This window comes from Aquibacillus saliphilus (assembly GCF_020404745.1).
In the GTDB taxonomy this organism is placed as follows: Bacteria; Bacillota; Bacilli; order Bacillales; family Amphibacillaceae; genus Aquibacillus; species Aquibacillus saliphilus.
Window position 1 is genome coordinate 1 of the sequence record NZ_JAIZAP010000015.1, and the last position, 57,671, is coordinate 57,671.

The 57,671-nt window shown below is 36.0% G+C and carries 42 protein-coding genes, 1 pseudogene and 1 riboswitch (1 of these 44 running past the window's edge); of the genes and pseudogenes, 5 read left to right on the plus strand and 38 right to left on the minus strand.

What is annotated here, in order from left to right:
• Positions 1-334: 334 nt before the first annotated feature.
• On the minus strand, positions 335-2,470 hold the full coding sequence (locus LD272_RS21660; protein ID WP_226037395.1) for an EAL domain-containing protein: 2,136 nt from the start codon (positions 2,468-2,470) through the stop codon (positions 335-337).
• Between the two features lie 237 nt (positions 2,471-2,707).
• A riboswitch (cyclic di-GMP riboswitch) is annotated at positions 2,708-2,795 on the minus strand.
• A gap of 257 nt (positions 2,796-3,052) precedes the next feature.
• Between LD272_RS21660 and pfkA the strand changes: the two genes are divergently transcribed.
• Positions 3,053-4,009, plus strand: coding sequence for a 6-phosphofructokinase (gene pfkA, locus LD272_RS14795; protein ID WP_226037396.1), 957 nt, complete (start codon positions 3,053-3,055; stop codon positions 4,007-4,009).
• 16 nt (positions 4,010-4,025) lie between these two features.
• Here the strand turns inward: pfkA and LD272_RS14800 are convergent, their stop codons facing one another.
• The 19 genes from LD272_RS14800 to LD272_RS14890 all read right to left on the minus strand — a co-directional run bounded on the left by LD272_RS14800 (position 4,026) and on the right by LD272_RS14890 (position 27,164).
• Positions 4,026-4,340: an L-rhamnose mutarotase gene (locus tag LD272_RS14800; RefSeq protein WP_226037397.1), complete on the minus strand. Its 315-nt coding sequence runs from the start codon at positions 4,338-4,340 to the stop codon at positions 4,026-4,028.
• A gap of 138 nt (positions 4,341-4,478) precedes the next feature.
• Positions 4,479-5,201 carry a LutC/YkgG family protein gene (locus LD272_RS14805; RefSeq protein ID WP_226037398.1) on the minus strand — a complete coding sequence of 241 codons (723 nt, stop codon included), beginning with the start codon at positions 5,199-5,201 and terminating at the stop codon, positions 4,479-4,481.
• Positions 5,188-6,627, minus strand: a complete 1,440-nt coding sequence (locus LD272_RS14810) for a LutB/LldF family L-lactate oxidation iron-sulfur protein (protein WP_226037399.1) — start codon at positions 6,625-6,627, stop codon at positions 5,188-5,190. Before LD272_RS14810 ends, LD272_RS14805 begins: the two co-directional genes overlap by 14 nt.
• On the minus strand, positions 6,627-7,352 hold the full coding sequence (locus tag LD272_RS14815; protein ID WP_226037400.1) for a (Fe-S)-binding protein: 726 nt from the start codon (positions 7,350-7,352) through the stop codon (positions 6,627-6,629). Before LD272_RS14815 ends, LD272_RS14810 begins: the two co-directional genes overlap by 1 nt.
• A 120-nt stretch (positions 7,353-7,472) precedes the next feature.
• Entirely contained in the window at positions 7,473-8,237 is a 765-nt protein-coding gene (locus tag LD272_RS14820; RefSeq protein WP_226037401.1) for a DeoR/GlpR family DNA-binding transcription regulator, read from the minus strand.
• A 110-nt stretch (positions 8,238-8,347) separates the two neighbouring features.
• Positions 8,348-10,417, minus strand: coding sequence for a bifunctional aldolase/short-chain dehydrogenase (locus LD272_RS14825; protein WP_226037402.1), 2,070 nt, complete (start codon positions 10,415-10,417; stop codon positions 8,348-8,350).
• A 287-nt stretch (positions 10,418-10,704) separates the two neighbouring features.
• The gene (gene rhaD, locus LD272_RS14830) at positions 10,705-11,547 is read right to left on the minus strand and encodes a rhamnulose-1-phosphate aldolase (protein WP_226037403.1); all 843 of its coding nucleotides are present in this window, start codon (positions 11,545-11,547) and stop codon (positions 10,705-10,707) included.
• A 243-nt stretch (positions 11,548-11,790) separates the two neighbouring features.
• Positions 11,791-13,044 (minus strand): L-rhamnose isomerase, encoded by a 1,254-nt coding sequence (rhaA, locus tag LD272_RS14835; RefSeq protein ID WP_226037404.1) that lies wholly within the window; start codon positions 13,042-13,044, stop codon positions 11,791-11,793.
• Between the two features lie 17 nt (positions 13,045-13,061).
• Complete coding sequence (gene rhaB / locus LD272_RS14840) at positions 13,062-14,465, minus strand: rhamnulokinase (protein ID WP_226037405.1); 1,404 nt, start codon at positions 14,463-14,465, stop codon at positions 13,062-13,064.
• A gap of 163 nt (positions 14,466-14,628) precedes the next feature.
• Positions 14,629-15,606: an AraC family transcriptional regulator gene (locus tag LD272_RS14845; protein WP_226037406.1), complete on the minus strand. Its 978-nt coding sequence runs from the start codon at positions 15,604-15,606 to the stop codon at positions 14,629-14,631.
• Positions 15,607-15,750: 144 nt separating this feature from the next.
• A complete protein-coding gene (gene uxaC / locus LD272_RS14850) occupies positions 15,751-17,154 on the minus strand; it encodes a glucuronate isomerase (protein WP_226037407.1) in 1,404 nt (467 codons plus the stop codon).
• Between the two features lie 23 nt (positions 17,155-17,177).
• Positions 17,178-18,671: a tagaturonate epimerase family protein gene (locus tag LD272_RS14855; RefSeq protein WP_226037408.1), complete on the minus strand. Its 1,494-nt coding sequence runs from the start codon at positions 18,669-18,671 to the stop codon at positions 17,178-17,180.
• A 70-nt stretch (positions 18,672-18,741) separates the two neighbouring features.
• The gene (locus LD272_RS14860) at positions 18,742-19,626 is read right to left on the minus strand and encodes a glycoside hydrolase family 43 protein (RefSeq protein ID WP_226037409.1); all 885 of its coding nucleotides are present in this window, start codon (positions 19,624-19,626) and stop codon (positions 18,742-18,744) included.
• A gap of 31 nt (positions 19,627-19,657) precedes the next feature.
• A complete protein-coding gene (locus tag LD272_RS14865) occupies positions 19,658-21,712 on the minus strand; it encodes a glycoside hydrolase family 65 protein (RefSeq protein ID WP_226037410.1) in 2,055 nt (684 codons plus the stop codon).
• A gap of 117 nt (positions 21,713-21,829) precedes the next feature.
• The gene (locus tag LD272_RS14870; RefSeq protein WP_226037411.1) at positions 21,830-23,113 is read right to left on the minus strand and encodes a Gfo/Idh/MocA family protein; all 1,284 of its coding nucleotides are present in this window, start codon (positions 23,111-23,113) and stop codon (positions 21,830-21,832) included.
• A gap of 36 nt (positions 23,114-23,149) precedes the next feature.
• Complete coding sequence (locus tag LD272_RS14875; protein WP_226037412.1) at positions 23,150-23,794, minus strand: YesL family protein; 645 nt, start codon at positions 23,792-23,794, stop codon at positions 23,150-23,152.
• A 173-nt stretch (positions 23,795-23,967) separates the two neighbouring features.
• A complete protein-coding gene (locus tag LD272_RS14880; RefSeq protein WP_226037413.1) occupies positions 23,968-24,810 on the minus strand; it encodes a carbohydrate ABC transporter permease in 843 nt (280 codons plus the stop codon).
• Between the two features lie 16 nt (positions 24,811-24,826).
• Positions 24,827-25,708 carry a carbohydrate ABC transporter permease gene (locus LD272_RS14885; protein WP_226037414.1) on the minus strand — a complete coding sequence of 294 codons (882 nt, stop codon included), beginning with the start codon at positions 25,706-25,708 and terminating at the stop codon, positions 24,827-24,829.
• A 112-nt stretch (positions 25,709-25,820) separates the two neighbouring features.
• Complete coding sequence (locus LD272_RS14890) at positions 25,821-27,164, minus strand: ABC transporter substrate-binding protein (protein ID WP_226037415.1); 1,344 nt, start codon at positions 27,162-27,164, stop codon at positions 25,821-25,823.
• A 765-nt stretch (positions 27,165-27,929) separates the two neighbouring features.
• Between LD272_RS14890 and LD272_RS14895 the strand changes: the two genes are divergently transcribed.
• The gene (locus tag LD272_RS14895; protein WP_226037416.1) at positions 27,930-28,919 is read left to right on the plus strand and encodes a LacI family DNA-binding transcriptional regulator; all 990 of its coding nucleotides are present in this window, start codon (positions 27,930-27,932) and stop codon (positions 28,917-28,919) included.
• A 1,381-nt stretch (positions 28,920-30,300) separates the two neighbouring features.
• Here the strand turns inward: LD272_RS14895 and LD272_RS14900 are convergent.
• From LD272_RS14900 to LD272_RS14910, 3 genes are all read right to left on the minus strand, one after another.
• Positions 30,301-30,996 (minus strand): OmpA family protein, encoded by a 696-nt coding sequence (locus tag LD272_RS14900; protein ID WP_226037417.1) that lies wholly within the window; start codon positions 30,994-30,996, stop codon positions 30,301-30,303.
• Positions 30,989-32,815, minus strand: a complete 1,827-nt coding sequence (locus tag LD272_RS14905) for a MotA/TolQ/ExbB proton channel family protein (protein ID WP_226037418.1) — start codon at positions 32,813-32,815, stop codon at positions 30,989-30,991. The genes LD272_RS14900 and LD272_RS14905 overlap by 8 nt, the downstream gene beginning before the upstream one ends.
• A gap of 900 nt (positions 32,816-33,715) precedes the next feature.
• A complete protein-coding gene (locus LD272_RS14910; RefSeq protein ID WP_226037419.1) occupies positions 33,716-33,910 on the minus strand; it encodes a hypothetical protein in 195 nt (64 codons plus the stop codon).
• A 674-nt stretch (positions 33,911-34,584) separates the two neighbouring features.
• On the opposite strand from LD272_RS14910, the gene LD272_RS14915 reads away from it, so the two are divergent.
• Positions 34,585-34,722: a hypothetical protein gene (locus LD272_RS14915; protein WP_226037420.1), complete on the plus strand. Its 138-nt coding sequence runs from the start codon at positions 34,585-34,587 to the stop codon at positions 34,720-34,722.
• Between the two features lie 198 nt (positions 34,723-34,920).
• Here the strand turns inward: LD272_RS14915 and pyc are convergent, their stop codons facing one another.
• The 12 genes and pseudogenes from pyc to mmgD form a co-directional block, all read right to left on the minus strand.
• Positions 34,921-38,352 carry a pyruvate carboxylase gene (gene pyc, locus LD272_RS14920; RefSeq protein WP_226037421.1) on the minus strand — a complete coding sequence of 1,144 codons (3,432 nt, stop codon included), beginning with the start codon at positions 38,350-38,352 and terminating at the stop codon, positions 34,921-34,923.
• Between the two features lie 328 nt (positions 38,353-38,680).
• Positions 38,681-39,199, minus strand: coding sequence for a spermidine/spermine N(1)-acetyltransferase (gene paiA / locus LD272_RS14925; protein WP_226037422.1), 519 nt, complete (start codon positions 39,197-39,199; stop codon positions 38,681-38,683).
• 24 nt (positions 39,200-39,223) lie between these two features.
• Positions 39,224-39,349 (minus strand): annotated as a pseudogene (locus LD272_RS14930) (MarR family transcriptional regulator); the annotation flags it as partial.
• A 608-nt stretch (positions 39,350-39,957) separates the two neighbouring features.
• Positions 39,958-40,053: a putative holin-like toxin gene (locus LD272_RS14935; protein ID WP_226037423.1), complete on the minus strand. Its 96-nt coding sequence runs from the start codon at positions 40,051-40,053 to the stop codon at positions 39,958-39,960.
• 465 nt (positions 40,054-40,518) lie between these two features.
• Positions 40,519-40,989 (minus strand): ribonuclease E activity regulator RraA, encoded by a 471-nt coding sequence (rraA, locus tag LD272_RS14940; RefSeq protein WP_226037424.1) that lies wholly within the window; start codon positions 40,987-40,989, stop codon positions 40,519-40,521.
• Between the two features lie 68 nt (positions 40,990-41,057).
• Complete coding sequence (gene yhfH / locus LD272_RS14945) at positions 41,058-41,186, minus strand: protein YhfH (RefSeq protein WP_226037425.1); 129 nt, start codon at positions 41,184-41,186, stop codon at positions 41,058-41,060.
• 71 nt (positions 41,187-41,257) lie between these two features.
• Positions 41,258-42,538, minus strand: coding sequence for an isocitrate lyase (gene aceA / locus LD272_RS14950; protein ID WP_226037426.1), 1,281 nt, complete (start codon positions 42,536-42,538; stop codon positions 41,258-41,260).
• Between the two features lie 397 nt (positions 42,539-42,935).
• Entirely contained in the window at positions 42,936-45,104 is a 2,169-nt protein-coding gene (locus LD272_RS14955; protein WP_226037427.1) for a malate synthase G, read from the minus strand.
• Between the two features lie 1,261 nt (positions 45,105-46,365).
• A complete protein-coding gene (locus LD272_RS14960) occupies positions 46,366-46,824 on the minus strand; it encodes a respiratory nitrate reductase subunit gamma (protein ID WP_226037428.1) in 459 nt (152 codons plus the stop codon).
• 315 nt (positions 46,825-47,139) lie between these two features.
• Positions 47,140-48,060, minus strand: coding sequence for a methylisocitrate lyase (gene prpB / locus LD272_RS14965; RefSeq protein WP_226037429.1), 921 nt, complete (start codon positions 48,058-48,060; stop codon positions 47,140-47,142).
• A gap of 28 nt (positions 48,061-48,088) precedes the next feature.
• Positions 48,089-49,549: a bifunctional 2-methylcitrate dehydratase/aconitate hydratase gene (locus tag LD272_RS14970; protein ID WP_304511985.1), complete on the minus strand. Its 1,461-nt coding sequence runs from the start codon at positions 49,547-49,549 to the stop codon at positions 48,089-48,091.
• 51 nt (positions 49,550-49,600) lie between these two features.
• A complete protein-coding gene (gene mmgD / locus LD272_RS14975) occupies positions 49,601-50,716 on the minus strand; it encodes a citrate synthase (RefSeq protein ID WP_226037430.1) in 1,116 nt (371 codons plus the stop codon).
• A gap of 575 nt (positions 50,717-51,291) precedes the next feature.
• On the opposite strand from mmgD, the gene LD272_RS14980 reads away from it, so the two are divergent.
• Positions 51,292-52,473: a DUF4317 domain-containing protein gene (locus LD272_RS14980; RefSeq protein WP_226037431.1), complete on the plus strand. Its 1,182-nt coding sequence runs from the start codon at positions 51,292-51,294 to the stop codon at positions 52,471-52,473.
• 38 nt (positions 52,474-52,511) lie between these two features.
• On the opposite strand, the gene LD272_RS14985 is transcribed toward LD272_RS14980, so the two are convergent.
• The 3 genes from LD272_RS14985 to LD272_RS14995 form a co-directional block, all read right to left on the minus strand.
• Positions 52,512-54,443, minus strand: coding sequence for a fructose-1,6-bisphosphatase (locus LD272_RS14985; protein ID WP_226037432.1), 1,932 nt, complete (start codon positions 54,441-54,443; stop codon positions 52,512-52,514).
• Between the two features lie 313 nt (positions 54,444-54,756).
• Positions 54,757-54,936: a hypothetical protein gene (locus LD272_RS14990; protein WP_226037433.1), complete on the minus strand. Its 180-nt coding sequence runs from the start codon at positions 54,934-54,936 to the stop codon at positions 54,757-54,759.
• Positions 54,937-55,134: 198 nt separating this feature from the next.
• Positions 55,135-56,781 (minus strand): ABC1 kinase family protein, encoded by a 1,647-nt coding sequence (locus tag LD272_RS14995; RefSeq protein ID WP_226037434.1) that lies wholly within the window; start codon positions 56,779-56,781, stop codon positions 55,135-55,137.
• Between the two features lie 294 nt (positions 56,782-57,075).
• Here LD272_RS14995 and LD272_RS15000 point away from each other — a divergent pair, with 294 nt between their 5' ends.
• Positions 57,076-57,671, plus strand: the 5' portion of a protein-coding gene (locus LD272_RS15000) for a phosphatase PAP2 family protein (RefSeq protein WP_226037435.1). It continues 130 nt past the right edge of the window; only the first 596 of its 726 coding nucleotides appear in the window; its start codon is at positions 57,076-57,078; the stop codon falls past the right edge of the window.

The following is a 57,671-nucleotide window of genomic DNA, read 5'->3' on the forward strand; positions in this document are numbered from 1 at the left end:
CAATTGGATGAAGGTATTCTTTAAAAACAGATTTTGTGTTATTATTGTCCATGTGAACTCCTTATAATTAGGATTTGGACAGGACTTAGTACCTTCTGCCACTAATTATAAGGGTTTTTTTTGATTTAATGAATACTATAATCTCCCATAATTTCCATTTAATTGAATTAAATGAACACTTGACATTGTCGTTATCTTTTAATGCAACACTAGTGATAATTTCCTAAATAAGAACAAAAGCGGTTGAACTTAACTTAAGTTCAGCCGCTTCATTATTTTCTTCACAAGAACCTTCCCCTGGATGATTTGTGCTTTATAAAAGATATCAACCGAATTAATTTATATATCTTTGTTCTTCCCTTTTACTTTCGGCAGCATTCTTAAGATATATTTCAAATTGCTCAGAATTAATTGGTTTTGAATACAGGTAGCCTTGACCAAAATCACATTGATATTCTTCTAGGATTCGTGCTTGGTATTCTTCTTCAATCCCTTCTGCAACAACATTAAGCTTTAAATTTTTGCCCATTTCAATAATCGTTTTTATCATTGAAAGGCTGGTTGGACCCCCAATATCATCAACAAATGATTTATCAATTTTTATCGTATCAATCGGTAACTCTTTTAAAATGTGCAAGGATGAATATCCGGTACCAAAGTCATCAATGGAAGTACTGACCCCCATCGCTCGCAGCTTATACAATGTATCAGTTATTTCCACTATATTTTTCATAATGCTTTCTGTTATTTCAAGTTCTAAATATTCTGGATCAAGACCAGTGTCTTCTAAGGCCTCTTTGACCATCGTTATAAAATCAGAATGTTCCAATTGGCGCACAGATACGTTTACAGACACAATCAAATATCGAAATCCTTTGTCATGCCACTCTTTCGTTTGTTCACACGCAGTTCTGATTGCCCATTCTCCGAGCTCTAAAATCTGACCAGTTTCTTCAGCTATAGGTATGAATTCAACCGGTGCAATCGAACCAAGCGTTGGATGATTCCATCGCATTAATGCTTCCATGCCAATAATCTTCTTTGTATGTAGTTCCAATTTGGATTGATAAAAAAGGGATATTTCGTTCTGTTTTAAACCCTTTCTTAACTCATTTTCCAATTCCACTTTTCTTGTCATTAATTGATTTAACTCTGTATTGAAGAAATGAAATTTATTCTTACCATCCGCTTTTGCATAATACATAGCGGCGTCTGCACTTCTAAGTAATAAATCCCCCGTATCACCATGAGATGGATACATACTAATACCAATACTAGGAGTGACAACAATTTCATGATGTTTCACGACAAATGGCTTATCAAAGGATGCAAGGATTTTTTGCGATATTTGGATACAAGTTTGTTCAGATACATTTTCGACAAGAATGACGAACTCATCCCCACCAATTCGGTAAATCAGATGAGAGCCTAACGAACACTTCAATCGTTTCGCAGTTTCCTCCAAGATACAATCACCAATAACATGGCCTAGTGTGTCATTTACATTTTTAAAACGGTCTAAATCCATCAAAAACATCGCCATTGATTGCCCTTCATCGTTGGTAGCATCCATCATTTTCTCAAGATTTTTTTTGAAGCTAGTCCGATTACCTAATCCTGTCAATGGATCATGATAAGCTAAAAATTGATATTCTTTAATTAGTTCCCGGTTTCTTTTCAAGACTAATACTTGCCGTCCCATAATCAGCAAAAAAGTAACAGTAAGGCCACTGCTCAGAGCATTAAGTGCCCAATTATAACTATTCATTACAAAAAGAATCAGCAAAAACACAATGAAATAAGGGAAAACAATTTTTATATTTTTAAAGTTACCACTCTCTTTCGTTTTAAATTGCTCTGTAGTCTCTTGTGAATTTCTACCTGCTAGAGCAATTAACAATAAACCAACTGTATAATGAAGGTTAATAATGTATCCTGGTTGCAAAATCCCAATAGATAGTTGAGCGCCCATGTAAAAATCAGCAACTACCATAATCCCAAACCCAGAAATGACCAATAACAAATTCCATTTTTCTTTACTGTACTGTGAAAGGTAAAAAAGCGAAATAATTAAAAACAGTATACTCCAGCTAATTATTGGATACATCACAATTGATATAGCTATTAAGAATGAAACATCGGATACACCCATAACAGGCGCAATTAAAAACTGAACACTTATCGAAGTAGCAAATGTTATAAAAACAAATAGATTAAAAAGGTTTGATTTATTTGTCAGCCGAAGACTAATCGATTTTGTTTTCTGAATTAAAGCAATTAGGAAAAAGAAGTAAGCTGCTATACGTAGAAAATAAGGTATGTTCGGAAATTTGATAACTGTCTCAGTCGATTGAAGATAAAACATTATTAAAACAGATCCAAGATAAAAAATTGTTCCAATCGATAACAATAACCAAAAATATCTTTGACTATTAACAGAAATCCTTCGAAAAGCCGCAAATAACCACACAAACGCGATTACCCCAACAATTACTTGGATAATATAAGCAGATGAAATTCTATATAACTCATCATTATAAAAGACTAAACTACCTGAATAAAATAGAATACAAATCCCAATAATAGAAAGGCTTGCTGAACTTCTAGTTAAAAAAATAAAATCGCCTCCAATGTTATTTAAGGTTCAAATTTCAAGGCGCAAAAAGGTTATTTCCGTAGGGAAATAACCTAAAATTACAGTTATTCCTTTGGTAGCTCAGCCACCTTAGGATCCTCTATCCCGTAGGTCTGTAGCTTTGCGTACTCATCTTTCAATGAGTTTGCCTTTTCAGTGAAATTAATATAGTTATTTAATACTATTAAATAGTTAACTCTATAATTAGATTTTACTATAGTTAGTAGGCAGTTTAATACAGTTATCTCAAATAGATGTCGTTTTTTTACAGAAAATACATTTTTTCGACATTACTTTATAAATGATGGACTTGTGATTGATTTTAAAAGAGTATAGTTTTATCTAGAAATAAAGTACTAAAGCACGTTTGAGTATCCAAATAAAATTGATTAGTAAAGAGAAGGGATTGTTTATACCTTGAAAAAAGTCGCCGTCCTTACCTCTGGTGGGGATTCACAGGGAATGAATAGCGCTGTCCGCTCTATTGTTAAAACTGGACTTCAAAATGGGTTTGAAATGATTGGGGTTAAAAGTGGTTATAAAGGCTTAATGAAAAAGGACTTTTTTAAATTGGAATTAGAGGATGTTGGCGATATCCTCTATCGAGGCGGAACTTTTCTACAATCTGCACGATCAGAGGCATTTAAAACAAAAGAAGGACAACTAAAAGCGATCAGTAATTTAAACGCAGCAGCTATAGAATATTTGGTCGTTATCGGTGGTGATGGTAGTTACCGAGGTGCAGCTGAATTGAAACAACGCGGAATTAAAACATACGGACTTCCTGGAACCATTGATAATGACATCCCTTTAACAGATTACACAATTGGATTTGATACAACCTTAAATGTAGTGACAGATGCAATAGGAAATCTTAGAGATACCATGAGTAGTCACGAACGAGTTAGTGTCATTGAAGTAATGGGAAGAAATTGCGGTGATATTGCTCTACAAGCTGGGATATCTAGTGGTGTTGATGCGATTTTAATTCCTGAATTTAAGTCGGACATGAAACAGATTTATAAAAAGTTAATGGATGGTTTTGAACAAGGGAAAACACATAGTATTGTTATGGTTGCTGAAGGTGCAGGAAGTGCCGAAGCTATCGCTGAACTGATTAAAGAACATACAGATTTAGATACTCGGGCTACTGTGTTAGGACATATCCAAAGAGGTGGTACACCCTCAGCCTTTGATCGTATTTTCACGAGCAGGATGGGACACAAAGTGATTGACTTAATAAACCAAGACCTAACAGGTGTCGCTTTAGGTATGGAAAATAACGAAATCACCTACCATACATTTGAAGAGATTTTTAGTGCTAAAAAGGTTGTTGATAAAAAGTTATATAAGATATTTGAGGATCTTGTCTAGCTGCCCAATCTGAATATTAATCTAAATAAAATACCTCTTGATCAATAAGATGCATTTTGGGATTATTTCCTCTATCCATTGCCAAAATATCACTCATATACTTTTGCCACGTGATATTGGCAGGGTTATTTTCTAATTTTGCCATCGCTTCTTCAAAATTTGCTACCTCCATGTAGGCATATAACTGATTTCCATTCATAAAAATGCTGTAATTACTTATTCCAACCTCTTTAAGAGCTTCTAATAACTCTGGATGCACTTCCTTGTGTCTTTTTATATATTCTTGTTCTGATCCCTTTTTACATTCCATCAAAAAAATGTATCGAGCCATAATGTTCCACCTCATTAATTAAAATTTTTTATACACTTATTCATCCTAAGCTAACACTTTACAAAAACCATGGGAGAAAATACAAGCGCCAAAATTATGGACTTATTTCCTCCCTGAATTTAGCAAGATTCCATTATTCTATCTATCCTCGACGACAATATAAGTTGCTTTTATCGGTCCATGCACACCTACCACAAGATTCATTTCAATATCCGCACTATTACTTGGACCAGTAATGAAATTAACACAGGAAGATATTCGTTCTCCACTTTCGACCCGTTGATGAATTTCCCTAGTTGCTTGTGACATTCTAGGAACTAGGGTGCTTTTTGGAACAATCGCAATGTAAGTAGCAGGAAGCAAACTAACTGATCGACCCTTTCCTTGATCACTGAAAAGAACTACAGTGCCCGATTCTGCCAAAGTGATATCACTAAAAGTAATGCCTACGTCCGCTTTTTCTGCTAGTCGGATACTTTCTTCGCCACTTGAGGCATCCCACTGATTAACAGTAATTCCATCCTCTTCGTTCCAAGACTTAAATTGATTGGTAAGTCCAAACGTAGTAAAACGAGGGTCATCCCATGTTACAACGTTTTTCCCATTCCAGCCTTTTATGACGTCACGTATTGCTTGATTCAAATTACTTTGGTTTGTTCGAACGAGGTCTGTATGAATAAAATCGCATTGTTTCTCTAACACATCGACTAATTGATCTTCAGTGTGGTCTTTTAGTACACTCCATTGTACCTGGTTACTCCATCTAGGTCGCTCAACGCCAGAAGTTTTTCTTGCCCGACCTAGATTATCAGCAATTTTATCTAGGAATGCTTCTCTATTTTTAATGTCACCCTTGACCATGCCCTGTTCCTCCCTTCTCTCTAGTTTTAAACCAATCTCTGAATCTCTCTTTCTGTGGGACCGGCAAATCACGGATATTTGTCCATGGCTTAATTGGCCCTGGTCCTTTTACAATTGATCCATCTTCTACGAATGGTGTAACTAGAAAAGGTGCCATTTTCGTTGCAACATTGAATAATTTTGAAGATCTGGTTACCCTACTGAAACCCTGCATGACTAACCTTTCCGCCAAACCTGATTTTTTCTCCTCTTCAACAATGTTCCGACGATGCGTTATCAGTTGTTCATGTAGCGGAATTTTAACTGGGCAAACTTCGGTACAAGCACCACATAAAGATGATGCGTACGGCAATTCTTTGTAATCGTCATATCCTCCAAGTAGCGGGGTGATTACTGCACCAATTGGTCCAGGATAAATAGATCCATAAGCATGACCACCAACATGACGATAAACCGGGCATACATTAATACACGCTGCACAACGGATACAGTGAAGTGCTTCTTGAAACTCTGACCCTAGCATTTTTGACCTTCCATTATCAACAATCACTAAGTGAAATTCTTCTGGACCATCAACTTCATCTTCGTCCTTAGGACCAGTTAATGCTGTCACATAGCTAGTAAGCTTTTGTCCTACTGCTGCTCTTGTTAATAGACTGACTAGAACATCCAGCTCTTCCCATGTCGGAACAATCCGCTCCATTCCCATTACAGTTATTTGTGTTTTGGGAAGGGTAGAAACCATTCGCGCATTTCCTTCATTTGTCACTAAAGCAAACGAGCCCGACTCTGCTACAGCGAAGTTACAACCGGTAATTCCAACATCTGCAGATAGGAATTCCTTTCTAAGCTGCTCGCGTGCGAAAAGCGTTAATTCTTCAGGTTTTTCCGTATTGGTATATCCTAACTTTTCTTTGAAAACATCGCGGATTTGTTCCTTATTTTTATGTAAGGCTGGGGCAACTATATGAGATGGCGGATCATTGTCATCAATTTGAAGGATGTATTCACCTAAATCCGTTTCGACTACTTCACAGCCGTTTTCTTCTAAAATATCATTTAATGCTATTTCTTCAGTTACCATAGATTTTGATTTTGCTATTTTCTTAGCATTTTTCTTAGCAATTACTTCGCTAACATACTGATTGGCATCATCAGCTGTTTCCGCAAAATAAACATGCCCACCTCGCTCAGCTACCTTTTCGCTCAGCTGTTGTAAATAGAAGTCCAAATTTTCCATTGTATGACTTCGTATTTCTTGACCGAGATCTCGCCACTGATCCCAATCACCTAATTCTTCTGCTGCACCTGCGCGATTTGATTGCAATCTACCTTGGGCCGAACGAACAGCACCTCGCATGAAATCGTCACCAAGACCTTTATCTACTCGGTTTGTAAATTCCTTTTCTCCAATATGCATTGGCATTAGACTTCACCCCGACTATTTAATATTTCAGCAATATGCATTACTTTTACCGGCTTGTTATTACGTTTAATCCGTCCTTCGATATTCATCAAACATCCACCGTCTGCTCCAATTAGAATCTCTGCTTCTGTCTCTTCAATATGTTCCACTTTTTCATCAACCATCTGCTCCGAAATAGCTGGCATCTTGATAGAGAATGTCCCACCGAATCCACAACAATCATGGCGATTTGGAAGATCTACCATCTCTAAACCCTTGACATGACTCAATAGTTTAAATGGCGCTTCCTTCACACCCAACAAACGGGTCATATGACAGGACGTGTGATAGGTTGCTTTCGCATGAAATTCAGAACCGGTATCTTCAATTTTTAAAACTTCCGTTAAAAACTGGGTAAGCTCATACGTCTTCTCTTTTAACTTAATAGCTTTTTCCTGCCAAACAGGGTCATCTTCAAACATAGATTCATACTCATGAAACATATACGCGCATGAACCAGATGGACTGACCACATATTCTGAGTGAGCAAAACTAGTAATCATATTTTTAGCAGCCGCCTTCGTATTTTCACGATAGCCGCTATTGTACGCTGGCTGGCCACAGCAAGTCTGTGTTTCAGGAAAATCCACCTCACAACCAAATCGTTCTAATAATTCAACAGTTGCTTTACCTGCATTGACGTAGAATACGTCCCCAAGACAAGTAATAAATAAGGAAACTTTCATTTCTTTCCCTCCTAAAGATACAAACTTATAGAACTTAAATTACTACGGATACATGAAAGAAAACCACCACTAGAAAGAGTTAAAAGACTTCTACTAAAATGGTGGCAGGTACAATCATGATTAATTCGATTTAATTAAGTTAAGCGAATGATTTTCTAACTGCTGAATTATCTGAGGACTAACTTGACTGTCTGTTATAACATGGTCAACTGCATCCAGACCATTTAATCTAGAAAAAGCCTGGACACCGAATTTACTATGATCAATCATAATGTAAGTAGAATCCGTAATATCAATCATTTTCTTTTTGATTCTCGCTTGTTGTTCGTTTGATTCACTAATACCATGAGTTAAATGTAGTCCTTTACACGAGATAAATGCTTTATTTACATGGTAAGTATCTAAGGATGATTCAGCTAAGGGGCCAACAAAGGATAATGATATTGGCGCTAGAATCCCTCCTGTTGATAAAACAGTTATTTCTTTCTTAACACTTAATTCCATAACCACTTTAATAGAGTTAGTTACTACCGTAATAGGGATATTTGGTAATGATTTCGCCATATACCATGCTGTAGTACTCGCATCGAGTATTATTTTATCCCCTTCGTTCACTTTTTTTACTGCTTCGAGCGCTATTTCTTTTTTTTCTTTAACGTTGGTTATTTCCCTCTCCGAATAGGAGAGCTCTACTGCTTCACTAGGTTTCACACTGAATGCACCACCATGACTCCTAGCTAATTTTTTCTCTTTTTCTAACTTTTCTAAGTCTCTCCGAACAGTCTCTTCTGTCACAGAAAAAATGGCGCTTAATTCAGTTACACGAATACTTTTCCGTTCATTTACTAATTCTACAATTTTAAGTTGTCTCTCTCCAACAAGCACTAATGTTCCCTACTTTCGTTATTCAGCCGTTTCAATAGACCTATTGATTAACTCCAATTATATTTATTAATAAGAAGTTAATCAACATCCTATCCACCATTTGAGAAAGATTATCTGGTAAATGCAGCTGCAACTCCACCATCAACAGTTACCATACATCCAGTTGTTTTTGCAGACCTTGAGGAAGCTAAGAATGCAATTGTTTCTGCAATGTCCTGTGGTAAAATATCAACATTTAGAATTGTTCTTTTACGATAATGAGCTTGCAAATCATCCGTCCCTATCCCATATGAGGCAGCTCTTGCTTGTTTCCACTCTGAATCCCATATTTTCGAACCACTAATTACCGCATCCGGAAGGACCGAATTAACGCGAATACCATGTTCTCCACCGTCAGCAGCAATTGTTCTTGCTAGATGTACTTCTGCAGCTTTAGCTGTGCTGTATGCAGCAGCATTTTTGCCAGCATAGATTGAGTTCTTCGACCCAACGAATACCATATTCCCACCAAGCTCTTGGTGTTTCATTAATTTAAACGCTTCTCTAGCAACTAAGAAATATCCAGTTACTAATACATTCATATTCAGATTCCATTTATCAAGCGTTGTTTCTTCAAATGGACTTGAACTAGCAAGCCCAGCGTTATTGACGATAATATCTAATCCACCATAAGTTAAGACAGATTGACTGATTGCAGCTATTACCTCTTCTTCCTTCGTAACATCCATTTTCACTGCCAATGCACGGTTCTCGCCAAAACTTTCATTAAATTTCTTAGCAACATCCTGAGCACCCTCTAGGTTAATATCAGCAATAACCACATGAGCACCTGCTGATAGAAGTCGCTGACATGCTGCACTACCAATTCCACCAGCACCGCCAGTTACAAAAGCAACTTGACGTGAAAAATCTGCTTCTGGTGGAGCAAGACTTAGTTTGTATAACTCTAATGGCCAATATTCGATTGCAAACGATTCCTGCTCATTCAATGAGACAAATTCACCTAATACAGTAGAGCCTCTCATTACTGAAACGGCGCGGTGGTAAAGTGATTCGCTCACCTTAGCAGCAGTAAAGCTCTTACCGGTATTAATCATTCCTACACCCGGAATTAGAATGACTCTTGGTGCCGCCTCAACCATCTGATCTCCATCAGACTTGTTTCTCTCAAAGTAACTAATATACTCCTCTTTAAAAGAAGTGATAGCAGTTTTGATATTGTCAATTAGACGATTAACATCATTACTACTAGGATCCCAATCAACAAAAAGCGGTACTCGTTTTGTATGTACCAAGTGATCTGGACATGCAGCGCCAATTTGAGAAAGTACCTTCGCATCGTTACTATTTACAAACGATAACACGTCATCACTATCATCAAAGGTAACTAACATTTTTTTAGTAGAATCACTTACTTGGCCACGGACGACTGGTAAGACCTGAGTCAGAATTTCTCTTCTTTCTTGTTCCTCCAATGAATCATGTTTAGATCCACCAAATAATCTTTCATTTTTCGCTCTTTTTTCTATATAGTCTTCAGCTTCTTGAATAATAGAAATAGTTTTATGATAACTCTCTTCTGATGTTTCTCCCCATGTAACCAAACCATGCTTCTCCATGATGACTAGCTCGGGATTCGGATGATTTTGTACTCCCTCTGCTATCATTTTGGATAGCTTGAATCCTGGACGAATATACGGTACCCAAACGAAGCGGTCACCATAAATTTCTTCTGCAATTTGTTTACCGTTGTCTGCACAGGCAATACTAATAATTGCGTCTGGATGTGTATGATCGACATGCTTAAAAGGTAAAAATGCATGTAGAAGCGTTTCAATCGAAGAACGAGGATGCTTTGAATCAATCATACAATGCGCTAGATAATTCACCATATCTTCATCTGACATATCATCTTTTTCCATTAATGGTTTAATGTCTTCCATTTTTAACCCAGTGAAATTCTTGCCTTTCATGGTAGCCAAATCTGATCCACTACCCTTTACCCACATAACCTCTATTTCCTTACCTCGAAAGTCTGTTTCCATTGATTTTGTGGAAGTATTCCCACCACCCCAGTTTGCTACAGAACGATCTGACCCTAATAAATTGGATCGATAAACCAATTCCTCTAAACCGCTTTCAAATTTCGTTTGATTATTACCCCATTTATTTTGAACCAATACAATTCACTCCCCTTTTGTTATTAAATAAAGAATAACATATCTTTGTTTGTTTTTGAATAGTTATTTTTAAGTTTGATTATTAAATAAAAGGTGTTTGTTTTCATTTGGTAGTTTATCTGTTTTTAAAAGAGCGGAACAAAAGCGAAGGGCGCCTTGTTACGCGCTGGAGTTGGACGTGGCTAACTTAGTAATTAATTATTCACAGAGCAATCCATTTTATAATTTCCTAGACCGTAAGAAAAGAGATAATCGCCTACATACCGATTATCTCTTTGACTATCGTATTAAAGGAATTCACTATTTGGTTCTACACCGAAAACCTGAGCTAACTCGATTAATTCTTGATCCGTAATTGCTTGTTTCATTCCACCTTGATGGGAGTTTACGAGCATATAAATCTGAGCTGCCTTTTCGGCTGTTTCAATCAAACCAAATGCCTCATCAATTGATTGACCTGCTCCGAAAATTCCATGGTGTGGCCAGATTACTAGTCGGTAATCGGTCATTTTTTTAGCAGTTTCTTTGCCGATTTCATCTGTACCTGGTACCATCCATGGTAAAATAGCAACCCCTTCAGGAAATACCACAATGCATTCTGTACACATTGTCCAAAGTGTCTTTGAAAAGTTTTTTTCATTTAACTGATGAGTGAAGGTCATTGCAATAATGTTTGTAGCATGATTATGCATAATCACCCTGTGATTTGGATCCTTATCTAAGCGAGTAATATGGCTTCTAAAATGTGCGGAAAGCTCACTAGTTGGCACCCCGTCGCCTTCTAATCCCCATAGAAGATCAGCGCTATTTCCATCGTCATTTACTTTAATAATGGCAAGACAGTCAGCGGGATTAGAGCGCACATTCTTAAAGTATTTACCTGATCCGGTTACGATGAAAAACATATTTGCAAGTTCAACAACCGGAAAGTCTAGCGGGATTGTACGTAACACCTGATTGGTATCGATATATGGACTAACTTCCTCTTCCTTAAGAAGGTAACTAATGTTGCCACCATTCCGTTCATCCCACCCAAAACGCCACATATTGTATGTTGTTTCCATCATTTCCTTAACAAATGGAGCATCTAAAAGTAAACGTTCATTTTGTACCTCTTCAAATTTTTTCATTACTATCTTCCTTTCATTTTACAAGTTATCTCCAAACCGAAAGATTGTGAAGTACTGAATTATCTATTTTCATTTTATCCTCTTACAACGAAAAAATCAACACAAACAAACAATTAATTTTTGTTTGTGTTTGTTTTGTGAAATTTTAGATAATGTTAATGTTGATTCACGATCCTATTATCTTATCTCGCATACAAAAAGAGTCTAGTGATTTTCAAGATCAATAGACTCTCATCGTATATTTTATCTTTTTGATAAAACTTCTTTTTCATAACTTTGTATATCTTCTAACCAGGTTTCTTTTACGGGCACTCCCATTTCCTCACAATAGTAATCCCATATAGCTCCAAATGGATACGTTTTAAACTCTTCCATTAGTGCTAATCTTTCTGTGAAATTACCCTCTTCTTGTAACTGTTTTAAATAATCATTAGGTACAAGCATTGCATACAACAGCGCTTTGATCATATTCCTTGTTCCAATCGTCCAAGCGGCTACACGATTTATACTAGCATCAAAAAAATCAAGACCAATCATTACTTGATCTAGCGCATCATTACGAACGATTTCTAAACCGATTTCGCGTAACTCGTCATCAAGAAGCACAACATGATCACTGTCCCACCGTACTGGTCGTGATACATGTAAAGCAAGCTTGTCATTATAAAGAAGCATAGCAGATATTTTATTAGACACTACTTCAGTTGGATGGTAGTGACCGGTATCTAGCAAACATAATTTATTGTTTTTCAATGCATAGCCCATATAAAACTCATGAGAGCCGACAACATAAGCCTCTGAGCCAATCCCAAATAATTTGCTTTCGACTGCATCAAGATTATATTTTTCATCAATGTTAACTTGAAAAATCTCATCTAGTGAATCCTTCAACCTTTTTCTCGGAGTCAACCGGTCACTAGGAATATCTTTGTAGCCATCTGGAATCCAAATATTCGTTAGTGCAGGCGTTCCTAATTCTTTTCCAAAATATTCTCCAATTTTACGACTTGCCACACAATGTCTTATCCAGAAATCTCTAATTTCTTTATCGGGATGTGCTAAGGTTAAACCATCATCTGTTTTTGGATGAGAAAACAATGTTGGATTAAAATCTAACCCTAACCCATTTTCCTTTGCCCAGTTGACCCAATTTTCAAAATGCTTCGGTTTTAATTGGTCTCTATCTACCACTTCTCCATTTGTTTCAGCATAGATAGCGTGTAAGTTAACACGGTGTTTTCCAGGGATAAGTGAAAGTGCTTTTTCAAGATCCCCTCTTAACTCTTCAGGTGTAGTAGCTTTTCCAGGATAGTTACCTGTAACGTCAATTCCACCAGATAACTCTTGCTGATTGGTCTCAAAACCACCAATATCATCACCTTGCCAACAATGGATTGAAATAGGTACGTTTTTTAACTGTTTTAGTACCTCGTCAACATCTACTCCCCACTTTTGATAGTCCTTTTTTGCTCTTTGGTAATTTTCTTTAACAGACATAATCATTCCTCCTATTTTTACTGATTAATAAATTGTTTAATTTCAAAAGAGTGCTTAATAATCTTTCTCGCATCACTAACATTGTCTATTTCACCTAGTCCTATTAATTGTGAAACAATATTACCAATTGCTGTTGCTTCCACAGGCCCTGCTAGTACTTCTTTTTTAGTTGTATCTGCAATCAGCTGGTTAAGCATCTCATTTTGGCTTCCTCCACCGATAACGTTTATTGTTTTAAACTCTTTTTCATAGATCTCTTCAATTTGATCAATCGCTGTTTGATAGCTCACTGCTAAACTATCAAACACACACTTTGCCACTTCACCTGGTGTAGAAGGAATGGGCTGTCCTGTCTCTCTGCAATACTCCCTGATTTCTTCAATCATATTATCAGGCATTAAGAAACGGTCATCGTCCACATTTACCTTTGATTGAAAAGCAAGTGACTGATTTGCTAGTTTGACAAAATCAGAAAAGCTATATTGGTCATCATAATTCCTTTTTACTTCCTGAATCATCCACAGACCCATAATGTTTTTCAGGAAACGATAGTGATAATCTAATCCACCTTCATTAGTAAAATTATAATCCAATGCCTTGCTGATACAGATTGGAAACTTATTTTCAACACCAATTAGTGACCAGGTTCCAGAGCTAATGTAAATCGTATCGTCTACTTCTGGTACCGAAATCACCGCAGAACCGGTATCATGTGTTGCTGGTAACAACACCCGCATGTCAAATCCAAACTCAGCTACTAGCTCCTCCTTCAGATTTCCTAAATCAGTTTTAGGAGGTTTAATCTCCTGAAACATTTCTTTATTTATACCTAATTGATCTAATAGCTGATAATCCCATTTCTTTGTAAATGCATTAACTAATTGTGTTGAAGTTGCATTTGTGTATTCATTAGCCTTTTTTCCAGTCAATAAATAATTAAAATAATCTGGTATCATTAAAAACGTTTTAGCCTTCTTTAGTATTTCGGGATTTGTTTTTTTAATAGAATATAGTTGGTAGATCGTATTGAATTTTAAAAATTGAATCCCCGTTTCCAAATACAATTTTTCTTTGCTAATGATTTCAAAGACCTCATCCATTATTCCGTCAGTCCTTGAATCGCGGTAGGCAACCGCTTCAGTAAGAAGTTGATCATTTTCATCCAATAATACAAAATCAACTGCCCATGTATCTATTCCAATGCTTTCAGGCTGTAATCCTTTTTCTAAGCATTGTCCTATACCAGTCTTTATTTCATTAAATAGTAACTGTATATCCCAGCAATAATGATTGTTTTGTTTTATCATCTTGTTTTCAAATCGATAAACCTCATCAAGCTTCAATTGGTTATCTTCTATAAATCCTGCCATTACCCTTCCACTAGAAGCACCGATATCAACAGCCAAACTACATTTGGTCATCCCTTTCACCCCTTATTGAAAGCGCTTTATAAATATAATACTAACGGAAAAATCGGATTGATAAAATAACGTGGTTTATCTTTTTTATTGTCCTTATTTGCAACAAGCGTAAGACATTATACAAATGACATTTAAATTTCACATTAAAAAAATAACAGCTTAATCACTGATGGATAAGCTGTTCTCTATATTTCTTTGGGGTGACCCCATATTTACTTTTGAAAATACGATAAAAATAACTTATATTATCGTAGCCGACTTGTTCCACAATTGTAGTTATCGTCACATCCGGATTTCTTAGCAACTCTTTTGCTTCCCTTAAACGTTTTTCCTGTAATAATTCCTTAAAAGTACGGCTGGTGACTTTTTTTATATTTTTACTTAACCGATAATGTGGCTGATTTAAGTTACTTGCTAGCTCATACAATGATGCATCCTTAAAATGTTCATCTATATATTTTAACGACTCGATAATTAGTTCGTGTTCCATTAAACGATCATTTTGCTTAGCAATTTTATCCGAGTGCTTAATCAATTCAATCATTAACAAACCCATATACAATTTAATAGTTGATTCAGACAAAACGGAAGGTTCCATAATTTCTAAGATTATCTTATGGACTAATTCTTGAATGGATTCTACCTCAGATACGGCGAAATATAAAAATTGGCCGTTATTGGTATGATTAAACAAACTGTTAATTAAGAAATCACCAATATCATTTTCTACATTATCCGCTGCTAAGTAAGAAAATATATACTCAAAGAATTGTGGCTGAATAATAAAATTAATGACAATATCCTCACGATCACAAGCCTTAATTTCATGTTCGATATATTGATTTAACAGTAACAATTCACCTTTTCTTAACACGATGTCTTCATTACCTACTTTTTGATTTAATTGCCCGTTATAGACATAATTAATTTCAATGTAGTTATGCTTATGACGAGGAAAATCAACAAATCTTGTATGTTTTCGAACCATTATTGATGATTTATTATCTAAAAACTTTTCACTTTCAATTATGAAACCTGACTGGTCGGTATAAATATCCTTTTTCACTTGACTGTCCCTTTGTAAAATAGCCTTTTCTTCATCTGTTTCAACTAATAACTTCTGAAATAAACGGGAAGACAAAAGCTCCCCTCCTTTTGCTATCTTTTTATTTAGTATAACATGACTGAGTTTAAGCGTTGTCATATTAGTAATAGAAAAAAATAAACACAACTAATCCGTTAAATTAGTTGTGCTCGTCTAGTAGTCTATCAATCACTATTACTTTTAATCAAATTGGAAATATTTCTTCGCATTATAGTAGGATATTCCTTCAACTATTTTCCCTAAAGTATCGATATCCTCTGGAACTTCTCCACTTTCAACCCATTTTGCGATAAGTGAGCATACTAATCTCCTAAAGTATTCATGTCGTGGATACGATAAGAAACTTCTTGAATCCGTCAGCATACCAATAAAACGACTAAATACTCCGATGCTTGCTAGTGTTTGCATCTGGTCGAGCATTCCTTGTTTTGTATCGTTAAACCACCATGCCGTTCCAAGTTGAACTTTCCCAGGAATTCCTCCTCCTTGAAAACTACCAATCACAGAAGCAATTGTGTTATTATCTTTCGGATTTAATGAATATAAAATAGTTCTAGGGAGCGCATCTTCCTTTTCGAGTGAATCTAATAGACTCACTAAAGGCTTAGCAATTACCTCATCATTCATCGCATCGTATCCCGTGTCAGGACCTAATTTTTTATACATTCTGGAATTATTATTACGAAAAGCATTGATGTGAAACTGCATAGCCCAATCAAATTTAGCATAAAGCTTACCTAAAAATGTTAATGTGTAGGATTTAAATTTTTTCTCATCGATTTCAGATACTTCATTTCCATTTAAAGCACGTTGAAACAACTCTTCTACTTCCTGTTTGGTAGCGTCCGCATACATCATTGTATCAATTGCATGGTCCGACAACCTGCCACCGATAGAATGGAAAAATTCAACTCTTGATTCTAATGCATTTAAAAAGTCATCATAGGTTCCAATCGTAGTTTCAGAGACTGTTTCTAATGATTTTAACCAATCCAAAAATCCATCACGATTAATTTCTAATCCCTTGTCAGGACGAAAGCTCGGAAGAACGTTGACCGCAAAGTCTGTATCTTTTTGTAACTGAACATGATAGCTTAGATTATCTACTGGGTCATCTGTCGTGCAGATTACTTCAACATTTGAGCTCTCAATCAAACTACGAGCACCAAACTTCCCACTCGTTAACTTTTCGTTAACTAACTCCCAAATTTTTGGTGCCGACTTCTCATTAAGAATATCGTATATATCAAAAAAACGTTGTAGTTCTAGATGAGTCCAGTTATACAACGGATTACCAATAAGCATTGGTACTGTTTTTGCCCAGGCTAAAAATTTGTCGTAGTCACTTGCTTCGCCTGTAATATATTCTTCTTCGATTCCATTTGCACGCATTGCACGCCATTTATAATGGTCGCCATTTAACCAGATTTCAGTGATGTTTTTAAACGTCTTATTTTCAAAAATCTCTTTCGGACTCAAATGGCAATGATAGTCGATGATTGGTAAATCCTTCGCATAATTCAGATAGAGTTTCTTAGCAAGTTCAGTTTCCAATAAAAAGTTTTCATCCATAAATTTACTCATTCTACACTTCCTCTCTTTATTACTTACAAACCTAGTAGTTCAACATGCTTTCCAATATGTTTAACTAGTGCTTGACGATATACATCTTCGTTTTCATTTAGTGTTCTGAAAAATTCATCTTTAAATAAGAAATTCCCTTGAGTATCTTCTGCCGTTAACAAGATTCCGTAGGTAACGTGAAATAGCTGACGAGCAGCATCATTATCCATGTATTCGGTTAACTTTTTATCCGCTACATTTTCCAAAGGTAGAATTGAATCCAAGTCTGGGGTTACATGATAATACTTCAATGCTTCATCGAAGCGTTCAAGTGCATGGACGTGCATTCTACGATATAAGTCAGGGTTGGTATCGGCAATCACTCTGACCGCTTCAAGCCAATTGGTCCCAGCAGTTTTGATATGAAGTACCCCGTTTGTATATTTTCCAATAATCGGAAATACACTGAATTTATCACTACCAGAGTGAATACTCAATTTATATCCTAAAAATTCAGCGATCGTTGCATGTTCTTTTAGTTCCTTTTCGAATTGAGTAATATCCCCTATATAGTCAATTCCCTTTTGAAATTCACCACAAAATCTCGGGGCAAGACTCGTTACATGTACACCTCTTCTTTTTAATTCATTCGCTACAAAGAAATGAGCAGCAGGAGAAGTAACTGTTTCAGTTTCGTCAATCGAAATCTCAAAATCAATTTCCCTGCCCGCATTAAGGATATAAGTTTTGTACACATGTTCTGTATAGTCAAGCGCTTCGCCGTACAGTAATGCGTTCTTCATCACCTCTAGCTGATTATAGTGAACCTCAAGACCATTCACGTCAAACTGTTTATCAAAATAATGCTCTTTGTAGTAGGCCTTAGTTTTTTCAGGTAGCCCCTGATATTCTGATTGAACCATTTCTGTTGATGCTGCTTCCATATCATTTCTAATTTGTTCCGAACAATCCAATGTTAAAAAGGAAATTCCAATTGAGAGTGCATATTCAATATCTTTTTCTTCTTTAATGTGATCGCCATCTGCTCCATATCCGTCCTTGTAACCTTCCTGAAATACCGCAAAAGCAGCTGCGTCTAAAATATCTTCCATCGTGCGGTTTGTAAGTGTTAATTCACGAATACTTTGCTGAGCTAAAATTGGTTTAATCTCATGCCCTTTAATTGTCTCAATGTGTCCTGGAGAGGCATTGCCTAATCGATCCCCTAATCCCATTGTCGCTATCTCAGTACCAAAAGCTTTTGGTACTGTATAATCAAAATAACGATTTAAGACAAGTCGATTTTCATGGGATAGCGGACACACTTTTTTATTCGCTTGTTCTTCGGATCCATTAAGGTCATGATATAAACTACCGTCACCTACTGCTAAAATCCATTTATCCTTTTGGTCGTTCACCATAACTAATGTATCATTCTGATATTCTGCAAAAGATGTTTGATAGACTTTCACTTCCACACTCGAAGTAGCAATATTTCCTTCAGCTAATGAATCAAGCACTGTATGTAAATGTTTCATACTTTCACAACCTCTCCCTAAAATAATAATTTTTGTATCGCTTTTATAAAATAAAAAATAAAATCAACCACTACTTAGCTACTGTTAATTCCCCATTATTTTCAGCGATTTCAATAAAAATTGTCCGCTCGTCTGGCGTTTTATTTGGTGAATGGAGTGTGAGTTTAAGCTGATCATCAAATGTATGAAATAACATCCCATGTCCACCATCTTTAAAATAAATTGGCTGTTGATCATGCTGCCACGGCCCAGTGATTTTTCCAGATACAGATCTCGAAATTCCTTGTGCATATATATTGTTGACGAAGCTTGCCCAAAGCATCAGGAGATCTCCATTAGAAGCTTGAAACATAAACGGTCCATCGGTAACATAATTATTTTTCGGTTTTCTTGTTTTATGCTCAAAAGATGTTGGCCAAGGCGCCTCAGACGCGCTAAATAATACTTGCGGCTCACCAATTGTTGTAACGAGATCCTCAGATAGGCGAACAGCACATATTTGGCCATCCTTAACTTGGACCCATTCATGACAAAACACCATCCAAGGTAACCCTTCTTCATCTACATGCAAGGTACCATCAAGCGAAAACCAATCCTTCGGAGTGACAGGTCCATCACTATGCGGTTTAAAAGGACCTGTTAGCTTGTCAGAAACTAGAATTGCTGTCCCTCGTTTGTTATTATCTTTACGTAGAAATGTGGCAAACATATAATATAATCCATTATATTCATGAACTTCAGGAGCCCAAAAATTTTCATCAGAATAAAATGACTCATCAGGCCGAAACACTTGATATGGGCCTTGCCAGTTTTCTAAATCTTCACCAATATAGACATCAAATCCTGTCCCTTTTCCCCAAATATTCTTATCTGTACTACCGAACAAGTAATAGTTACCACTTTTTTTATCTGGAAACACAAACGGATCACGAATTTGAATCTCTTCAGTTTTCATTCTATCTCCCCCTTCTATTTGTTTTTATAAATTACAGAATTGGTTTTAGACCTTCCCATTTAACCGACCATGTACCATCAGCTGGAAATCCCGGTGCATGCTCATCTTCTTTTCCTTTCCAACCACATGCCATCATCGCAACAGCAGTTAACAAACCTCCATTACCAGGTAGGTAAGTAGTTAGTTGTGGACTTTGATAATTATGTCCATTTGGTAGATAGGTGTTTTTAGTTAGGTCCATTAATAAAAAGTCAACTGCCATCTGACCTTCACCAAGCCTGGCAGCAGTCATTGCGCACATAGGAAAGTCCCATCCCCACGCCGATTGCCAATCCCATTCCCGGCAAACCTTGTTTAACGTATTTTTCATAACCTCAGTATCGATTAACGATCCAGGTAAAATCCCCATCGCCCCTACCATTGAAGGATGATCATGGTTATACTTTGTAAACGTATCGGGACAGTTTTCATGTGCTAAATATACACCATCAGCTTGTGGTGGTTTTGCCATGGATGAAGCGACTTCTATCCATTTTGAATCTGGTACTTCATTTAATCGTTCCATCCACTGTATTGCAATCTCTAACCCGAACTTCCAATATTCTAATTCATACGGTGGATTAAGACTGTCCTCTGGCTTATGATTTTCTTGAGCAGGAATTAAAGGCGGTCCCAAATCATAGGCGTTTTTTTGCTCATTCCATTCTGCGAATGAAACCATAAAATTAGCTGTTTCTATAATAATTTCTTTCCATCTTTCTAAAAGTGTGTCGCTTGTATTAGCTTGATAACATAGCTCTGCCATCGCGATAGGGTGCGGCTGTTGCCATATCAAGGCTGGGGCAATTGGAGAAGGAGTCTGCTTTCCGTCCACGCCTACCATCTTCGGCCATCTCGCTCCTTGATATCCTTGTGAATCTGCAAGTTCTATAGCCTGTGGTAGGATTGTTCCGTACCAATCAAGACTTTTCGCAAGAATATTTCCACGTCCCCATAAAGGAAATTGTGCTCCATGCCACCAGTGCATCTCCAAATGAAACTTGCCAAACCAGCTATTATACATGTAACCCGTTTCTTGCGGAGGAACAGATCCACCACTATGAATCTTGGTTAAATACTGGGACAATATTACTCTTCTTTCTAATTCATTTGCACGCTTATCAGTACTATTAGAAAATTCAACAAATGCCCCGTCATTCCAAAAATGCTGCCAGTGTTTTTGGCTCGCTAGTTGAATTTCTTCAAAAGAATCAGTCGTTGGAATCTCTTCTGAAAAACTTACAGTAAATATGAACTGTTGACTTTTGGTGTCTGGCGAAAGAATAAACTCATGATCATTAGCATGATCAAATGACCCTTCAGACCAAGAACAATTCACATAATACCCATCCTGATCCATTGTTCTTTTGATTAGAGCCGAATGATTCTCTTTAACATCAATACAAGATTGATGTCTGGTAGAGTTACCATAATCCGGGAAAATTGATTGCTCCCATTTCCGTGAGGTCATATCTGGTGCAGAAAAGCGAATTACAACTTTTAGTCTCTCTAATTCTATTAACGGGGAAACTACTTTCACTCCGATTTGATCAGAATTTGGATGACACATCGTTGTTACTTTGACCGGCTGTCCCTCTAAGCTAAAACGGCTATCTATAACACCTTCAAAGAGATTCAACGTTTGATTAACCTCTTCTAAATCGGTTACTGCAGCCTCGTTGTTGTTTTCTTTTAACAACCTGAATGAAACTTGCCCCAATTGTAGTCGATGTGGATTTTGTCTTAACCAATGATAGGCATCATCACTTCCATCCGGATGGAGTGGGTACGCAACCTCACGTCCATGGGAATTCATTTTTTGAAATGTAATATCTTTATCATCGTATAAATCATGATTATATGTATAATGCCATCCCCACTGAGATTGTGTGCCCAGCGGTGCTTCATATTCTTTAGGAAATGTTTGTAATCCTGTTATATCAGCAGAAAATGCAAACTCTCCGTTACCCACAGATAAAGGCGATAAAGGTTCGAGCTTTGTTATGTTTGGATGATGTTTTTCAACGATTTTCTTTCTATCTATCATGGAAATCACCTCAATATTTTTGATTATGATAGTTTAATAAATTTATTATTATTACGTTAGCATTTATTTAAATAAATGCTAACGTAATCAATTTTTCCTTGAATTTTTCGAATTGATTTAATAACGAACTAACCCATCTACTTTTACCGGTAGTTTTGTTTGTAAAGAGATATTACCTGCTATTCCAGTTAGAATTGATGTAGCACCATCGATATGAGAAGCAGCACGATTTAAAGGGTCCTCCACTGGTGTGCCAAAAAGATCTTGCAACATAACCGGATCCCCGCCACCATGACCTCCTAATCCTTCTTGGACTTCTACTTCATAAGGCTCACCAAACATCGGCAAAACTCGAATTGATTTCGTCTCTAACTTACCTTCATCACTTTTTGAGCCACCAGAGTTAATATACGATTGTTCCCGTACTTGAACTTCGATCCTTCCTTTACTACCATTGAAAGAAACGATATAACCTTCCCAAGGTAAATAAGCATTAAGAGAGTAATTTAAAATAGTTTTATTTTTGTAAGTAACCATTACCCCTAATGTATCTTCAATATTAATTCCATCTCCGAACACACTTTGATCACGCTGATATCCATCGTCTTTTTCAGCATCCAAATACATCGCTTTTAAGTGATCATTGTCTTCTAAATGAAGTGCAAATGGATCATCTTTCGCAAAATCATTTCCGTATGCTCGTTGATAAAGATTCGTTTCTCCTCTTAATTCGGCATTTTCTTTCCCATAAAACCTCAATCCACCTGTAGCGTAAACAGTATCCGGAACAGTATTTAACCAGAAATTAACTAGATCAAAGTGATGAGTAGATTTATGAACTAACAGACCACCGCTGTTTCGTTTATCACGATGCCAACGACGGAAGTAATCTGCACCATGCTGTGTATCTAATGCCCACTCGAAATTTACCGAGAATACATCACCAATTACACCATCTTTGATTAGCTCTCTAATTTTTGTGTTGTGTGGAGCATAGCGATAATTAAAAGTAACACGTACTTCCTGACCAGTTTTATCAATTGTATCAATAATTTCTTGCAACTTTTCTGCATCTGTAGTCATTGGTTTTTCTGTTACAACATTACAACCCATTTCAAGGGCTTTAATTATATATCTATGATGTGTTCTATCTATTGTTGTGACAATAACAATATCCGGTTGCTCCTGCTTAATCATTTCTTCAAAATCACTCGCTAAGTAAGTATTAATACTTGGATGATCATATTTTTCCGTTAATAATTTGTTAGCGTAGTCAAGCCTTGTTTGGTTGACATCGCAGAAAGCAACAAGATTACTAGTTTCTTTAAAATCTTTAACAATTGCTCCATAAAAAAACTCTGCTCTCCCACCCGTACCTATTAGAACGTACTTTTTTTTCATAGTTACCATCTCCCAATTTGTATTAGCAAACTGATATTATTTCGCTTCAGCTACTTCTTGTACCTTTTCACCAATTTTTGCATCTATTTTCTTGAATAACTGGTATGCCAACAACATTATAATGTAGGCAGGAAAACTAATACCAAAAAACAAGATGGACGCTGGAAAGGTATATATAAGATAAAGAGCCATACCTGCACTTACTATCATTATTAGAGTTATCTGTGGATATGCCACACTTATTAATAAAGAATACTTAATATATTGTAATTTCTTCATATTGTAATGGACGTATAATGGAAAGAAATAGAGTACGACCATTAAATAAAGAATAACAAATACAATTAATCCTACTTTTAAAAAGGTGTATATCCCTCCTGATGGTAAGTGAGTAATGTCAAAGTATAAAACATATCCTATTACGACCAGGATGGCTCCTAGAATAGTCGATTTGAATAGTTCCTTGCGAAAAGTTCGCCAAAATGTTTTGAAAATAGGAATCTCCTTGTCTCCCTTAACCCACTTTTGAAGAATGGTGAAAAGAGAAACAGTAGCTGGCATAATACCAAAGACCCCTAAACCCAATAATGTAAATAGTACCCAAAGAAAGTTAATATAAGCCATCTTGGTAATAGCATTACTTATTTTTAATATTTGACCTGTTAAACCTTCTATACCCATTTCAGACTAACTCCTTTTAAATAAGGTGTTGATTAAACGAATAGTCTATTAGTACTTTTTTAATACTCTATTGACATTAGAATTTTTACATTATTTATTCCTTTTCTGTTTTATGATGAAATATTTCTTAACTGAAAATAATAATGTAATTGACATGTATGTTAAATGGATATTTAACCTTTAAGTCCGGTTGTTGCGATTCCCTCAACAATTTGTTTTTGAAAGAAGAAGAAAATTGTCATAATTGGAATTAGCGATAAGACAGACATTGCAAAAAGTGCGCCCCAAGACGAACTACCTTCAGAATCCAAGAATAATCGTAGACCCAATGGAACTGTAAACTTATCCGTTGAAGTCAAATAAATCATTTGACTAAAGAAGTCATCCCATGTCCACATAAAAGTAAAAATTGCTGTTGTAAGTAATGCAGGTACTGCAAGTGGTAAAATAATACGTAAATATATACGTATTGGACCGCATCCATCCATCGTTGCACTTTCATCTAGCTCTTTAGGAATACCTCTAAAAAACTGAACCATAAGAAAGATGAAAAAACCATCAGTTGCTAATAGTTTAGGAACAGTTAGCGGTAAAATAGTATTAACCCAATCTAAACTATGAAATATTACATATTGAGGTACTAAGGTAACGTGTGTAGGTAACATAATTGTGAATATCATCAAAGCAAAGAATGTCTTTTTCAAAGGAAAATTCATTCTAGCAAAAGCATATGCGGCCATTGAACATGTCACTAGATTACCTAGCATTGCAATTACACTAATGACAAATGAATTCTTAAAGAACAATCCAAATGTTACATCCCCTACGGCTTGCCAACCCTTGATATAGTTGTCAAAAGTAACTTCTTTTGGCCAAAGTCCTGGATCAGAAAAGATTAAATACTCAGGCTTCAAAGAACTAGAAACCATCCATACAACTGGATAAAGCATTACCAATCCAAAACCAAGGACAAATAAATGTGTGATTAACTTCTTGAAATTTAGTGAATTAGTCATTTTAATCCCTCCGTTATCAGTCTCCATAGTGTACCCAGTATTTAGATGTAAAGAATACTACAGCTGTTAATAATCCAAGGAAAATCAAGAGTAACCATGCCATCGCTGCAGCAGTACCCATATCAAAGTATGAAAATCCTTTCAGATATAATAACAATGTATAAAACATCGTGGAGTTTGATGGTCCACCTGTTCCCTCACTTACAATAAACGCAGATGTGAACACTTGGACTGACTTAATCAATGTCATAATCAAGTTAAACAATAATACTGGAGTTATTAATGGTAGTGTAATAGATTTGAATTTTCTAAAAGCAGTTGCACCATCAACCGAAGCAGATTCATATAGCTCCATAGGAATTTGTTTTAAACCTGCAAGAAAAATTACCATAGAGGAACCAAACTGCCATACAGCAAGAGCGATCAGTGTGTACACAGCATAATTAGGGTTAGATACCCAACCTTCCCCTTGAATGCCAAACCACGCTAGAAAATCATTAATAAGACCATCCAAACCAAATATGTTTTTCCATAGTATAGCGATTGCTACACTTCCTCCAAGTAATGAAGGTATGTAATAAATTGTACGGTAAAAACCTAACCCTCTTAATTTTTGGTTTAATAACACTGCAACTAATAATGCGCCTAGAAGCTGTAACGGAACGCCAACAATTACAAATACTAAAGTTACCTCAACCGACTTTTTAAAGACTCTGTCGCCGAATAAATCAGTATAGTTACCAATCCCAATCCACTCAGGAGAAGTTAATAGATCATAGTTAGTAAAGGATAAATATAAGGAACTTATCATCGGTCCAAGTACTAACCCTATTAATCCAATTAACCATGGTAGTAAGAATCCATAGGCTATAAGATAGTTTTTTTTCGCTTGAAACACCTCTTCCACTCTCCTTCACAGTGATTCATTACAATTTAGTTTATGAGCTCCTCCTCTATAGAGAAGGAGCTCATTTTATGTCTATCATTTATGCTATTATCTGCTGACTATATTACTCTCTATTATCATCTAGTATAGAGTTCAACTCTTCCCAGTAATAATCCACACCGTCTTCAATAGAGGTTTGTTCAAAGAAAATCTCTTCTCCAATTGATTTGAATACAGCTTGTGTTTCATTATAGCCTGGCAAGTTAGGTACAAACGGCGAGTCATTAGTTGAGCTGACAAAATCAACATAGGCAAAAATTGCTTCATCCAGCTCATTGGCGTTTTCTATTAATGTTTTTCTAATTTCCGAATTAACAGGTGCCCCTCTGTCATTGCCTAAAACGGCAGCTGCTTCTTTATTATTAACAAAGAAATTCAAGAATTTAGCTACTTCTTCTGGATGCTCTGTTTCTGAATAACCAGCAAAATATTGACTAGCTCTTAACGAAGCACCATGGTTCCCAAGATCATTATAAGGCGGGTTATGAAGTACTATTTCATCTTCTGTAGCTCCAGCGTATGCACCCAATTGGTTACTTGCTCCAAATTCGATTGCTACATCACCTCTAACGATTGATGACTGTTCTGGTGTTTGTGATGATTCCGCTTGAATTTCTGGTGGTACAAGCCCACCATTGTCACTAATTCCTACCCATAATTCAAACCAGTCTTGAACATCCTGTTTTTCAATTTGAAGAACTCCATCTTCATGAAGGACTTTATCGTTTTGGTCAATATATACTCCAAATCCATCTTCTCCGAAGTATTGCGTTCCATATACACCGTCAAGAGATTCAGTGATTTCTGCTGTTATTTCGTTGAAGTCATTCCAAGTCCAGTCTTTACTCGGCATTTCGACTCCTGCTTCCTCAAACTTAGTTTTATTCAATAACAATCCAAAGGCATTACTTCCTAAAGTCACACCATAAAGTTCATCATCAAATGTTGCCGATTCTAACATTTTTTTATCATGTAAACTCACATCTATTTCTTCACCAAGGAATTGGTTTAAAGGTAATACCACATCCCTAAGAACATAGTCATTTAAATTTCCACCATATTGAATAATATCTGGCGCATTTCCAGCAGCAAATTGGGTGCTTAACTTGTCAAAATATCCATCAAAACCAGAATATTCTGTTTCAATAGTAACATGTGGATTTTGTTCTTCGTACATTTCAATTACCTCTAATGTACGTTCGTGTCTATCTTCGCCACCCCACCAAGCGATACGAAGATTAACATCACCTTCTTCTTCGGAAGCGTTTTCAGATTCTTCATTAGAAGAATCGTCTGAAGTATCTCCACTTGACGTGTCTTCATTAGACGCATCCTCCGAATCAGCACACGCAGATAGAACTAATACAAAAGAAACCATTAATAACATTAACAAAAGTGTTTTTTTCATCCTAATATTCCTCCTTAAAAATAATCGCAAGTAAAAGTGAAAGATAAATTTGTTAAATTTGTACAAAAGTTCAAAAATAAAAGCCCTCAAAATTATTAGCACACCAATATCAACCTAACAAGACAACAAGTATTTAAATAGTTCTTCCAGAACCACCACCTTTCATTGAATGTCAAGAAACTCTAATAAATAGATAGCGTTTTCATTTTTTGCTTTAAAATAACAACGTTTGAATTTTAGTTTATATTATATGTATATACTTATTTTCAATTTGACTTCGAATAGTAAAAATATTCTGTTTGTATTTGTAGTTTTATGTTTGTTTGTTTTTATATTATCACTTAATTCTGACGCAATCAACGCATTAATTATTATTTCTAACAAAAAAATCCAAATTAAACCAATAAATAACAACTTTAGTCGTTTTCATCTTTTGAATATTCAATAGTTTCCTGATTTATCTACAAAACCAAAACAAAACAAATATTAACGTTTGCAAACAATAAACATTTGTTATAAAGTTAGCTATTTAAAACAATAGCACATATTCTTTCTCTTCCTATTCGAATTGTAACAACGTTGTTAACTATATACTAGAACATTTTCTAAATTATAGCAACCGCTTTCAAAATAATTAATATTACCTAATATATGAAATATATTAAATATATTAATGAAAGCGTTGTTATTTTATGCTACATTATATTAAGATTAACAATACATTTTTAATGTCAAATTTAATAATGAATGTTAGGTGATCATGTTATGAATATTACAATAAAAGATATTGCTGCTATTGCTGGAGTCAGTTATTCTACCGTATCAAAGGCGTTGAATAATAGTTCATTAGTCAAGGAGGATACAAAACGTAGAATTATTGAACTTTCCAAGGATATGGGGTACGAACCTAATTTTGCCGCACAGCGTTTAGTTAGCAAAAATACGAAGGTTATTGGTTTAATCTGGCCAACAATTGAAAGAACTGTTCTAGCAACATTGGTAACAAAAATTAGTAATGAAATGGCCAAAACACTTTACTCGATGATTTTATCTGTGGATTCGATTCAAAAATCAATGGAGACATTCAAAAAATTTCAGGTTGATGGAATTATTCTGTTTGAAGAAAATATATATACTGAAATAAACCCAAATACCATTCCAATGATTTCATATGGTGTATCTGGAGAAAGAAATTCACACTATCCAATCATTGATGCCAATCATAGTCAAGCTATGGATGATGCAATCCATTATTTATATGAACTTGGCCATAGAGAAATTATTTATATTGGAAATATATCTCCTATCGATCCACTTCAAATGGAAAAATTTGAAGGTTTTAAGAATGCAATGAAAAAGTATGGAATTACATATAACAACGATAATATCATTAATACTGGAGGATTGGACTGGTACCATGGTTACCAAGCAGTTGATGAAGTACTAAATCGCAAAGCCTTACCGACAGCAATAATAGGTGGAAGTTATGAAATTAGCGGTGGTATTATCCGTTGCCTAAAGCAAAATAATGTTCATATTCCTGGTGAAATTTCTGTCATCAGCTATGATAATATTCCGCAAATGGCTCATCTAGAAATTCCTCTAACTTGTATTGGTGTATCTGTTGAAGATCTTGCAGTAGAAATTGTCTATTCTGCTATCAAACTAATTGAAACAAGCAATGTAAATACAGAAATCAAGAAATTGACTCCTACGCTTGTAGAAAGAAAATCTTGTGCTCCTGTAAAAAAGTGATTTTTTAAATGAGACAAGATAACGCAATGCTTTTTTCTCCTGTTTTTAAACTGTTGTTGCTTAGAATCGACAATACTAGACTCCTATTTACCCCTTAACATAGATTTAAAAGAAGGATAATAGTTTGAAAGACTTCTTATGTCTTACTAATACAGAGGATGGCTCTATGATAGTTCTTCACGAAAATAAAAAATAACGGGTTCAGGTTAACTGCTCGTTGATATCCATAATAGACTCACTTTAATGTAAACGTTAACAAATATGTCATACTATTTTTCAATTAAACGTGATATACTATAAGTGTAAGAAAGAGGAACACGAAATTCCCATCCAATCTTTCTTGCCGTTAACATTGCAGGAGACTCAACCATCCTAGTTAGTTTCGTTTTAATATGTTTTAAGTAAAACTAGGAACAATGTCGGACGATTTAAAAATGACGAAAGCAAGGTGTTTATTACCAATTGACTTTCTGATTTAATCGTAGAAATCTAGTGAAAGTAAATCCACTAAGATCGTTACAACCTGAAGTGACTCTGAAGGAACATCAATACTTTAAGAATTTTAAAACTGATACAAATGCTTTGTCTAATGATCATTTACCTAAAGATAATTGATTAACTAATCAATCAACCTTTAGAAATGAAAATCTTGATATCAGTTAATGCTTTATACGGGGCAAACTTAAATGTGAGATGTGAATTCGATGAACTCTAGTGTAAACGAAAAGCATTATAATTGTGGAGCTAAAGCTAGTCAAACCGGCCATTTCGAATATGAGTCTTTAGTAAAAAAGAAAAGCTTTATCAGGTGGAATCAGTATCCTTATTCACGGAACTGACACATATCCTGACAGTTAGACACTTCTCACTGGCAGTCATAATGACTGAAACAATGATACGTTGTATCAGAAGTGTTCTTAAAAGCCAAAAATGGGATAGAGTTATAAAAAGTGACAAACCTTCCCCATTAGGATGTGTAATGGTTGGGTCCCCTGCACTGTTAACAAAAAGCAATCCAGTTAATCAATAATTGACTGGATTGCTTTTTTGTTTCATTAATAAGCTTGGTCAACGGTTTAAAATCACACTACTTGTTAAGGTAATAACGATCCAATTGAATCCCCTAGTGAATCTAAAAAATTCCAGAAAATAAGAACATATTAAGAAAGTGGCCACACTAGCTGAAAGAGGAAAGATTTAATCGTCTAACGAATAAGTGCAAGTGACATGCTGTTCCGTTAGGTGGGAAAATTCGAGATCTAGCTTACAAAAATGTTATCATTTCATTAAAGAAATAGCTGCAGTACATTTGATCAACATTACACCCAATCTGCTCCCTTTATCTATTTCGCTATTTATAAACTAGCGCCTTTAACACTACTCAATTACCGTTTAGTAATTCACTTGTTTTATTCAATATCTCCTCATCTTTCAAACGGAACTTAAATTCAACACGTCGTGAAGCTTCCTCACTATAATTACCATCTTCATCGGTGCGCCCATCGGTATAGGACTTACCGTTCACTGTTAGTTTTTCCTCCAAATGTTGTTGGATATTTTTGTACGGAAAATCTTCACCAAGGATATATGCAGCTACATTATATGCTCTCTCTTGAGATAGGTTTAGGTTATATAAGTAGCCATCTATTCTATCAGCATGGCCTTCTATGATTATTTCTGAAATATAACTTTCATAGTCACTACCTAACAAGACATCTAGATATTTGGGAACAAATTCGTCTAAAAAATGAAATGATTCCGGTTTTAAGACTGCTTCATCAAGTTCAAATAAAATATCGGTGTTAAAAATAATCGCACCTGTCTTCTCATCTACTTCAATTCCGGAGCTAGAATCTTTAAACTCTTCATTTAATTCGTTTACTAGTTCAACCCTAACACCCATAATTTGATCAATGGTCTGTTTCATTTCCTCAATTTGAAAGGATTTAATAATCATCATACTTATAAAAATTAAAACAAAGCATAATAAAATGGTTGTTAACAAATCCGTAAAAGACGGCCAAAAATGACTCTCATCTTGTTCGTTTTTAAATAGTTTTTGGTATTTATTAATCATGTTGATCAACCCTAATACCATTACTTAGTCTTACTGCCTCTTGATTAAATGCATTCAGCTGTTGATTCAATTTTTGAATCTCTTGATTTAGTTCATTGCTCGTTTGTTTGTGATAACGGGCGCTACTTTGCTGATTTTCCTCAGTTATTTGGCGAATTTGCTTGCATTCCTTTTTAATTCCTTCATTGGTCAACTCAATATAATCACCGATATTTCGAACTACCTTATCCAATTTATCTCCAAGTGTACCTTCTAAGTTGCCAACATATCTAGAAAGTGTATCTTTTAATACCCCAACACTTACTTCGATTTGATTTTCTCTATGATCAAACGAATCTTTCATCATAGAGATTGTTCCACTTATTTCATTAATTAACTGAGTATTCTTGATACCTACCTGTTCGTATGTTGTCGAAGCGTCAATCAGATGCTTTTCAAACGCGACTGCATCTGATGAATGAGATTTTATATGGTCACTAAAATCTTTATTAAACTGCTTTAGCTCATCAAAACGGTCGGATAATAAATGCTTATATTCTGCTTGTGCTGTACTGATTGTTTTTAAAGCATCAGGTAAATCAACAATCGAATCCCCTAACTTATCAAAATCCTTTGTCAACTCACCTAAATGAGAAGTGATTCCAGTTAGTTTTGAACTTATATCATCTCCAAAAATCCCTTTAAACTGCTGGTTATGTTCCTCCATCCTTCTAACCAAATCAATGCTCGTTCGATTCATTTTATCAAACGAATCTCTTACTGACTTTTGTCCGTCAGCAACCGAAGATGCAAAATTTTTCAAATCTACAACAGAATCGTCAAAATGCTGAAGTGTTTCAATCTGAGATGTTGATAACTCCTTGATTTGTTTATAGGTAGCCTCAAATGCATGTATCATTCGTTCATTTCTGCCGTCCATTCTTTTAAAATAGGCGAATAATTTATCAAAATTACTATTTGCTTTTGTGGTAGCGTTACTGAAGCCATCAGTTACTTCTTTCACACGAACAAACAAGGCATGAAAATCCTTCAGATTATTGGACAAACCATCATTAAACTTAGCTAAATCTTTTGCAGACTGTTGTAAACCAGCAGTATAATCTTGAAAACCTTTAAATGAGTGAACAATAGTTTGTAACGAGTCCTGATTTGTCTCCTGAAGTCTAACAATAGAAGTATTGATTGTTTCCGAAACCTCAATCAGACGACTGATGCCATTTTGTTCACTTTCCTCTAAACATGATTCAACTTTCAACATAATATCTGTTAACAAATATTCCGTATTCCAAGCTCTAATAATTACCGTCATCATTAGTGAAAATCCCATTCCTGCAATACTTGTATAAAATGCAACATCAATCCCTGCAAGAACACTCGCAACATCTTCGACCAGCTGATTCCCTCCAGAATCGATATTACCTAGCGCCATTGTCAGTCCAATAAAAGTCCCCAGTACACCAATCAATATAAACATAGAGACAGTCATTTGCACCATTTTTATCAGATTGATAACTGGTACGTTATACACGCGCCAACTTGAAAATTTCTCTTGAACAAACGTTTCAGTTCTTACCGTTTCCTGCCTTTGTCTTTTGTTAAATTCATCTTTAAAGGAACTGAGTGGATCAATATCCATTCTATTCGTATCATTTAAGTAACTACGTATCTTTTTTAATTTACTAAAAACCGAAAAATGAACAAGAATAGTTACGACAAATGTGGCCAATAAGACCATGAAGATAAACTCGATAATCCCATTTGCTAAAATGGCCTGTGCTTTTTGCTCACTTATAAATAACTGTAGAATCGCTTCTATCATTTAAATTCTCCCCCTATCTGAAAATCACCTATCATATCTGGTGCAATATAAATTTACGAAACTCGTCTTAAACAGAGCTTTTTATATTGTTATTCAGAGCACCGCCAAATCATGTTTCTGCGGGGAGCAACTCAGAAATTTTTATTTAGTGCTTGTTCATAATTTCTAGGAAAACAGGAAAAAAACTGACCATTTATTAATCCGTTTGTTTCTAAACGAGCTCTTCAAGTACTTGTTTTAATGACAAAACACGTTGTTCAATCCTGCAGAATTTATACCTAAAAACACTAATTCATTCCTATTTTTATTGAAAACGTTAACAAATTAGTCATAATATTTTCCGTATTTTCATGGTATACTATAATTGTAAGGTAGAGGACATAGAGTAACATCCCTTCTTACAACGTTTAACATCGCAGCAGACTCAACCATCCTAGTTAGTTCTGTTTAATACGATTTATCGAAACTAGGAAGAACAGGAAAATCGGACGATATGAATTGATGAAAGCAGGTGAGTCCACCAACAATCAATCGTAACAACCGTAGTATCGTGAAGGACCATCAAATCCTTAAGAACCAAGAGTCTTAAAATACCATTTCCAAAAAATCAGTATCCTACCAACGGAACTGACCCATGTCCTGACAAGGCAACATTTCAACTTGCAGTCAGTAAGTCTGTAAAACATGACATGTTGAATCAGAAGTGTTTTATCCGAGCCCTTTAATGGTGCGAAATGTTACCTGAGGCAAGCTTACATTCCCACACATAGGATGTGGCATGGTTGGGTCCCCTGTGATGTTAAAAAGAAAACGCAGACTATTTCTATTTTGTGATAGTCCAATAAGTAGTCCAGTTTTTATTAACTTGGCTACTTTTTTGTGACCAAAAAAACTATTAATTTATAGCTTTCTTCTAACGCCAAATAAGGCCATAACCCCGTTATAGATAATCACGCCTGAAAATAATAAAATTGCTAGCACCCCAATAATAAAAGCCAAAGGTTCTAGTGGTGCTAAAAAACCTTGCAACGGAACTCTAATAAGTGCAAAACCCGCAAGTATACATGCCAAATATAATAATGGATAATTATTCACCTTCACACCCCCTTCCTTAAGGTTATATCTATTCAAGAAATAGGAATTTATATCAAATTGCTTTAAATTATCTTTACATAACACTTCACTTTCAATTGAATCCACTACTAAATATTAAAATAAAAACTAAGGTTATTATATTAATAATTGCTGATACAACAGGCATTATCAGTAAAATAGAAACATTCGCACTTATTACTAAGATAATATAGGATTAGATTGTCGAATCTCTTATTAGTATAATTGCTAAATTAAAACCTAATTCCGTAATTCCGACAATACCCACTATACTTTCAATACAATATGAAGCAATTTTTGCACGTATCAAACAAAGCTTTTATCTGTTCATTTGTCTTATAAATGACACAAGTATATATTTTTAAAGGCAACGCATCCTTAAGGGAGTAATTCTACTCTATTAAAAGAACTCAAGTGGTATTGTTTCAATTTCAACAAATATAAGCTTATATCTTGGATTAACAAGTCTAAAGCAATTTCATTTTCATTAAAGCCTGTGATAAAATTTGTAATTGTAGTCGTGATTATAAAATCATCAGGAGGAGATTAAAATCTCATTTGAAATGCCACCAAAAGGTGAAACTTGTAGACTAGTAGCAACAACAAAAGTTGGAGCGGACATAAATCTTTGTGTTTTATGTTATCAAGAGGGTTTTGTGTACTTTCAATTAAATGATATCAGTGAGCAACGTGAAGATATCAAAAAATATATAACAGATCTACAGCCGAAGATTCTATCAGGAGTCTATCATACTGAGTTAGTAGATATGGAAAAAGAAGAAGTATGTTGTTAAGTCCCCTCTAATGAGGGGATTTTTTGTTATTAAATTTATTGGTTAACAGACCGTTGAAATCTAGATGCCCCGTTTAATGGATAATTACGTCCTACGTTTTGGATTCTTCCTACTAATCCTTTATACAAAAAAGTCACATCTAATGATGTAACATTAAATGTGACTTTTCCAGGTGTGTTAAACCGCTTTCATGATTTCTTATAATAACTCTATCAATAAATCATTTGTTTCTAACTTGTCTTCATTTCCTACATATATTTTATTCACAATACCATCTCTAGGGGCTTGAATGGTTGTTTCCATTTTCATTGCTTCAGTAATAACAAGATGATCCCCCTTTTTCACCTTCTCTCCCTCTGTCACATGGAGTTTAACCACCGTTCCACGCATCGTTGCTCCGATATGATTAGGATTTTTCTTATCCACTTTCGGATTGGTGGTCACAGTCGACATGACACTTTCGTCTTTAATTGTGACCTCCCGCGGTTGTCCATTTATTTCAAAATAAATATTACGTGTCCCATCTGGTTGCGGATGACCAATTGAAACTAAATTCACTACCAGAGTTATCCCCTGTTCAATCTCAACCCGAATCTCTTCATCTAATCGTAATCCGTAAAAAAAGGTTAGTGTATCTAGTACTGACATATCGCCATATTCCTCATAAGACTCATTATAATCATCCAGGACTTTTGGGTATAAAGCATAACTAATTAACTCTTCATCTGTAACCTCACGATTCCACTTCTCTTCTAGTTCTTCTTTTACCTCGTCAAAGTTAACATTCACTAGCTTCTCACCAGGTCTAACTGTTATAGGCTCGCGTCCTTTCAGGATGATCTTTTGTAATTCTTTCGGGAATCCTTGATAGGGTTGACCTAAATAGCCCTCAAACATTTCAACTACAGATGACGGAAAGTCCAATGTTTCCCCGCGCTGATAGATATCTTCTTCTGTCAGTTCGTTTTGTACCATATATAAGGCCATATCACCAACAACTTTAGAAGATGGTGTCACCTTTACAACGTCACCAAATAAGTCATTTACACGGCTATACATCTGCTTAACTTCATCCCAGCGCCCTTCAAGACCAACACCTTTCGCCTGCTGTTGTAGATTACTATATTGTCCGCCTGGCATTTCATGCATATACACCTCTGTATTTGGTGCATTTAGACCTGATTCGAATCCTTTGTAAAACTTGCGTACGTCTTCCCAGTAATGAGCTATTTTTTCAACTGAAGCGATATCAAGCTCGGGCTGTCGCTCGTGTCCCTGCAAACCATAATAAAGGCTACTCATACTAGGCTGTGAAGTTAAACCAGCCATTGAACTCATCGCGACATCTACAATATCAACACCGGCTTCAACAGCTTTTGCATAGGTGAAGATGCCATTACCGCTTGTGTCGTGTGTATGTAAATGGATCGGTAAATCCACTGTTTCTTTTAACGTGGAAATTAATTGATACGCAGCTTCCGGTTTTAAAAGACCAGCCATATCCTTAATACTTAACATATGAGACCCTGCTGCTTCTAAATCCTGAGCCATCTTTTTATAGTACTTTAAATCATATTTGGATCTGGCCGGATCGAGAATATCCCCGGTATAGCAAATGGCAGCATTGGCAATTTTTCCTGACTGACGGACTGCATCAATCGTATGCTCCATGCCTTTCACCCAGTTTAAACTATCAAAAATGCGGAACACATCAATGCCTTGATTCGCTGCTTGATCAACAAATTCCTTAATAACATTATCTGGATAGTTTTTATATCCGACTGCATTGGAAGAACGAAGAAGCATTTGAAATAAAATATTTGGCGCTTTTTTTCTCATTACCCTTAATCGTTCCCAAGGATCTTCTTTTAAGAAACGATAGGAAACATCGAAGGTTGCTCCCCCCCACATCTCAAGTGAAAATAAATTCGGTACGAGTGTTACCGTTGGTTCTGTGATTTTCTTCAAATCATTCGTTCGAAAACGTGTCGCGAGTAGTGATTGATGAGCATCTCGGAATGTCGTGTCGGTTAATAATACTTGTTTTTGTTCCTTGATCCAGTTAGCCAATCCTTCTGGACCATCTTGATCTAAAATTTGTTTGGTTCCATCTTGTACCTGGTCAGATGATTTAATAATTGGAATACGTGGACTGCTTAACAGTGGCTTCTTTTCTTTTTCAACGCCTGGATATCCATTTATTGTCGTATTTCCAATAAAATTGAGCATTTTCGTACCACGGTCTTTACTTTCTGGAAAGACAAAAAGTTCCGGAGTCGAATCAATAAATGATGTGTCATATTCGCCATTTAAAAATTGCTTGTGAGTAATCACATTCTCTAAGAAAGGAATATTCGTTTTTATTCCTCTAATTCGAAATTCTTTTAAATTACGATGCATCTTAATTGCTGTTTGTTCAAACGTGAGAGCCCAAGTAGAAACCTTTACGAGCAGCGAATCATAATAAGGAGTGATAACCGAGCCTTGAAACCCATTTCCGGCATCTAATCGAACCCCAAATCCACCACCTGATCTGTAGGCCATAATTTTACCGGTATCTGGCATAAAATCATTTAACGGATCTTCAGTTGTCACTCGAGATTGAATTGCATATCCACTTGTCCGGATACTTTCCTGATTGCTAATGCCTACTTGTTGACTATCAAGTGAATAGCCCTCAGCGATTAACATCTGTGTTTGGACAATATCGATACCAGTAATCATCTCTGTTATTGTATGTTCAACCTGAACACGCGGGTTTACTTCAATAAAATAAAAGTCACTACCTTGCACGAGGAATTCAACAGTTCCCGCATTCAAATATTGAACATTATCCATCAGCTGAACAGCTGCATCACAAATCTTGTCTCTTACCTCGTCAGACAACGATACACTTGGAGCAACCTCCACTACTTTTTGATGGCGTCGTTGAATCGAACAATCGCGCTCATAAAGATGAACGATATTCCCAAATTTATCTCCTAATATCTGTACTTCTATATGTTTTGGGTTCTCAACGAATTTTTCAACATAAACATCATCCGCACCAAACGCAGACATTGCTTCAGACTTCGCCCGTTGATAGCTTTCTTCTACTTCTTCTTTGTCTCGAACGACACGCATGCCACGTCCACCACCACCAAGAGCAGCTTTAACAATGATAGGATAGCCATGTTGTTCACCAAAATGCTCTACTTCTTCTGAGCTACTAACGGCACCATCACTACCTGGTATAACTGGAATATTGGCTCGTATTGCTTGCTCCCTTGCTTTAACTTTATCCCCAAACATTTCAAGGTGTGTTGATGTAGGTCCGATAAAGATAATCCCTTCTTGTTCACAACGTCTGGCGAAATGAATATTTTCTGATAAAAATCCATAGCCTGGATGGATAGCATCTACATCCGTCGTTTTAGCAAGCTCAATGATACCTTCAATGTCCAAATAAGCATCAATTGGCTTCATTCCGTCACCAATCAAATAAGCCTCGTCCGCCTTATAACGATGATAAGAACCCGTGTCTTCATTTGAATATATAGCAACTGTTCTCATTCCTAGTTCTGTACAGGCACGAAACACTCGAATAGCAATTTCTCCTCGGTTAGCAACCAGTACCTTTTTTATATTCATTATCCCCCTCCTCCTTAAAAACAAAAACCTTGATATTGTTATTAATTAACTCATTAAAACTTCAAATTTTTGAATATACAGAAATTTTATAAGATTCTTATTCATTATGCAAGCTTTCGTCATCATGCTTTTAAAACAATAGGAAGTTTTAAATAACAAAATACTCAGTTATATTAATGAATGAAATCAAATGTATTTACTAATCTAATAATCACAGTACTGTTTTTTATTGTTCCAATTCGGTTCCTCTCATTAAATTCTTTGATTTCATAAAAGTTTATGACTTTAAAATGGTTTGGAATTCACAAAATAATCCACCTTTAAAAGGTTATTTGATTATTTTAGTCATAATTAAGTCCATTTGTTCTTCATCACCCATGTAAAACGAGTGGACTCCTGCTTGAACAAAGCCCATTTTCTTATAAAAGGCAATTGCATTTTCATTTTTTTCCCATACACCTAACCAGATTTTCTTTTTATTACGTGTTACCGCTATTTCAAATGCTTTATTTAGCAAATACTTACCAAGTCCATGTTTTTGAAATTTGCTCTTTATATAAATCCTCTCAATCTCAAGTGATTCAACTCCCATTTCTTCAGACTGTGCATCATTGGTATTGAGCTTTAAATATCCAGCAACTTCATTCCTATAATAAACAAAAAAGAGTTGTGAGGAAATATTGGATAATTCTTTTTCTAATTGTTTTAAGTTAAATGCCTTTTCTAAATAGGCATTGATATTTTTCTGCGAATTCTGATGCTTAAATGTCTCATTAAATGTTTCATAACTAATTTCTTGAAGTATGCGTAAATCTTGAAAGGTACACTTATTTATACTTATTGTCAATTTGTTATGTCACTCCTTGTATAATCAATAATATCTCTTGTTCCCTTTTATAACGTATTCCCAATCCACTTCTACATTTCCCCTCACTCTTTGAAGAAAATTAAAAGTGGTCTCCACTTCTTCTTCTGAAAATCCCTCTAAGGCAATCAATGCAGTGTCCGATTTATCGGAAAAAATCCAGTCTAATCCGCCATTTTGTTCCGTTGCCTTAACTCTAATTTCTTGTAAACGATCATTTTTCAACAGATGTATATGGTTTCCGGTCGCATACTCATGGCCTTGTAAATCATAAACTTGCAATGAATCTACATATTTAAAAAACCGTCATTTTCTTAAACAATAGATCCCCCCCTGTTAGCTTTAATCAGTCGTTGTCCATTTGAAATTTAGCAGCATGGTGTATATTTGTTAGCGTCTACATTTTTAGCAACATAATTATATAAACATCAACTGTTTCAGTCAATGCAGTTCATCTGTTGCAACAGTGCTATTATTCCTTTTTTAAAGCAGACACTAACACTTATCAATAAACATCTTAGGAGTTATTACTTAGATTGTAATCTAAAATATCGCATTAGTGGACCGCCACTATTCATTTGCCAATTAAATTATGGTATAATAACTTTATAATCAGAATAAAATTAAATAGACCACAGCTACCAACTGTGGCCTATTGATAAGCGGTTCCCCCAGAGGGATCAGCTATCCATATTGCGGTAGACCTCACCTAGTTAACTTTTCAGGGTAAATAGGGAGGTCTATTTTTTATTGATCAATGTTATGACCAATCCGAGTAATGCAATCAAGAAGGTACCAAAACCAATCAGTACCATCATTAATTCAAATATACTCATAGGCATCACCCCCTTTCTGGTGGGGCTTAGCCGACCACTCCCTAAAAGAACATTATCTTGCTAGATTATAGCATAAATTTAACAAAAAGAACAAATGTTCCCTTATTTTAGAACAACACTCTTATTTACTAATATCCGTAAGAAGTCCTAATATGTTAGGTTCCTTAATGTCCATATATGCACACGAACTCACCAATTATTAGAAATAAGTACATGCTATTATGTTCATTTATAGACGATTCTCTCAGTTGTTCTCAATACATCAGAAAAAGAATAATTAATATTACCTATTTTTCCGTTTTAAAAACATCAAAATGGTACTCTTTTTTCATAAAAAAACCTTGATTCTTTTTCAGAAAAAGAATCAAGGTTTTTCTCCTACTTGCCATGTAGCTATGAACGGCTATTAACTTTTTTTGAGGTTGCTGGATTAAAAAGTTTACATCCTGACTATGATAAATTTCATTATAACTGATGTTTAGCTACTACTATTCCATCACGATCAGCATATAAAAAGGAGCCAGGTGTGAAATTCACTCCTGCAAATCCTACCGAAATACTTTCATAACCTAATCCTTGTTTCTTACTTTTTATAGGATTTGTTCCTAGAGCATAAATACCAACGTCCATTTCATTTATCTGATGACTGTCTCTAATACATCCATTGATAACCATTCCCGCTAATTTTCTTTGAACAGCGATTTCCGCTAGATTATCGCCGACAATTGCGGATCGCCTTGAACCCCCACCATCGATTACAAGTACGCTTTCTTCCGGGATTGTTCGAAGTGCATTTCTCACGAGTAGATTATCCTCATAAACCTTCAAAGTATAAATTGGACCATGGAAAGCATTCTTTTTACCAAAAAATTGAAAGATAGAATCCGCTACCACTATACGGTCACGGTGCTCATCACAAAGGTCAGCTGTGTGCATAGCCAAACCTCCTTTTAGATAGGTTCGATGTTAAAACCGAGTTTATTCTTCTAAATTTCTAGAATGAATCAATCGTGGTCAGCATCTCTTAGGCATTTGTCACATTGATTGAAATACGGCAATTGTACACTGTCTATTCTATTCCCGCAATCAGTACAGTACTTTGACTCGATTCTTTCAGAAGCAAGTGTTTGCACAATTAATCACTCCATTCCTTAAATTTTCAATCCTTTAATCAAAGAGTAGATGAAGACGTTATCATAATTTCTTACTTTTGAAACTGAGCTTCTTCAGTTGAACCTTTAAGTGCTGTCGTGGATGATCTACCACCTGAAATAACTTGAGCAACCTCATCAAAGTATCCTGTACCAACTTCTCGTTGGTGCCTTGTTGCTGTGTAACCGTCTTTTTCAGCTCCAAATTCAGCCTGTTGAAGCTCAGAGTATGCAGCCATACCCCTAGTTTTGTAGCCTTTCGCAAGCTCAAACATTCCATAATTTAGTGCATGAAATCCAGCAAGAGTCACAAATTGGAATTTATAGCCCATTTTGCCAAGTTCAATTTGATACGTTTCAATCGTTTCTTTATCAAGATTTGCTTCCCAGTTAAACGAAGGTGAACAATTATAAGCAAGCATCTTATTAGGAAACTCGGAATGAATTGCATCTGCAAATTTTTTCGCTTCTTTTAAACTTGGTTTTGATGTTTCACACCAAATTAAGTCAGCATAAGGTGCATATGCAAGGCCACGAGCAATCGCTTGATCAATACCTGCTCTTGTTCGATAGAATCCTTCATTCGTACGTTCTCCAGTAATAAAAGGTCTATCGATTGGATCGATATCACTCACAATTAAGTCAGCTGCATCTGCATCCGTGCGAGCGACTAATACAGTTGGTACGCCAGAGACATCTGCTGCAAGTCGAGCGGATATTAAATTTCGCACTGCATTTTGGGTTGGAATTAATACCTTGCCACCAAGGTGACCGCATTTTTTTTCGGATGCTAATTGGTCTTCAAAATGAACCCCTGCTGCACCTGCTTCAATCATTCCTTTCATCAATTCAAATACATTTAACTGCCCACCAAATCCTGCTTCAGCATCTGCTATGATTGGTGCAAAATAATCCACATCTCCCTTGCCTTCCATGTGTTGAATTTGATCAGCTCGAGAAAGTGAGTTATTAATTCGGCTTACTACCTGTGGAACAGAATTAGCTGGATACAAGCTTTGATCGGGATACATTTGACCTGCCACGTTTGCATCAGCGGCTACTTGCCATCCACTAAGATAAATTGCTTTAAGTCCTGCTTTTACTTGCTGAACAGCTTGCCCACCAGTTAGCGCACCTAATGAGTTTATAAAAGGTTCTTTCTTTAACAACTTCCAAAGCTTTTCTGAACCTTTACGAGCCAATGTATGCTCTACTTGAATAGATCCTCGTAACCGTAATACATCCTCTGCCGAATACGGACGTTCAACACCAGCCCATCGTAAATCTGTCTCCCATTCCTGTTGTAATTCTAACGCTTCTCTTTCACTTGTCATTTTCCAACCCCCTAATTTTCAATCTGTGTGTTAGTACAGTTCGTTGTTTGTAAAATTATTATATAACAGATGTTTTGATTATACAACAGATAATTCGAATTTTTTTACTATTTAATTAATTTCCCTAAAAAGGCCCATTTTCACTTGTACACAGTACATCCAACTAGTTTTTTAAATCATAATTGTTATGCGCTTTATTCGTTTATACTCACTTAAATTGTTGTACAACAATTTAAGTGAGTGATCAATACTTGTTGTTCAAAAGCTTTAAAATCCTGTAATTACCGTAGAATAAATAGTCATCGAACTAGCTATGACGACGTTACGCTTTACTAAAAACAAAAATAAATGCCCCATCTATCTGTGTAAGTTTTCTACGATAGATGGGGCATTTATCTTAATTGTTTATATACTGGATTTTAGCTTCGATTCTGCGGCGATGTAAAATTGGCTCTGTGTACCCATTTGGTTGATGATAACCTTCAAAAATCAAGTCTGAAGCTGCTTGAAAGGCTACAGAATCAGCGTAATTATTAGACATAGAAATATAATTACGATCACTAGCATTTTGCTTATCAACTATTTTCGCCATCCGTTTTAATGTTTCTTCAACTTGTTCGATTGAACAAATCTGATGATGTAACCAGTTAGCAACGTGCTGACTAGAAATACGTAAAGTAGCACGATCCTCCATTAGAGCAACATGATCAATATCCGGAACCTTTGAGCATCCTATTCCTTGATTAATCCACCGAACAACATAGCCTAATATACCTTGAATATTATTGTCTAATTGTTCTTGAATTTCTTCAGAACTCCACGATGGTTGGTCAATAACTGGGAATGTTAAAATATCATTCAGATAACGTGTTTTCTGACTCACTAATTTCTTTTGTGTCATAACAACATCTACCTTATGATAATGAAGCACATGCAATGTAGCTGCTGTTGGAGAGGGGACCCATGCTGTATTCGCACCTGCGTGAAGCTGACCAACTTTTTGTTTTAACATGTCAGCCATTAAATCAGGCATCGCCCACATCCCCTTACCAATTTGTGCCCGGCCCTTTAAACCTGTAGCTAAACCCACAGCTACGTTTGATTTTTCATAGGCCTGCAGCCACGGTGAGGACTTCATATCTTTTTTACGATACATCGGGCCTACTTCCATCGACGTATGAATTTCATCACCAGTTCGATCCAAAAAACCTGTATTAATAAAGACAATTCTTTCCTTAACTTCATAAATACAGTTTTTCAGATTTAATGTAGTCCTTCTTTCCTCATCCATGATTCCGATTTTAATTGTATATCGCTTTAGTCCTAACATGTCCTCAATTCGATTAAATAGTTTATTCGCAAAGGAAACTTCTCTCGAACCATGCATTTTTGGTTTAACAATATAGATAGAACCCTTGCCTGAATTTATATATATCCCACTATTAAGTATATCTCGCTTTGCTATTAAACTAGTAATAATACCGTCAAGAATGCCTTCAGGTACCTCTTCACCATTCTCATCTAATACGGCATTACTCGTCATCAAATGACCTACATTTCGAATAAGCATCAATGAACGTCCAGGTAATGTATAAGTAGAACCTGTGAGTGATGTATAAACACGGTCAGGATGAAGTGTTCGATTAATTTCTTTATTTCCCTTTTGGAAAGAAGTTGTTAGCTGACCAGAAATTAATCCAAGCCAATTACGATAGACGTCTACTTTATCTTCTGCATCCACAGCAGCAACCGAATCCTCACAATCCATAATCGTGGTCAGAGCAGATTCCAATACTATATCTTTAACACCAGCGATGTCTCCCATTCCAATCGGATCCGTATCATCAATTTGAATTTCAACATGCAATTGATTGTTTTTAACTACTATTGAATCCGGATTGTCAAGGCTGCCCAGATAGCCAACTAGTTTGGAATTATCCTTTAATTCAGCAATCTGATCATTGATTAATACAGCCTGAAGTTTTCCTTTGAAAAGACTATATTTGACGACATTCTTGTGCGAACCGATATTTAATGGAAAAGATTGGTCTAGAAACTGCTTACCATAGGCAATTACTTTTTCTCCGCGTTTCGGATTAAAAGAATCTCCACGCTCACAACCATCTTCCTCTGAAATCGCATCGGTACCATATAATCCGTCATAAAGACTCCCCCACCTCGCATTGGCAGCATTAATTGCATACCTCGGGTTATTTACCGGAACAACTAATTGTGGTCCAGCTTGCAGGGTTATTTCATCATCTACATTTTTCGTTGTAATTTCAAAATCTTCAACCTCTTTTTCAAGATAACCGATGGTTTGCAAAAAAGATTTATATTGATCCATATCAAAATCGCTATTAGCTATGTGCCAACTATTTATTTCCTGTTGCATTTTCTTACGTTGTTCTAATAGCGCTTTATTTTCTGGTGTTAAATCCTTTATTAACTGCTCAAACTGAAGCCAGAAATTATCAACCTTAGAATCTGGAAGCACCTCTGAATGGATAAATTCGTATAGTACTGATGCTACTTGCATATTACCGACACGTACATAGCCTGACATTATATTATTCCCCCTATAATTTAATCTCCCTACACTAAAAATATAGTTATTCCAATAAATTGGTACAATCGTAGAATCGTACAGATGGTAGTTAACATTAGATGATCTAACAAGAGCTAGCATGTTGACGTTCGAGGATTTCACCTCCATTTCTCGAAATACACTGTACTAATACAGTTTATTATATTGTTTTATATTATATAACAGTAAAAACAGTTAAACAATAGTTTATTGGTATTAATTAGATGTTTTTGCGAAAAAGTGATTTACTCGTGCTATTTACTTCTTTTATGTAAGGCGCTTAGTAAGTAATGTAGACATATAACAATTTACTTATGGATCGACCAATCGAAAATTCTATTCTTGTTTATTTTTGCTCAATACCTTCAACTAATTACTTACGATTTCTTAGCTCTCACCAGAATAGTTAACTTTACCTCTATAGAAGAAATGGGTAGGTGCCACTCAGTATATAAGTGGCACCTACCCATCATTTTAAAACGAAACATTTACTTTTAGAATTTAAAATAATCCTTTACAGCTCTTCCCCATTACTGAATGACCGAGCCAATATCATTCATGCCTGAACAATAAGAAAATAAGCATTAATTAACCGACACTATTCATTTGTCAACTACATGATGGTATAACAATAATAGAATTAGAATAAAACTATAAAGACCACAGCTGCCAACTGTGGCCCATTGATAAGCGGTTCCCCCAGAGGGATCGGCTAGCCATATTTCGGATAGACCTCACCTAAAGTACTTAGTAGGTAAATAGGGAGGTCTATTTTTTATTGATCAATGTTGTGACCAATGCGAGTAATGCAATTAAGAAGGTACCAAAACAACATACTGATACGAACTCTAGTGAATACACTTAGGTTATACTGCGAGACTACTATAATATCAATTTTGTTACTAGATTAACTCAACAATTTAATACATATTACCAGTAGTAGCGATTTACTCTTTTTGAGATTAGTAAAATGGGAAAACGGCTAAACTAACTATCCTTCAGGAAATGCTTCAGAACCATTTACAGGTCTATCTAAATCCCTTTTAAACAAATACATCAATAAAGCACAAAACGTACCTCCATTATCTTCTTTAAGATGTCTACTTTTCTTCTATATAAATTAGTAACTTCTATCCTCCAGTGGGGAATTCATGAAGTAAAGTCCTTACCTTTTTTATAATCCTAGGTCATCACAATTTCCATTTAAATCTAATTAGCTTGGTTCTATGACATTTACACTTTAAAATTCTTTGACAGCTTTCGTTTTTGTTTTATGAACATTTCGAAACAGGCCCTCTAATCTTATACCTATACTAGTTAACTGATAAAACACTAAACCGACTACTATATAGCCCTTTAAAGAAAAAAAGTTAAATAGCTTGATGTAATGAGTGAATGGAAGAATTATCAATAAAGAACATAGACTAAGAACATTCACCTTAACCAATAAAGGTGCATTTGCCATTATTGTATCGCTCAGATTAAAAGAGAATACGTTTATCACCCAATGAAAAATAGTTAATTCACTCTTAAGAGAAAAAATTCCGGTTACGAGTATGAACAAACCAAGACTAATGCACAAGGTGTTCTTAAATCCTTTTTTATAATCATCTTTGTGATCATATTGCCAAATTAAACCCATTAAAAATATAGCAATTGATGCAAAAGGCAAAACAAACCATATAATCAATTCCACCATGTTCACGTCTCCACCTTCGTCATTTGTATATTTTCATCATACCTTTTTTGACAATTTTGTGACATTAGGGATTATCCTGATTTTAAGTGGGAATTTCCCTGATAGTATGTGGTGTGCCATAAATATCGGTATTGGGACTAGTTAAAGAGTAAGTTTTAATTGACTTCCAGAAATAAAAATGAGCCTTCCTCAGAAGACTCATCGTTCTAGATAACTTTATTCTTGATCGCTTTGGGCAATGTATTTGTGGTTATTTCTAATTTCATTTTCAAAGTAAATTTCTTTTAAAATCGGCACACAGCCATGTACCAATTGTCATAGTTTCTTCCCTTCATCATCCGGCAAAACCGTCCGCGCAATTTTCTCATCTAGGTCTTCATAATCGTAATAACTTATCTGTTCATATAACTCATTTCTCGTCTGCATCTCGTCCAGCACATCTTTTTGTGTGCCCTTCTCAAAAATTTCTTGAAATACTTTCTCATAGGCTTTTGCAGCGATTCGCATCGAACTAACCGGATAGATAACCATGCTATATCCCCAGTTTTCGAACTGTTCTGCTGTATAGTAAGGTGTTTTGCCAAACTCTGTCATGTTTGCTAGTAAAGGAGCTTTCACTTTTCGACTGAAGTATTGAAATTCTTCTTCTGTTTGTAGTGCTTCAGGGAAAATACCATCTGCACCCGCTTCCATGTACTTTTGTGCTCGATCAATTGCGGCTTCTATCCCCTCTACTCCTTTAGCATCCGTTCTAGCAATGACCACAATTGTTGGAGCGACTTGTTTTATTGTTTGAATCTTTTGCATCATTTCTTCTGTCGAGATCAGCTTTTTTCCGTTTAAATGACCGCATTTTTTCGGTAATTCTTGGTCCTCAATTTGAACAGCTGCAACCTTCGCCTCGACCATTTCTCTCGCGGTTCTAGCGACATTCAATATACCTCCAAAACCTGTATCAATATCGGCAAGTAATGGAAGTTGGGTCGCCCGGATGAGGTCGCGTGCACGTTGGGCGATTTCCTCTGATGTAATAATGCCTAAATCAGGCAAGCCACGACTTGCTGTATAGGCTGCTCCAGATAAATAGAGGGCTTCAAAGCCTGTTTGTTTAGCGACAAGTGCTGCCATTCCATCATGTGTTCCCGGAATTTTCACAATCGTATTTGTTTGGATTCGTTTTAAAAATTGTTCAGCTAATTCTTTTTGAGTTTTTTCATCTTCTACCAACCAAGCCACTTTGTTCATCTCCTTACAAAAACTAAATTCAGATCATTAGCATTTTCATAAAATCAGATACAGCTAGATCTTCTAATTGCTTGTGATCCAACATTATCTTTTTAATGGTTTGTACTTGTTTTTTTGGATACTGGCCCTTAAGGCTGTTTTCAAATTTATTTATTAGCATAGGAATTCCTTCTTGCCGGCGTCTGTGATGGCCGATTGGATACTCACAAACGACTTTTTCCGTCTCGGATCCATCTTTAAACCGAATTTGCACTGCATTTGCTATGGAGCGCTTATCAGGATCTAGGTAATCTTTACTGAACTCTTTATCTTCAACGACTGTCATTTTTTCTCGTAAACTATCAATACGGGCGTCAAGTGCAATATCATCCTCATAATGGTCGGCTGTCAGCTCACCAAAGATAAGTCCGATTGCTACCATGTATTGCAAACAGTGATCACGATCAGCAGGATTGGACAACGGTCCGGTTTTATCAATAATTCGCATTGCCGCTTCGTGTGTAGTTAATACGACCTCATCGATTTCATCCAGACGGTCTAGAACCTGTGCATAAAGTTGTATCGCACATTCTACAGCAGTTTGTGCATGAAACTCAGCAGGGAAAGCAATTTTAAGCAGGACATTCTCCATCACGTAAGAATCGAGCGGACGAGCAAGTGTCAGTTCTTCCCCTTTAAATAGAACATCCTGAAACCCCCATTTTGGAGCAGATAATGCAGTGGCATACCCCATTTCACCTTTAAGTGCCATCATAGATAACCTTACTGCTCGGCTCGTTGCATCCCCTGCTGCCCAAGACTTACGTGAACCGGTGTTGGGTGCATGACGGTACGTCCTGAGACTAGAGTTGTCGACCCACGCATTTGATAGCGCATTAATCACTTCCTGTTTCGTACCCCCGAGCATCGCAGTTACAACTGCGGTGGAAGCAACTTTAACTAACAACACATGATCGAGCCCAACACGGTTAAAGCTATTATCAAGCGCAAGTACACCTTGTATTTCATGCGCCTTGATCGACGCAGTTAATACATCTTTTATTTTCAAAGGTTGTTTTCCTTCTGCTATATTCGATCGACTGATATAATCAGCAATTGCTAAAATGGCACCTAGATTATCTGATGGATGTCCCCACTCCTTGGCAAGCCACGTATCATTGTAATCCAACCATCTGATGATACAGCCAATATTAAACGCTCCCTGAACAGGGTCTAATTCATAGGGTGTCCCCGGAACTCGCACCCCGTTTGGCACAACTGTTCCAGGTGCAATTGGTCCAAGGTGCTTGGTACATTCAGGATAATTCAAGGCAAGCAAACCCGAAGCAATCGAATCCATTAATACAAAACCTGCCGTTTGATAAGCTTCTTCACTGTCTATTTCCTTATCCAAAACAAAATCTGCAATCTCAACTAACAGTGGATCCGTTTCATTTGTTAGTCTATCTTTTGTCTTATTTTCCATCGTTTTGTTTAGCATGTTGGTTCACTCCTTATCCGTTTGATTTTACTAATTAATTCCCTGTATAGCTTATGGATGTAAGTTTCTTGGTCCTGTATAGTTCACACGTGGTCTGAACAATCGGTTATTGGCATGTTGCTCGATAACGTGAGCACAAACTCCTATCGTTCGAGCCGCAAGAAAAATCGGTGTGTACACACTAATTGGTATGCCGAGCAGATAATAAACAGGCGCGGCATAGTAATCAAGGTTGGGATAAAGTCCTTTTTCGCGCTTCATAACTTCTTCCCCGATGACACACATGTCGTACAGTTCTTTATTGCCCTTTTCTTTCGTTAATTCTAGTAATGCTTCTTTCATTAAAGCAGCGCGAGGATCCATCTTTTTCATATAAACACGATGGCCGAACCCCATAATTCTTTCTTTGTTTTTCAATTTTTGATTAATAAGCATTTCCATTCCTTCCAAAGTTCTTGCTTCCAGAAGCATTTCCATCACTGCTTCATTTGCCCCGCCGTGCAATTTGCCCTTTAACGATGCGACAGAACCCGTCAGTGCACCGTAGATATCAGATGTCGTCGAAGCAATTACCCGCGCTGCAAAAGTTGAATTGGGCATTTCGTGCTCACTGTACACCATCAACGTTTGATCAAACGCTTTCATTTCCAGCAGCGACGGAACATGCCCTGTAATCATATAGAGGAAATTAGCACTATATGATAAATCGCTTCTAGGTGCGATGATTGGAGTATTTAATTTAGCATGGTAACTGTTAGCAACAATAGAAGGAACCTTCGCTAGCAAACGAATTGTTTTTCTACGATTTGCTTCCAATGACAAATCATCTAATTCATTTTCAAACCCCGCGAGTATCGATATCCCTGTTCTCAAGGCATCCATCGAATCTGTTTGTTTGGGGAGCATTTTCAAAATAGACAACAGCTCGTCTGGCACCTGGTACTCATTCTTTAATTCTTGATCTAGGCGATCGCGTTCCTCCTTCGTTGGTAATTGATCATTCATCAAAAGAAATACTAAATCGAGATACGTGACTTTTTTCGATAGTTCAATTAAATCATAACCACGAATCACTATTTGTTCACTTTCGACATCCAAATAAGAAATACCTGTCTCAGATGCAATCACACCCTCAAGACCAGGACGAAAAGTTTGTTCTGTAGACATATAAAATCACCCTCCTTTTTAATAAAAAGCAAATCAAAGTTACATGAGATACATTTATATTTGTACACATTTATTGCTTACAAAAGAACCTGGGATGACCACATTTCCATGTCTGTTTATTCATGAAGTGAAATTGCATTGGGAATGGTGATAATACTGAAGTTGACGTGCTGTAGAATCATTGAAGTTATCGTAGATGTGGGCGCGTTTTTATACCTGAAACACCTCCCTAATGGATACTTCGACTTTTAACAGAATAAATCCTGCTTAAGCGTGACATAGCAAAAGAGAGACATGGCAACAGATTTTCTATCACGCCGACAATACCATCTGGTGAAAAGGCCTGATTACCACTCCCGCAAATTAGATTTATCAGAACTCAGATCAACTCGTTTGAATTAAGAAAATGTAAAGTTAGATTACGTTATTCAGTCAAACATTATGTTAAAATAAAAGGATGTTTCAAACGATGGAGAATAATTAAAAACGAGAGTCTCTGTTTACCCTCCACGTAGTAATGCTAGTATTTTATAGTTGAATGAATATAGATTAACAACTTAGGAGTGGGACTAACTATGAACAAGAAAGACGTAGCAACTATTAAAAATCAATTCAAAGTAGGCAATGAATCACTCAAAATTACTACTATTTTTAATGTTTATATCATGAAAGAATCAAGTGAAATTTATCATCATCAGAGTCAACCATTTGAGTTGTTAGACGAAGATCAGCAAGAGTTATTTCTAAATAACTTCAAAAAATCACTTACAGGACAATTGGACGAAAAATTGTTTGAGTTAAAATTCCAGTCTGATATTGAGAATAATAGTCAGCTTATTCTACATAGAGGGTTGCTTGGTAGTGCTGAGGACTGGAAAGAGCAAATGCTTCTCATCGTAGATAAAATGCTTAAAGACAAACAATATGAAATGGATATTGTCGTCACATTCATTAAAGCAGAATATTTAAAGCCAATGAAACGCAAAAGTCAAGAAACTGAGGAGAGCGAACGAGATACCGTCTATTCCCATTCATTTATCCTTTGCAGTATAAATAAAACAGAAGAACCAAAAAAGGAATTGCAGTTTGACTATGTGGAGAGGGAATTTAAGTACAATGTGAAGGTAGATCCTGTCATCAATCTCAACGCCCCGTTAGCAGGATTTCTATTTCCATGTTTCACGGATAATGCTGCCGATGTCAACCACGTCCTCTATTCATCTGGCAAAGCACATGAACCTGATCACGAGTTCATCGAGGAAGTACTAAATGCAGAAGAGAGGCTGACTGCAAAAGAAGATAAATTCGTTTTTGAGGAAATTGTAAAGGATGTAACGAGCAATCAATTAAACACATCGACACTCCACAATGTGTATGAAGAAATTAACCGCGTCATTGAAGAAAATGAAGAGCAAGAAGCACCAAAATTAGATTACAAAGACGTAGAACGTGTGTTAAAAATGAGTGGAGTTGAAGATGTTAATACAGAAAAAGTAGAATCAGCTTTCCAAAAAGTTGTCGATGACGAAAAATATGAACTAAAAGCAAGTAGCATCCTACCAAAATATAAATCGAAATCAATTAAAATCAACACGAAAGTGGCTAACATTTCTCTTAGCCCAGAAGATTTAAGATATGTAAAACAAATTAATTTCAACGGTAAGCTTTGCATTATGATCGAAGTAGAAGAAGATACCGTTATTGAAGGATTCACAATGATTCCAGAAGCATTTAATGGCAGTAGCAGTAATAGTTAGAATGAGACAAGGGGGACAGGTTCCCCCTTGTCTCATCATCACTTCATATAGCGATATTCCATTAAACTGTTCAGCATACAGACTTCTTGTAATAATTCCTCTCCAATATTCGTTTCTAGTACCTTTTTTCTCTCTAGTTCTTTATCTACCAATCTTTTTACTGATAAGACATCGGTTCCATTTCGTAAAACTTCCTCTTTTGAATTAAACTTTTTATGCGCGACAAGTTGCATACCATAAGAATTAAATAATAGAGTGTACCCAGCAATTCCTGTTGTTGATTGATAGGCCTTAGAGAATCCTCCATCAATGACAATCATCTTTCCATTAGCTTTAATAGGATTTTCTCCGTCAATTTCTTTCACTGGTGTATGGCCATTTATAATATGACCTTGATCAGGATCTAAGTCAAATTCCATTAAAATCTTGCGGCAAGTTTCTTCATTTTCACGTAAATGATAGTATCGGTTCTTTATTTCTTTGTGTGACTGTTTATCCTTAATGAAATACCTTTCAAAAGTCGTCATTTCTCTTTTCCCAAAGAGCGATGAATATTCCCCGGACCATAAATACCAGACCATATCTGTCGCAAGATCATCTGTTTGTTCAGGATGAGCAAAAGCATGTCGTAAATAATATTCAAAAACATCAAGTAAATTGCGACCTGCATAGGATTTATTTTCAATAACCATTTTTTCCATGTTCCCTTTTTCATCTAAAGGAATACACCCGTGAATTAATAAATTTCCGTTATACTTTAAATAAAGGCTACCTTTCTTCATTAAAAACTTCATATGTCTGGCCAACTTTTCTGATTGCTGGACAGAAAATAACAGTTTATCCATCACTTGTTCTTCTTCCTCTAATAATTGATCTGGTTTTTCTCGATTAACTGTCGCAAAGCAACTATTTTCTAACGGATAAGTTTTCCCGTAAATAGTTATTTCGTTTTTATCATAATCCATTTTCTCAAGCAAAAGCCTTTCTGACATGTCAAAGTACGGACGTCTCTTTATAATAGGACTTTCAAGTTTGAACTGAATCATTGCAATCGCTTGATGAATTTTCGTGATTTGCGTTCGTTCTTGATCAGATAGTTTATCATCGGAATCTGTCTTTGGTCGAAAGGCAGGATTGTCATCATAGTATTTCTCCGCAAGATTAAGAAGTGGTCTAAGATTTATCCCGTAGACATCTTCTATAATATCCAAATTGTCGTACCTGGCACTGATTCGAATAATATTAGCGAGACAAACCTTAGATCCAGCAAATGCCCCTAGCCATAGTACATCATGGTTTCCCCACTGAATATCAACAGAATGATAATTGATTAATGTATCCATAATTTTATCTGGTTCGGGACCCCGGTCATAAATATCCCCGACTACATGCAGATGGTCAACAACCAATTTTTGAGTGGTATAAGCAAGACCTATAATCAGTTTCTCAGCCTGACCAAGGGAAATAATTTGTTGGATAATTTTTGTATAGTAGTGTTTCTTATTTGTGAATTCATCCGTTTTGTAGAGCAGTTCTTCTATAATATAAACAAATTGACTAGGCAATGTTTTCCGTAATTTCGAACGTGTATATTTGGAAGAAGCATAAGAAATAAGCTCAATCATATGCTCAATGATTTCTGTGTACCATTGGTGTAATTCTTCCTCATTGTCAAAATCATTTCTCTTTAACTGTAACTTCTCTTTTGGATAATAAACTAATGTAGCAAATTCATTGATCTCTTTTTCAGACCATTTATCTTTAAAAAGGTCTCTTATTTTCTCTTTCACTCTGCCTGAACCATTTCTGAGTACGTGTTGAAAGGCTTGGTATTCCCCGTGTAAATCGCTGACAAAGTGCTCTGTACCCTTTGGCAAGTTGAGAATGGCTTCAAGGTTAATAATTTCGGTTACTACTTTTTCTTCACTATCAAATCTTTTAGCCAGTAGATCTAAGTATTTTGTATCCAAAATTGCATCCCCTTTCAAAACTTATCACTATTTTTATACCTGAAAGATTACTATTAGTAGGTATCAACCATTCTACCACTCTATTTTTCTACTACATTTTATCATAGAGTCAGAGCAACATGGGGACAGAGGCACTGTCCGCTACGAAAGACTGCTATCATGAGGTCCGCGCTGTCCCTGCAACGACAAAACGTAGAAGAAAGGAAACAATGTCCCTCCTTCTACGTTCTTTTTTTATACGATTAATTTAAAATTCATTTTGAACCGTCATCAGTATCAGACAGTTCCCTTTTCTGGGTTTGACCCCTGAGCGCTACTTGGAATATACAGTTCCTTTAAACTTTATATCAATCTTAGATTTCGTTTCATTCATAGCCTTTAAATGAAGTTCTTTCGCCTGATTAAATGCATCTAGCATACCTGTAGCGTCAATCCTAATTTCTTTTGGATCAGGTTGTTTAGGTTTATTTACAACAAAGATGTATTGTTTCATGATGAGGTATCTCCCTTTTTAACATTAATAAGTTATAAAACTATATTACCACACAAAGTAACCGCTTTCAACATAATTTAAATAGAAAAAGTGCCAGGTAACATTCCTTCTTACAACTACCTGACACTAATAAGATGTGCTATTGGGGTTAACTCTGAACTCTTCTAACCTAAGAATGATTAAGTAACAAATCACTCATTACCAAAATCTCCTGTTATTTTCTAGTGAACGAATCATCTTACTATGTTTTTTGACTAACACTAATAAAACCAACAAGAAAATAGTAGCAGTGATAGCACCAATGTTGAAAAATATGTCTGATTCTAAGAAATGACCAATTACCAGCATAGAACCACTTGTAACTATTAAGAAAAAACTGATTGACGCATAGAACAGGTAAAAATGATGCATGAATTTGTACCTTTGCTTGTTCTTCTCCCACTCTCTATCCTTTTCACCATCATTAAGCCAATCAGCTAACTGTCGCGGCATCGAAAGAAACGGTTTGGTCGATTCCTTAAATACCTCCGTATATACGGAACCTTTTCCATTCTCACCGGATGCCCATTTCTTTACGACAGGACGGCCCCACTCCTCCACATCAATTTCCGGATAGACTGATGTTAGAACTCCTAGTATTATCGAGGCAGCTCTCCCTAAAAATGCATAGTCTGCAGGCAGCTGAATCGGCTGTTCATTTACGAAAAATTGAATATCTTCCATCACCTGATCCATCGCATCCCCATCCATAGGACTTGAATCACCTTTGTACATGTTAAGTGTATTTCTCAGTACTTGAGATATTTTTTCATTATCCGCATGCTCAAGAACAAAATCCATTGATTGCAAAGAGTGGATTACTCTTTCATAGTCATCCAAAATAACTCCATGGACAATATTTCGTAAATGGCGACTATCCACTTTTGTGATTTCACCAATCATCCCAAAATCAATGATTACAACCGACCCGTCCTTACGTAAAATAATGTTAGCGGCATGGGGATCGGCATGAAAGAAACCTGGATTAATAAATTGATCAACATACAAATGAAATAATGTTTTAGCTACTTGCTTTCTGTCAATCTGATTCGATTCGATAAAAGATAAATCATCTGCTTTTGCCCCTTTAATCCACTCCATCACCAACACTCTAGACGTAGATAGACTGTCATAATAGGTAGGTACAGAAACACTTTTGTTCTCTTTGAACCTTTTTTCAAAATGCCTTGCATACTTCAATTCCTTGCTAAAGTCGAGTTCCTTACTCATAATGAAGATTATTTCCTTATGTAACGCTTTAAGGTCAGCTTTTTTTCCAAAAGAAGTAAAACGTGCCAATAGCCAAAATACTATACGTAACGCCCGAAAATCCATATGAAAAATTTCTTCTACTCGGTAACGCTGGACTTTGACAGCAACACTCGTTCCATCCTTCAAAACGCCGTGATACACTTCTCCTATTGAGGCAGATGCAACCGGTTTTTCATCCAGTTCCTTTATATAGTCATTTATTTCCCCTTCCCATTCTTCTTCAATGATTTTTTTTGAATAGGCAAAGGGAATGGGACTGACCTTGTCTGTCAATCCTTGGAGTTGTTTAATAAACGCTTGTGGAAGTAGATCTTTGCGTGTACTTAAAAATTGGCCAAACTTAATTAACAAACCTCCGAGCTTTACCGACACTCTCCGGTATTCTTTGGCTTGCTTGATTAACAGACTATTCCACTTTTCTTTCGTTTCCCTGTCCCAATGACGATGAATCAAATGAAACCAATGAATTTGAATTAAAAATTTCCCAGTCATAGTTAAGATTATCCACATCCGATAAACGGAATTATAGATCAATTACGACACCACCTATCCTAGCTTTCCTTAAAAACTAATTCTTCCATTTTCTCACTAAGGAAAACGAGAAGGAAGCACATGGTAATTAAACCAATTGTGTTTCTTCTGTTTTATAATCCATTCACTTTCGTCTACAGTTTTATTTTCCCGTCATTGTTATTTTAAAACTTTGGGACATTTGTACATTGGCATCCCACCCGTTCACTCAAGTATAAAAGGTTTTTCATCAGGGTAAAATGTGACTGGCCAATCTCTGGTACGATGGATTAGACCTGAAGTTTTAGGAGTGGGAAAATGGACAAGCAGCTTATCAAAAAGTTAAGTCTTCCGATCATCGTCCTGCTTATCGGACTAGGCATCATTAGTTTTTTTACCTTTATTTTTGTAGAAATAGGCGAAGACTTGCTGGCAAGAGAGATTAGAACGTTTGACTCGGCTATTATTGATCTATTGAAAACGATTGAAACAGATACCTTAGATCAACTAATGATTGTTATTACAGAACTTGGCTCTGTTTGGTTTTTGACAACACTTTCTATTTTGGTTATTCTCATCCTCTGGTTTGCGGCAAAAGATAAATGGGGAATTACTACTTTTATTGTGGCGGTTGCTGGAGGTGGGACGATTAGCAAAGTATTGAAGCATTATTACAACCGGGAAAGACCTTCGATTAACCCTGAAATTGATGCAATTGGCTATAGTTTTCCAAGTGGCCACTCGATGGGTTCTCTCATTTTTTATGGGTTTGCGATTTATTTTGTCGCACGGAGCAAGTGGTCAAAAGCGGTAAAATGGAGTTTCGCGATTCTATCCATTATTCTTATATTTCTTATCGGAATCAGTAGAGTTTATCTAGGTGCACACTTTCCAAGCGATGTACTTGCAGGCTA

What these genes read in the sequence shown, in the direction of transcription:
- LD272_RS14935 (WP_226037423.1), bottom strand. Translation starts at nt 40,053, where the DNA reads ATGAGTATATTTGAATTAATGATGGTACTGATTGGTTTTGGTACCTTC.
- LD272_RS14815 (WP_226037400.1), bottom strand. Translation starts at nt 7,352, where the DNA reads ATGAAAGTTTCCTTATTTATTACTTGTCTTGGGGACGTATTCTACGTC.
- aceA (WP_226037426.1), bottom strand. Translation starts at nt 42,538, where the DNA reads ATGACAAGTGAAAGAGAAGCGTTAGAATTACAACAGGAATGGGAGACA.
- LD272_RS14880 (WP_226037413.1), bottom strand. Translation starts at nt 24,810, where the DNA reads ATGACTAATTCACTAAATTTCAAGAAGTTAATCACACATTTATTTGTC.
- LD272_RS14800 (WP_226037397.1), bottom strand. Translation starts at nt 4,340, where the DNA reads ATGGCTCGATACATTTTTTTGATGGAATGTAAAAAGGGATCAGAACAA.
- LD272_RS14805 (WP_226037398.1), bottom strand. Translation starts at nt 5,201, where the DNA reads ATGGTCAAGGGTGACATTAAAAATAGAGAAGCATTCCTAGATAAAATT.
- LD272_RS14865 (WP_226037410.1), bottom strand. Translation starts at nt 21,712, where the DNA reads ATGATAGATAGAAAGAAAATCGTTGAAAAACATCATCCAAACATAACA.
- LD272_RS14855 (WP_226037408.1), bottom strand. Translation starts at nt 18,671, where the DNA reads ATGAAACATTTACATACAGTGCTTGATTCATTAGCTGAAGGAAATATT.
- LD272_RS14900 (WP_226037417.1), bottom strand. Translation starts at nt 30,996, where the DNA reads ATGATTAATAAATACCAAAAACTATTTAAAAACGAACAAGATGAGAGT.
- LD272_RS14860 (WP_226037409.1), bottom strand. Translation starts at nt 19,626, where the DNA reads ATGAAAACTGAAGAGATTCAAATTCGTGATCCGTTTGTGTTTCCAGAT.
- rhaD (WP_226037403.1), bottom strand. Translation starts at nt 11,547, where the DNA reads ATGAAAAAATTTGAAGAGGTACAAAATGAACGTTTACTTTTAGATGCT.
- LD272_RS14895 (WP_226037416.1), top strand. Translation starts at nt 27,930, where the DNA reads ATGAATATTACAATAAAAGATATTGCTGCTATTGCTGGAGTCAGTTAT.
- uxaC (WP_226037407.1), bottom strand. Translation starts at nt 17,154, where the DNA reads ATGAGTAAATTTATGGATGAAAACTTTTTATTGGAAACTGAACTTGCT.
- LD272_RS14870 (WP_226037411.1), bottom strand. Translation starts at nt 23,113, where the DNA reads ATGAAAAAAAAGTACGTTCTAATAGGTACGGGTGGGAGAGCAGAGTTT.
- LD272_RS14875 (WP_226037412.1), bottom strand. Translation starts at nt 23,794, where the DNA reads ATGGGTATAGAAGGTTTAACAGGTCAAATATTAAAAATAAGTAATGCT.
- mmgD (WP_226037430.1), bottom strand. Translation starts at nt 50,716, where the DNA reads ATGTCTACAGAACAAACTTTTCGTCCTGGTCTTGAGGGTGTGATTGCA.
- LD272_RS14810 (WP_226037399.1), bottom strand. Translation starts at nt 6,627, where the DNA reads ATGCCAATGCATATTGGAGAAAAGGAATTTACAAACCGAGTAGATAAA.
- rhaB (WP_226037405.1), bottom strand. Translation starts at nt 14,465, where the DNA reads ATGACCAAATGTAGTTTGGCTGTTGATATCGGTGCTTCTAGTGGAAGG.
- LD272_RS14990 (WP_226037433.1), bottom strand. Translation starts at nt 54,936, where the DNA reads ATGAAACAATACATCTTTGTTGTAAATAAACCTAAACAACCTGATCCA.
- LD272_RS14980 (WP_226037431.1), top strand. Translation starts at nt 51,292, where the DNA reads ATGAACAAGAAAGACGTAGCAACTATTAAAAATCAATTCAAAGTAGGC.
- LD272_RS14890 (WP_226037415.1), bottom strand. Translation starts at nt 27,164, where the DNA reads ATGAAAAAAACACTTTTGTTAATGTTATTAATGGTTTCTTTTGTATTA.
- pyc (WP_226037421.1), bottom strand. Translation starts at nt 38,352, where the DNA reads ATGAATATAAAAAAGGTACTGGTTGCTAACCGAGGAGAAATTGCTATT.
- LD272_RS14970 (WP_304511985.1), bottom strand. Translation starts at nt 49,549, where the DNA reads ATGCTAAACAAAACGATGGAAAATAAGACAAAAGATAGACTAACAAAT.
- LD272_RS14905 (WP_226037418.1), bottom strand. Translation starts at nt 32,815, where the DNA reads ATGATAGAAGCGATTCTACAGTTATTTATAAGTGAGCAAAAAGCACAG.
- rhaA (WP_226037404.1), bottom strand. Translation starts at nt 13,044, where the DNA reads ATGTCTGTTAAAGAAAATTACCAAAGAGCAAAAAAGGACTATCAAAAG.
- LD272_RS14960 (WP_226037428.1), bottom strand. Translation starts at nt 46,824, where the DNA reads ATGGTGGAATTGATTATATGGTTTGTTTTGCCTTTTGCATCAATTGCT.
- rraA (WP_226037424.1), bottom strand. Translation starts at nt 40,989, where the DNA reads ATGCACACAGCTGACCTTTGTGATGAGCACCGTGACCGTATAGTGGTA.
- LD272_RS14955 (WP_226037427.1), bottom strand. Translation starts at nt 45,104, where the DNA reads ATGTCAGGCTATGTACGTGTCGGTAATATGCAAGTAGCATCAGTACTA.